Below are 56,940 nucleotides of genomic sequence, written 5' to 3' on the forward strand. Positions count from 1 at the left end.
CCGGTCAACGAACCAGCACCCCGGCAGTCACCGTGCCCGGGAGAGGAACTACTTGCACCTCTCAAGCAACGGCATTGCCCGTTGTCCACGAGATACCGGATTGCGTCGATCATCTGCCGGTGGCAGTAGCCCTCCGGCTGGCCGCCCTTGCCGTTCATCCATGCCGGCACCGGTAGCAGGCTGCGGACCACCGCCCACTCCGCGTCGGTCATGTCCGACGGGTAGCGTCGCACACGCTCGGCGCGATCGGTCGCGTTGCCGTACACGTGCGCGAGGCAATCACACGGCCGGGCGGGCGAGTTGGACGCAGCAGGCAACGACACGGAAGACTGCGGCACCAGGGCCTCCTGTTGCTCATGGACTTCGACACCCACGAGCTGTGCAGGAGGCCCTGCCTCCATGCCCGGCAAGCCGGAAATCACCCGCCCGAGTCGCCGCACTCGAACCCACGCTCACCATGATCGGTACGACAACGGCTTCTGAGACCGAGCTAAGAGACTGAAACGGACAGTGAGAGCACCTGAAGCCACCTCGTGGACTCGATATCCCTGTCACAGAGACAACGACGGGCTCGCCGGACACGACAGGCTCCGTACCGCATCGGGGTCCGCGGGGTGTGCTGGACGATCCTGCTGGCGAACGCCCAGTTAAGGAACTGGGTCAGGGAGGCTGGCACTGCCTTCCAGCTGCGGCTCTCGAACTTCACCAGTCCCTCCGCGACCGTGAGGTGCTTCTCGCCGTCCGGCCGCTCCAGGGGTACGGAGGGGACGGTGCCGAGCCAGGGCGGGCGGGGCCGGTCGCTGAACCAGATCGAGGTGACGCCGTCTGCGTGCATCCGCTCGGCGCGGACAGTGATGTCGGCGCCGGTGATCGGGGCGAGCTGGGCGGCCGGTCTTCCAGACCGCTTCCCAGATGCGTCCGCACCCGAGGTCGGGCAGGTATGCGAAGACGGGTCCCCACTCGGCGTGTACGGCCCTGAACGCCACACTGGCCCCCTGCTTGTTGGCGAGGAGGCCAGTGTGGCGCGGGGAGCTGACATTGCATCAGGCCGTGGCGGGCTCCGGCTCGGGGCCCGGTTCCTGAGGCACGGGTGGCGAGCTTCAGGCGGCGGCCACCGTGTTTCACCATGTCGAAGTCCACCGCGCACCGACGGTTCCTGGTCTGGTCCCGGGCCGGAGCGGGAGCAGAGCGCGCGCGGGCTGCGCAGGCACGGCCCCGGGAGCGCAACCGGATCACCCGCGAGATGCACGACGTCCTCGCCCATCGCATCTCACTGGTCGCCATCCAGGCCGGGGGCCCGACCACGGCGATGACCTCTCGGCAGACGAGAACCGCGTCCTGGTCCGCGGTATCACTGAGGGCTCCCACCAGGCATTGGAAGAGCTGCGGGAGGTCCTCGGCGTCCTCCCGCGCTGACCCCGGCCGCCCGGAACGGCCGCAGCCCTCCCTCGACCGGGTCCCCAACTTGGTGGCCGATGCCCACGCTTCGGGTCTCGACGTCCGGCTCACCGACGCCGTGACCGGAACCCCGCCCGACGGCGTCGGACGGACCTGCTACCGGATCGTCCAGGAGGCGCTGCCCAACGCCGCCAAACACGCCCCTGGGCGCGGTCGTTCGGGTCACCGCCAACGGCGCCGCGGGCGGCACCCTCGACATCGGCGTCCGCAACGGACCGGCTCCCCCGCACACCGTACGGCCGAGGGTGGTGTGGCGTGGCAGCGGGTGTGCGGGTACCGGCCTCCGTCGGCGCGCCGGAGCGGGCGGGGGGACGGGGCCGTCAGTCCCAGAGGCGCTGTTCCTCGTCCCGGGGGGCGTAGACGATCCGGGTGTCGTCGGCGTCGAAGGTCATCACGGGCCGGGCGTCGCTCCAGGGTTCCCAGCCGGGGTCCCCGTGCGTGGCGAAGGCCCTCCAGGCGGTGTGCATCGCCCGGGCGAGCTCGCGCGGCGCGGCGTCGCCGGCCAGTATCCGGCTGTCGGCGGTGTCGAGCGTGTCGAAGACGAACCCGAGTTCCAGGGCGTGGCAGGCTCCGAGCCGCCGCACCGGTGAGGGCCACGCGAACTCGTAGACATACGTCCTGCCCGGCCGGCCGGTCCGGGCGTCGGCGAGGCGGTGGAGTGGGGCCCGCAGCAGTCTGTCGGTGGCCATGGCACCGAGGATCTCGCCGGGTGAGGCGCCTGGACGGGAAGCCCGGTAGACGCGTGGGGCCCGCCAGGGGGCACGGTTCTTGAGGACGGCCGCCCGCAGGGTAACGGGGCCGATCCGGTCGACGAGGCCGCTGGGCACGAACCACAGCCGGTACTCGTCGGTGTTGCTGCCCAGCAGTACGTCGATGCCGTCCGTGGCGCCCGCCGCCATCGCGGCGGCGGGCGCCACGGGCAGGACGTCGCCGTCGATCACCGGGTGGAAGCCGTGGCTGCCGGTCAGGGGGGTGCCGCCGGAGGTGACGGTGCCCTGGGCGGCGAGCAGTCGCGCGGGGTCGACACGGGCGAAGGCCGCGGCGGTGGCGTCGACGCCGAGGTGCTTCGCCACGGCGGTGGTGGTGCGCGCGGCGCGGGTGAGCGGCAGGGCCTCGGGGGCTCCGCTCTGCAGGACGGCCCGGTGGAACAGCCCGGCGGCGAGGGGGCTCGTCATCAGGGCGGCGATGCTGATGGCGCCTGCCGACTCGCCGAAGGCGGTGACGTTGCCCGGGTCGCCGCCGAAGGCGTGGATGTTGTCGCGCACCCAGGCCAGAGCGGCGAGCTGGTCGCGCAGTCCGATATTGGCGGGAGCGTCGGGGAAGACTCCGAAGCCCTCGATGCCGAGACGGTAGTTGAGCGAGACCAGTACCACCCCCTCGCGGGCGAAGGCCCGCCCGTCGTAGACAGGAACGGCGGAGGAGCCGTTGCGCAGCGATCCGCCATGTATCCACACCATGACCGCCCTGCGCTGCCCGTCGGGGGCGGGAGTCCAGACGTTGAGGTTGAGGCAGGCGTCACCGGGGAGGTCGGGGTCGGGCAGGAGCACGTCCAGCGGGGCGGCGTACGGGTTCTTGGGAGCGGTGGGCCCGAAGGTGGTCGCATTCCGTGCGCCCTCCCAGGAGGGGGCGGGCGCCGGGGGCCCGGACCGTGCCGGACAGGGTGTCGAAGAGGGTCATGCGCACGTCTCCCGGAGTTCCCGCTTGAGGACTTTGCCACTGGGGCCGAGCGGCAGAGAGCCGACGACGCGCACGATCCGGGGGGACTTGTGCCGGCCGAGCCGTTCCCGGGCCCAGGCGACGAGGTCGTCCGGCCGGAGCTGTGCCCCGGGGTGCGGCACCACGGCGGCACAGATCTCCTCGCCCATGGCCTCGTCGGGCAAGCCGACCACGCTGACCTGCGCGATGCCGGGATGGCGGGCCAGCGTCTCCTCGACGTCGCGCGGGTAGACGTTGAAACCGCCGCGAATGATCAAGTCCTTCTTGCGGTCGACGATGGTCAGGAATCCGTCCGGGTCCTTGACACCGAGGTCGCCGGTACGGAACCAGCCGTCGACGAGGACGGCTGCGGTGGCCGCCGGGTCGTCGAGATAGCCGGCGAAGACGTTGTGGCCGCGCAGGACGACCTCGCCGATCTCGCCGTCAGCCAGGGCGACGACGCGGTCCTCGATCCGCGCGTCGGCGACGGCGGCCTCGACGCCCCGGATCGGGCGGCCCACCGTCCCTGGCTTCCGCCCGGCGGGCCGGTTGAACGTCGCCGCGGGGGAGGTCTCGGTGAGCCCGTAGCCCTCCAGGATCACGGCGTCGAAGGCGGCCTCGAAGCGTTCGAGGAGCGCGACCGGGAGGGCGGCGCCGCCGGAGACCGCCAGGCGCAGGCCGACCGGTCGAGGCCCGCCCGGCACGGACGCCTCGGCGAGTGCGTGGTACATCGTCGGCACCCCCATGAACACCGTCACGGCTTCGCGCGCCATCAGTGCGAGGGCGCCGGGTCCGGTGAAGCGGGCGGCCAGGACCAGGGTCGCGCCCGCGCGCAGGGCGGCGTTCATCGCGCAGGACTGGCCGAAACTGTGGAACAGCGGCAGACAGCCGAGGACGATGTCGTCAGGTGTGAGGGCGAACAGGTCCTGGGCGCACACGGTGGCGTTGAGCACCAGGTTCGCGTGGGTGAGCAGCGCTCCCTTGGGGCTGCCGGTGGTACCGCTGGTGTAGAGGATGACCGCGGTGTCGTCCGGGTCGCGCGGTTCTGCGGCGTCCAGAGCCTGGCCGTCGCAGTCGACGGACAGGACGCGCACCCCGGCGTGGTCGGCGGCGGCCTCCGCGACCGAGGTGAGCGGGTCGGCGGTGACCACGGCGCGGCAGCCGCTGTGCCGCAGCACGTACGCGACCTCTGCGGCGACCAGCAGAGCGTGTACGGGCACCACCGTGGCCCCGGCGGCGAGTACGGCGTAGTACGCGCGCGGGAAGTCGGCGGAGTTGGGCAGCAGGAGAGCGACCCGGTCCCCGGTCCTCACACCCTCGGCCCTCAGCCGGGCGGCGAGCCGCAGGGCGTCCTGCCACAGGTCGCGGTAGGTGATGCGGACGTCCCCGTCGACGACCGCGATCCGGTCGGGATGGCGGACGGCGGATTCCTGCAGGATGGTGGCGACGCTCAACTGCACAGTGGCTCCCTTGCGCGTACGAACGGTCTGCCCGATCGCCTCAGCTTCGGCCAGGGCGCCGGACGGCGACCATGTGCAGACGCCCAACACCGTGGTCGGCGCGGTGGGCAACGGCACGGGCCGCCGTGCGGGAGCCGTGCGGGAGCCTTGCGGGAGGTCAGCGGCCGTCCCGGCGGACGGCCGATCCCACGGCACGGGCCAGCGCACGGGCTGCTGCGGCTCCGCCCGCGAGCGGCCCCTCGGGTCAGCGGTCCAGTTCGAGGGCGCGCAGCGCGAGGGCCCATCCGAGTCGTGCCTCACCCGAGTCGGCGGGCCAGCCGCTCAGTTCGGCGACGCGGCCGATGCGGTTGAGGATCGTGTTGCGGTGACAGAACATGCGGGTCGCGGTGCCGGACGCCGAGCAGCCCGAGTCGAGCCAGACCCGCAGCGTCCCGAGCAGCACGTCGCGCTCGGCACTGCTCTCCAGGACGCCGTCGAGATAGCGCACCGTGAGACGGTCGGCGATCTCCGGCTCGGCACCGAGCGCCGCGTGCACCAGTCGGTCGTCCAGCGAGGCGACCGCCCCGCTACGGGGCGGCAGCGTCTCCAGCGCACGCTGCGCGAGGCGCAGTCCCTGGGCCGCCGCGGCGAGTTCCCCGAAGGGCGGTGAGATGCCGGCCCTGCCGACGCGCTGGCCGCGCAGTGCGTCTGCCAGTTCCGCCGGTTCGGCCGCCCTGAGCCGTACGAGTCCCGCGACGGTGTCCGCGCGCGGCCGCCAGTACGACCACATGCCCCAGGTCTCCAGAGCCGGCGCCGGGTCGGGGGGCGACGCCGCGTCGTGGGTGTCCTGGGCGATGACGACCACCGCGTAGCGGTCCTGCCGGGGCACACCCAGGGCCGTGGCGGCCGCACCGGCCACCGCGGCATCGCCCGCGCGGCCGTCCAGGAGCGCCTCGAAGAGGGCGCTGCGGCGGGAGGCCTCGCGGTGCTGGAGTTCCAGCGTGCGCAGGCGGTAGGCGTCCGCCATCGCGGACGAGAACCGGTCGATGGTCTCCCAGACGGCACCGGCCATGTCTCCGACGAGGCGCTGCTGGGCGGGCGACCGGTCACGCATCCAGTCGGCCATCGCCTGCCACAGCACCCGCCCCCCGCGGCGGTAGGCCTGCAGCACGGTGGCGAGCGGCATGTCCTGCTCCGCGCGGAGCCTCCCGTTCGCGGCGGCCACCGTCTCGAAGCGGCGCCTGCCGTCAGGTATCTGGCCGAACTCGCGCAGGGCGATCTCCATGTTGCCGCGCAGGGTCCGCTGGAGGTCCTCGTGGGAGACCGGGGTTCCGCTGGCGTAACGGGAGCTGTGCGCGCAGATGTCGGCAGCGAGGCGCTCTATGAGCCCGTCGACGTCGCCGAGCAGCGTCAAGGCCAGATCCCGGCGCAGGGCCGGCTCGTCGTTCATGAGCGCAGGATAGGCACGCGTGCGGCCCGCGGGGAACGTGGTTGTCGACCACGATTCCCGCGGGCCCGCGAGGTGCGGCTGGAGGCAGGTCACTTCCCGACCGGGACGACCGTCCTCGGACGCGTGCGGTCCTCTTGGCGCACCAGCCGCTTGAGGGCCATGGCGAGGGCGGCTCCCACGATTCCGGCCATCACGACGAAGACGAAGGGGGCCCGGTAGCCGTCGGTGCGGTCCTCGATCATGCCGAAGGCGAAGGGGCCGAAGAAGCCTCCCAGGAGTCCGATCGTGTTGATGAACGCCAGCCCGACGGCAGCCATCAGACCCGACATCCGCGACATGGCCACCGACCAGAACATGGGGAGCGTGCCCATGAGGAAGAAGTTGGCGACGAACAGCAGCGTGAACTGTGCCGCGACCGCGTCCGTGGTCAGGAATCCGGCCATCGCGGCGGTGCTGGCGACGGCGCACAGGACGATCAGCCCGGTGTCGTTGCCGATCCGTCCGTGCAGCCAGGGGAAGAAGAGCACGCCAGCGAGGACGGCCAGGCCGATACTGCCGGTGACCAGGCCGATGTTCGTCGCCCCCTCGACTCCGAGCCCTTCCACGATCGACGGCAGGTTGAATCCGACGGCGGACGCCACGAGCTGGTTCACGAAGTACACCGCCGCGAGCATCAGCACGACCGGGCGGCCGAAGGCCAGTTTCAGATTGCCCCGCAGGCGGTGCGGAGACGGTGCGCCGGCCGCACGCTCGGACAGCAGGGCGGCCTCGTCCGGGGACAGCCAACGGGCGTCCTGCGGGCGGCTGGGCAGCGCGAACCAGACGACGACACCGACCGCGACCGTCACCAGACCCTCGACGAGGAACATCCACTGCCAGCCGTGCAGCCCGGCGGCGCCGTCCAGGCTCATCAGCGCGCCGCCCGCCGGGGCGCCCAGAATGATGGCCAGGGCAGGCGCGGTGTAGATGAGGCCGACCACCTTCACACGGTGCCGCTGTGAGAACCAGAGCGTGACGGTGTACATCAGGGCCGGGTACAGCCCGGCCTCCGCTGCCCCGAGAGCGAAGCGAAGGAGGTAGAACGACAGCTCACCCTGGACGAACATCATCGCTGCGGAGACGAGTCCCCAGGTCACAGCGATACGCGCGATCCAGGCCCGGGCTCCGATGCGGTACAGCATGAGGTTGCTGGGAACCTCGAGAAGCGCGTAGCTGATGAAGAACACTCCGGCCCCGAGCCCGTACGCGGCCGCGGAGATGCCGATGTCGGCCTCCAGCTGGGTCTTCGCCAGCGCCACGTTCGTGCGGTCCACGTACGACATGAAATAGGCCAGGCCGAGTACCGGCAGCAGTCGTCGGATCGCTCTGCGGGTCACAGCCGCGTGGAGCGCTTCGGAGTCAAGGTGCATGACAGTCCTTCCCGCGGGCACGGGTGCGCGCAGTGAATGCGGAGTCGGGGGAGCTCACCGCGTCCCCTGCCGGCGACGGCGCCGGGTCGCTCGTGGTGGTCAGCTTCGCGGACACCGCCGCGATCCGGCCATGTGCAGTTGCCCAGCATGAGCGCCGGCCCGATGGGCACCGGCACCCGGCGCGGAGGTTCGCGAGCCCTGGGCGCAGGCGGGTTCCGCGGAAGGCGATGCCGACGCCCGTCGACTACCGTGCCGAAAGCCCCCGAGGGCCTCTCGCCGATGTGCTGTCCGGTCCGCGACGTCCGGCCCAGCCTGTCCGCCCTTGATCGGCGGGAGGCCCCCTGAGCTTGGCGTTTATCGTCTGTGGTCGAACATGGCCTCGAACTTGCTGACGTTTTCGGCTGAGTGCCTGACGTGAGAGCGGCCTTCGCCTGATCCTGTGCTCCGTCACAGAGGCACTTGACCAGTACGAAGGCCGTAGCAATGAGTCTGCTGCAGCGGGAAAGTTCGCGGGATGCGTTTGCCGAACTGTCATGCGTCCGGACGGAGTTCTATGCCTGCCTGACCCAGCGGCCCGACGCGTTGTTCGAGCTGAGTGACGCCTTGCTGTGTGCGGACGGTCCGGTGAAGACGTTGGTCGAGCTGTCCCTGGCGCCTGAGCACCGCCGCGGGCATGGCGCGTTGTACGGCGGACTGAACCGCGGGCATCTGGATCTGTCTCGGCTGCGCAGGGCGCTGGCAGGACTGCCGCTTCCCCGGACGGCAGAGGGGCGGCTGGTCCTGGCGGTCGTTGTCAGCAACTGGCTGCGGCCGGATGCGAATACCAGCCCGGACCGACTGTTCTGCCACATATACGGTCGGGGCAGGGGCTCGGCCCAGATGATCTCCGGGTGGCCCTGTTCCTTCGTCGCTGCCCTGGAGCCGGGGCGAACGTCGTGGACTGCCATGCTGGACGTGGTCCGGCTGTGTCCGTGGGACGACGCGATCACCGTCACCGCCGCCCAGGTCCGGGAAGTGTTCCAGCGGCTGTATGTGGCAGGCCAGTGGCAGATCGGCGACCCGCCCGTCCGGGTCGTCGTTGATGCCGGCTATGACGTGACCCGCCTGGCTTTCCTGCTCACGGACCTGCCCGTCGAGCTGCTGGGCCGGATGCGGTCGGACCGCGTCCTGTACTTCCCGCCCCCGCCCCGGCCGGCGGGCAAACGCGGGCGCAAGCCCAAGCGCGGGGCGGAGTTCAGGTTCGAGGATCCGGCCACCCAGCCTGTCCCGTCCGTCACCACGGTGACCGACACCACCCACTACGGGAAGGCCGTCGCCACTGCCTGGGACAGTCTGCACCCGCTGCTGGTCCGGCGCTCGGCGTGGGCCACTACCCCGAAGGACAGCTGCCGGTCATCGAAGGCACGGTCATCCGTCTTCAGGTCGACCACCTGCGTGGTGACCGCAGTCCCAGGCCAGTGTGGCTGTGGTGGTCAGTCACCGGCGCCACCGCCGTGGATGTGGACCGGCTCTGGCAGGCATTCCTGCGCAAATTCGATCTTGAACACGTGCGCCACGAGGCGCTACACAACCGAGTGGAGGTGAAAGACCGTGCGCCACGAGGCGCTGATGATCCGCGTGCGGGTGTGAGACCCGCACCGTCGTCCCGTCGCAGCGGGACGACAGAAGCAGGGGGTAGCTGGGCCCGGCGAGTCGGCCGAGTCTGCCATGGTCGGTGACCTCGGCTTCGGACTCCTGAGCCCGGCCGCCCGCGTCGACGTCCAGGTGCGCCCGGTGCCCGCCCCCGAACGAGCCTCGCGTACTCCTTCCAGGAATTGCGGACAGGTCTCCACGCGGTGGAGGCAGTCCCAGGTCACATCCATCGGAACACCGATGTCGATCTGTTCTTCGAGAGTGCTCATCGGCCACCTCACAGCTTGGTTCACGGCTTACGGGGCCCTGTCTCCAGTGTGCCCCCGGAGGATCGCTGGCGGCCGGCGTCAGTGCCCGCGGGCCGGCGGGCATTGATGACCAACGGTCATCACTGCGGATGCGTGGGGCGCCCAGCGCGGGACGGGAGGAGGGTGCGGAGCCTGCTGCGTCCGTCTCGTTGTCGGGCTGGGCCTGTACGTCGGCGAACGTGGCGTCGCTGTCTCGCACAGGACGTCTCATCTCGCGGAATGTACTACTCCAACTGGCCTGGTCCTACCGGGCAGTGAGGCACGCAGTCGGGGCAGGCGTACACCGCCCTGGCGGTATTGGGGCGGGGCTCGATGACGCGCACGAGGACCGGTGCCTCGGTGCTGCGCTCGCAGCGACAGCAGACGCGTGCCAGGTGACGCGGTCCGGAGGCGTCGGCCAGCGCCGCCCGGAGCGCGAAGTGCAGTGGCTCCGGGCCTGTCCGATACCGCTGGCGGGTCAGCGGGACGCGCCAATAGAGCCCCGGCCCATATGTACGGTGCTGGGCCGGAACCGCCACGTGACAACCAGGCCCGAGCACCTGGACCTGCGGCAACCGCCAGTGGTCGGCGGCAGTCGGCCGGATCAGCCAGTAGAGGACGCTGCCGTACCCGTCCTTGATCACAGCCCCCGTATCGTGTCCGAGGTGCTCGAGGGCGCGGACTCCGAGGCTGACCGGCACGCGTACGGCGTCCCACCATCGCCCGGCGGGCAGGGTCCGTACCTCCACGCCGTACGGCTGCACCCACTGCTGGGCTCTGCTGATTGTCATGGCGCTCTCACCGGCTCTCCCATCAGATGCAGTGACCGTAGGACGCGATGGGGGCCGCCACTTATGCGTACGCGTAGGGAAGTTCCCCCCGCACGCAGCGTGTGCGGTGTGGTCTCACTCCGAAGCCCTACGACGGCTTAGCGTGATGTGTCGTATTGGAGTTCGAGCATCATGGAGGCCTCTGATGGGGGACCAGTCCCGCTTAGTGATAGACCCCACCGGCAGCGACATCCACGGAGAAGCCGACCGCATACGCGAGAAGGGACCGGTGACGCGCGTCGAGCTCCCCGACGGCGTCGAAGCATGGGCGGTCAGCAGCACCGAGCTCCTCAAGAGGCTGCTCACCGACCCTCGCGTGTCCAAGGACCCGCGGCGTCACTGGCCCGTGTGGATCAACGGGGAGATCTCCCCGGAGTGGCCGCTGTTCACCTGGGTCGCGGTGCAGAACATGTTCACGGCGTACGGCGGTGAGCACAAACGGCTGCGTACTCTCGTTTCCAAGGCGTTCACCGCGCGTCGGAGCGCCGCGCTGCAGCCTCGTATCGAGGAGATCACCAAGGGGCTGCTCGACCGGATCGCCGAGGCCTTACCGAAGGGTGAACCCGTCGATCTGCGCGAGGAGTTCTGCTATCCGCTGCCGATCCAGGTGATCAGTGAGCTGTTCGGGCTGCCCGAGGAGAAGGGCTCCGAGCTGCGCGCCGCCGTGGACGGCGTCTTCCACACCTCCGCCACGCCGGAAGAGGTCACCGACAACTACGCCAGGCTCTACGCGGCCATGGGAGAACTCGTCATCCTCAAGCGGGAGTTGCCCGCTGACGACCTGACCTCCGGACTCATCGCGGCGCGCGACGACGAGGGCGACACCCGACTGAGCGCTCAGGAACTGCTCGACACGCTCGTGCTGATGATCAGCGCCGGCCACGAGACCACGGTCAACCTCATCGACAACGCCATCCACGCCCTGCTCACCCACCCGGAACAGCTCGCGCACGTCCGCGAGGGCCGTGCCAAGTGGGACGACGTTATCGAGGAGACCCTGCGGGTGCAGGCCCCGGTCGCCAGCCTGCCGCTGCGGTACGCCGTGGAGGACCTGGAGTTGAGTGAACTGGGCGGTCCCGACGGGGTGGTGATCGGCAAGGGTGAGGCGATCCTGGCCGCGTACGCCGCCGCCGGGCGCGATCCCGGGAAGTACGGGGAGGACGCCGGCCGTTTCGACGTCACCCGGCTCGACAAGGAGCACCTGGCCTTCGGCTACGGCGTGCACCACTGCCTCGGCGCTCCGCTGGGCCGCATGGAGGCCCGTATCGCGCTGCCGGCGCTCTTCGAGCGGTTCCCCGGCCTCGCCCTTGCCGTGCCGCAGGAGGAGTTGCGGCCTGTGGACTCCTTCATTTCCAACGGACATCGCGCCCTGCCCGTACGCCTCTCCTGAGTCAGTCGCCTCCGATCATTCCCGTTCGATCACTCCCCCCGCCACCAGGCCCGCAGCGAGGACCACACGCGCTGCGGGCCTTTGGGCGCCGGAGTCGCCGAAGTTGCGGGAGCTGCCGATGGAGTTGGAGTCCGCTCCGGGCTCCCGGCAGGCACGGCAGGCCCCTCGGGGCCGGAGCCGCCGGCGGGCGGAAAACGTACCGGGAGGGCGGCTAGCGCGCGGTGGAAGGGGCCGGGGCGCCAGGTCAGTTCCTCGACGGGCACGGCCAGCTCCACATCGGGGAGGCGGTCGAGGAGCTTCTCGACGGCCACCGCCGCGATCAGCCGGGCCGGGCCCTGCGCCGGGCAGGCGTGCGGACCGGCGCTCCAGGCCAGATGGGCCCGGTTGCCCGTACGTTGATCGGCCGTCAGGGCAGGGTCGGTGTTCGCGGCGGCAAGGCTGATGACGAGGGGCTCGCCCTTGCGCAGCAGCGTCCCTTGGTACGTGACGTCGTGGACGGGGAAGTGCACGGCGTAGTTGGCCATGGGCGGGTCGGTCCAGAGCACCTCGTCGAGGGCGTCCTCCACAGGCAGGCTGCCGCCCGACAGACTGCCCGCGAACCGGTCGTCGGAGAGCAGAAGCCGCAGGCTGTTCGCGATCAGATTCTGCCCGGGCTCGGTACCGCCGCCCAAGAGCAGGACGAGGGTGTGGACGAGTTCCTCGTTCGTGAGCTCCGCGTGGTGGGCCATGAGCCAGGACGTCACATCGTGCCCCGGCTTCTCGCGCTTCAGGGTTGCCAGGTCGATCAGGGTCCGGGTGAGGAGATCGTTCGCCTTCTCGGCGTCCACGCCGTCGAAGATCCCGGACATGCCCTCGACCAGTCGGTCGCCGTAGTCGGGCGGGCAGCCGAACAGCTGGTTGAGCACCAGCAGCGGCAGGACCTGGGCATATGCGCCGAGCAGATCCGCCTTCCCGTCCGATGCAAACCGGTCGATGAGCGTGTCGGCGCTCTGCTCGACGTAACCGCGCAGTGCGTTCGGCTCCACGCGGCCGAGGCTGTCCGTGACCGCCTCGCGCAGCCGGCGGTGCTCCTCCCCGTCGGTGAACAGGGCGTTCGGCCGGTACGCCATCATAGGCGCGACCGGGGTGTCCGGGGGGATGGTGCCGTCCGCCAGATCGCGCCAGCGGCGGGGATCCTTGGAGAACGTCTCCGTACTGCGCAGCACGTACAGGGCGGCGTCGTAGCCGGTGACGAGCGTGGCCCGGACGCCGGGAGCCAGTTCGACCGGCGCGGTCGGTCCGGCCGCGCGCAGCCGCCCGTAGACGGCGGCCGGGTCGGCGGCGAAGCCCGGGCCGTACAGCGGCTCGCGTGAGGGGCCGCAGTCGCCGGTGTGATCGGGGCGATCGCTGCTGTGAGCCGGGCAGCCCGGCGGTGGCACGGAGTCGTGTGTGGAGTGCTCGGGAGTGGGTTGGGAGAAGGTCACGCTTGCTCCAGGGGGCGTGGTGCGCTGTTGCGGGACTGGAGGTATTCGACGAGGGTGATCAGCGCCCGGGCGGACGAGGACCGGTCGCGGGCGTCGCACCGTACGAGGGGTGTTTCGGGGAGCAGATCGAGGGCTTCGCGGATCTCGGCGATGCCGTATGCGGGAGCGTCGTCGAACTGGTTGACGGCCACCGCGTACGGCAGGTCGAGCTCCTCCAGAACCCCCATGACGTCGAAGGACTGGCTGAGGCGGCGGGTGTCGGCGAGGACGAGCGCGCCGAGCGCTCCCTGCGTCATGTCCTGCCACAACCGGGTGAAGCGCTGCTGTCCGGGGGTGCCGAAGAGATACAGCACGAGGCGGTCGCTGAGGGTGAGTCGGCCGAAATCCATGGCGACCGTGGTGGTCGTCTTGTCCTTGGTCCCCGCCAGGTCGTCGACGAGGGCCCCGGCCTGCGTCATGACCTCTTCGGTGTGAAGCGGCCGGATCTCGGACAGCCTGCCGACAAAGGTGGTCTTGCCGACCGCGAAGTGCCCCACGATCAGGAGTTTGACTGCTGTCTGAACACTGCGCCGCAGATAGACGTCTTCAGAGGAGGGAGCGGAGGCCATCGAGCACCTCCTGGAGGATGCGGGCCTCGGAAGGCCGGGCTGACGGGATGGGCGCGCGGGTGACGATGTGGCCGCTGTCCATGAGGTCGGCGATCAGCACTTTGACGACACTGACCGGCAGTGACAGATGTCCGGCCACCTCGGCGACCGAAAGGGCTCCGGGCCGGCACAGCTCCATCAGCCGACCGTTCTCAGGACTCATACCGGTCAGCGGCAGGTCCTCGGTGCCGATCAGCAGAGTGACCAGATCCAGAGTGTTGCGGGTCGGGTAGGCGCGTCCGTCGGTGACCACGTACGGCCGCACCAGCCCTCCTTCGGGGCGGCGCCTGCGGGGAGTCATGCCGGGCTGCCGGTGTCCTGCCGGGCCGGGCTGGTCAGTTCCCTGCCGAGCCGGTCGACCAGTTTGTGCATGCGGTACGTGACCGCCTCCATGTCCACGTTCTCGGTGGTGGAGACCGCGAGATAGGCGCCCTTACCGGCGGCGACGAGGAAGACGTACCCGTGCGCGAACTCGATCAGAGTCTGCCGCCACGGAGTGTCCTGATCGCCGCAGAACTCCGCCGTGCTGCGGCTGATCGACTGGACACCTGAGAGCCCGGCGGCCAGCCGCTCGGCGTCGTCCCTGGCGATGTCCGCGGAGTGGGCCCGGAGCATGCCGTCGGCCGAGAGCAGGATCGCGTGCCGCGCCTCCGGCACTTTGAGGACCTCATCGAGCGTCCAGCTCAGCTCGTTGGTCATGGGCTCGATCATCCTTGTGTCTTCCCTTCATCGTTTTGGGCGGCGCGGCCGGAGCGGGTGCCGCGCGCGAACGCGCCCATACGGTGGGCGGTTTCCTCGGCCGACCGGTCGGCGCCGTCCGCGGACTGCACAGCCTCGGACCGCACGGCCTTGGGCCGCTCCGGCGTCGGCTGCTTCGGGGACCGGCGGCGCCGCCTCGGCAGCCCACCGGCCGTGGTTGCCTCCGCGGGCAGCGGTGCGGGCACAGGCGTAGGCGCGGACGTACGGTGCGGTGCGGGTGAGGGCTCCGGTACGGACGAGGGCTCAGGCGCGGCGGCGGCGTCAACGTGAGTGAGGAGCGAAGCCGGGAGGAACACCACGGCACGTACACCTCCGTAGGGCGAGTGCGTGTCGACGGACACGCTGAACCCGTACCGGGCGGCGAGCACTCCGATGACGGCGAAACCGAACTGCGGAGGGTCGTCGAGCCGGGTGACATCCACGGCTTGCCGGCTGGAAAGCAGCACGGAGGCACGCTCCTCCACCTGTCCGTCCATGCCGACGCCCGCATCATCGACCACGATGCACGCGCCGTTGTGCACAGACTTGATGCTGACCTCGACCGTCGTGTTGGGCTGCGAGTGGCGCGCGGCATTGTCCAGCAGCTCGGCGACCGTGAGGACCACCGGCTCAACCACCCGGCTCTCGATGCCGATGTCGACCTGTCCGTGCAGGTGCACTCTCCGGTAGTCGCGGATGCGTGACTTCGCGCCACGTACCACCTCGGTCAGCGCGGAGGCGGCCCGCTGCCGTCCGGGCCAGGACCCGCACAGCACGGCGATGGCCTGTGCGCGGCGGCCGAACTGGGCGTTCGCGTGGTCGATCTCCAGCAGGTCCCGCAGCACGTCGGGGTGGTCGTGCCGCGCCTGCATCTGGGAAATCGACACCTGCTGCTCGTTCGCCAGGGCCTGGATCGAGCGCATCGACGTCTTCAGGGCGGCCTTCGCCGAACGGTCGGCCCGGGTCTGCGCGTGCTCGACCGCGCTGGAGAACCGTTCTACGACGTCTTCGAGACTCTTCGCGAAGTCGGTGCCGGTCAGCCTCGCGTCGAGCAGCAGCCCGGTCTCCGGGGTCGACGGCTGCGGGGTCGACGGGTGCGGTGAATCCTCCAGCGCGGGCAGCCGGACACAGACCAGCTGCCGTACCTCCTCGTCACGGGCCCGTAGGCCGTCCGCCAACTCGACGTTCCGCTCGCGCACGATCGTGGTGATCCCTCGCTGGCGCACCAGCAGCACGGTGACGGCGAGCAGGCCGACGGCCAGGCACCAGAAGACCGCCTCCGGTATGTGTTGTGTCATGGAGTCCTCGAGGCAGGCGTGAGATGGCGGGGCGGCCGACGGTAGACCAGCGCGCACACCCACACTTGCTCACGCACGCAAGGAAGTTGTCAGCAGACGAAGCGCCCGCGTGGCCCGGAATGTGTGTGGGTTTCACGGAATCCACCGGAGACCGGGAGGCTGTAATATACTGCGCGCCCGTAACTGCCGTTATTGCAAGGCTAGTTGAGTATTCACACAGTACTGAGGGGGTTTCGGTGCCCGCGGGAATGTACAGCGTGGAGTCGTTGTCGACCGGGGACGTGGCACCGTGTGAGCGCGCCGAACTCTGGCGCGAGCACATCGCGTCGTATCAGTCCCGGATGGGCTGCAGATATTCGCGCGCAGACAACTTCCGCGGGGAGACGATCCGCCAGCACACTGACGCCTATCAACTCGTCAGGTTCTGGTCGGACGAGATCGAGTACACCCGGACCACACGTCAGGTGCGGCAGGACCCGGACGAGAACTACCGCCTCCTGCTTCCGCTCAGCGGAGACATCGTGCTGCGGCAGGACGACCAGGAGGCACGGCTGACGCCGGGGACCGGCGCCCTCGTCAGCTTCGGCGCACCCTTCGAGTGCCTCCAGAGCGCGTCCACGGACGCGTTCATCTTCACGATCCCGGCGCACGAGGTGGACGGCCCAATGAACCGGAAATCGCCGCTGGCGGCCGGGCTGGATCTGAGGAGGGGCCTGGGCCGCGTGGTGGGCTCCATGCTGAACGGCCTGTACGAGGAGCGCGACGACCTCACCGACCCCCAGTTCAACGCGGTGTCCGACCGTATCGTCGAGCTGCTGTGCATGCTCGCGGTCGGTGACGACCGCCCGGACGCGCCGGGGCATCTGGCCCAGGTGGAAGCGATGGTGCGTCGCTACGTACGCGGGCACGCGGCCGATCCGGAGCTGACCGGCGCGGAGATGGCGCAGGCGCTGGGGTGGTCGCTGCGGCAGGTGCAGCTCGCGCTGCAGCGCGTGGGGACCACCCCCCGGGAACTGATCCGGGAGGAGCGGCTACGGCTGGTGCGGGACCGGCTGCGGTGCGCGGAGTTCGAGCACATGACGATCAACGATCTGGCGTACGCGTCGGGCTTCTCCTCCGCGAGCGCGCTCAGCACCGCGTTCCGGCAGCGCTTCGGGCTGAGTCCCCGCGAGATGCGGTACGGAAGCCGCTGACCCGGCCGGGCCGCGCGGCAATGCCGCAGCTGCCCGTGCTTGGAGAGCGGTCTTTGCCAGGTGCCGGACGAACCCTGAATGTCCCCCTCCTGCCCGGCATTACCGGGTCCGCTCCGACGAGGCATCGGCCACGCCACCTCCTGCGAGCGGCGGTCACCTTGACGACGCACCCGCGGGAACGACCGCGGGGTCAGCTGCCGCAGGTACAGCCAGCGGCGGCCTTCGCGTCGGCCGGTGTCTGGGTCGGATCGACGGCCTCCTCCTCGGGGGTGCAGCAGGCGGCCGTGCCGCATCACTCCTCGGGGGCGCTGTCGGTGCTCTTGCCGAGGGTGTCGGCGTCGGCCTTGACGACGTAGACCTCCCAAGGCTCCTCGCCGGGGCCGGTGACCCACACCTTGTCCTGCAGGGCGTAGCAGCAGGAGGTGTCGTTCTCCTCGAACGTGGCCAGACCTGCCTCCTTCAGTCGCTCGGTGGCGGCAGTGACTTCCTCGGTGCCGGCGACCTCGACGCCGAGGTGGTCGAGGCGGGTCTTCTCGTCGGTCTCGCCCTCGATGAGGACGAGCTTGAGCGGGGGCTCGGCGATGGCGAAGTTGGCGTAGCCCTCCCGCCGCTTGGCGGGCTCGGCCCCGAACAGCTTGGAGTAGAAGGCGACAGAGCCCTCAAGGTCGGCGACACGCAGGGCGAGCTGGACTCGGGACATGGCGGTCTCCCATTCAAGCAAGAGCTTGCTTCGACGTCTGTCGATGCGATCGAGGTTCACGCCCTGGCCCTCCTTGCGGGAATCGCCGCCGCTGAGGTCGACAGGGATTGGAATCGTGCCCGAGTCGCCCATCGCGAACGGGCTCCGCCCGGCGAGCCTCGCTCGTCACACCCTTTTCGCTAGTGCCGCATCAGGCAACGTTCGCCCTGTCGGGTGGTCTGCGACGATGGGCTGCATGAACGAGGAAGTCATTCCCATTCTTCGCGTCGAGGACGCTGTGGCGGCGGTCGCGTGGTACGAGAGACTGGGCTTTGCCAAGCAGTGGGAACACCGCTTCGAACCGGGATTTCCCGTATTCGTCGAGGTCGCCCGGGGCGGGGTGCGGTTGTTCTTGTCGGAGCACAAGGGCGACGCCCGCCCCGACACGTTGGTCTACCTCCGAATTCGTGATGTCGAGGCCATCGCTTCCGAGTTCGGTGTGCAGGCGCACGACGCTCCGTGGGCGCGTGAGATTGAGCTGCGCGACCCTGACGGCAACCGGCTCCGGATCGGCACGCCGACGGAATGACACTCGCTGGCAGCGCGCGGCAGGGAAGCTGTGCTGGTGGCTGAGCGAGTACGCGTCCGGGGGATCGATGACGACGAGGGGCGGCGCCTGCTGCGGATCATCCGTAGAGGCAGCGGGTCGGTGGTGACCTGGCGGCGGGCCCAGATGGTGCTGTTGTCCGCGCAGGGCATGCCTGCGGCGAAGATCGCCGAGGTGACGTTCACCAGCGTGGACCGGGTCCGAGACGTCATCCACAACTTCAACGCTGACGGCTTCGACTCCCTCTACCCCAAGTACAAGGGCGGGAGGCCGAGATCGTTCACGCTGCCCGAGCGGCGCGAGATCAAGAAGATCGCCAAGTCCAAGCCGGCCGAGCACGGTCTGCCGTTCTCGACCTGGAGCCTGGCCAAGCTGGCTGACTTCCTGGTCGCCGAGGGGGTGGTCGACGACATCAGCCACGAGGGCCTTCGGGTCCTGCTCCGCCAGGAGGGCATCTCCGCGCCTACCTGCGAAGACGCCAGATCCGAGCGGTGATTCCGGAGAAGGTGGACCAGGCCGCCAACCGCGAGAAGCGGGGCTCGAAGGGAGGCCGTCCGGTCTCATACGACGCCGAGCTCTACAAGGAACGGAACACCGTCGAGCGCGGGATAAACAAAGGAGTGGCGAGGGCTGGCAACCCGCTACGACAAGACCCCGGCCAGCTACCTCGCCGGACTCCACCTGCGGGGAGCGGTCATCTGGCTCCGCAGCCTCCGCCCCACCACATGATCCGAACTTGGAACAGTCCCTAGTGGGCGAAGAGGACCTCCCCGGCCTCGGCCTTCGCCTGGCCCGGATCGCCGGCCAGGTCTCCTCCCGCCAGACGCGGACCGCTTCCGCGTCCTGCTCGACGGCCCGCTTGTCCGGGCGCCGGAAGGACAGCCCCCAGCGGCGCAGATACTTGCCCACACCCTGGTCGGTCAGCCGCACCCGGTACAGCTTCGCGATCAGATCCCCCACCCCGGCCCGCGTCCACAGCTGCCCCGCCAGCCCCAGGTCACAGGGACGGTGATCCAGAACGCCTGCCGGATCGCCTGCTGCTCGACCGCATCGAGAACCTGATGCTCGCCGACCCTGCGCCCACGCGGCCGGGCTACGAGCGCCTCGCGCCCGCCGGCCAGCCACTTCGCCCACCAGTTGTCCACCGCCTTGAGCGAGACCTGGAACACCGCCGCGACATCCTCACGAGTCCGGCCCGCCACCAACGCGGCCACCGCCCGCAGTCGAAGGGCCTCCTGCGCCGACGGCGACAACTGCCGTGCATCCCCCACCAGTTCACTCACGCAGGGATCAACGACCCAGAACACCTACCGTTTCGGATCAATAACCCCAAAATGTCCCCACCCGGCCCCGGGGCTGCAGGACCTGCCCTGATGTCACCTCTGTACGAGGTCTCCTGGCGATCGCACGAGCCTTGACCCTTGCCCGCCGCGCATGTAGAACGTTAAACCTCGGAGGATCAGGGCGTTCCCGTATCCGATGGAGCCACGCTCATCTGAGCCGGGCCTGTCGTCGCGAAAGGCTGATCCCCGGCCCCGGCGCCGGAGTCCCGGCGGAAGGAGTTTGATGATGAGATACGACAGAAGGCTGCGTTACGGCCTTTCCATCGCCATGGTGGTGGGGTTGGCCGCCTGTGGCACCAGCGAACCGGAAGGTGGGGGGGCGGACGGACGGGCGGCACTGGAGGGCCGTGGGCCGATCACTTTCGCCACCGCCAAGGACACCTCGGGCCAGCTTCCGGGCCTGGTGAGCAAGTGGAACGACGCGCATCCCGACCAGAAGGTCAGGATTGTCGAACTCCCTGAGTCCGCAGACGGTGCACGGGAGCGGCTGATACAGAACGCTCGGACCAAGTCGGACGCGTTCACCGTGCTCTACCTTGACGTGGTCCAGACGGCGGAGTTCGCCGCGAATCGGTGGGTGGCCGAGCTGCCGCGCGAGGAGTTCGGCCTGTCCGGCTTCCTGTCGCCGACGGTTGCGGCGTCCGAGTACCAGGGCCGGCTCTACGGTGTCCCGTGGACCAGCGGGGCGGGCCTGCTCTACTACCGCGAGGACCTCCTGGACCGGGCCGGCGTCGACGGACCGCCCCGGACGTGGGCCGAGATGAAGGACGCCTGCGGCAAGGTGCTCGACCTGCCCGAGGCGAAAGAGATGAGCTGCTACGCAGGACAGTTCGAGAAGTACGAGGGCCTGACCGTGAACTTCGCCGATGCGGTCCACTCCGCCGGTGGTCACATCATCGGGCCCGATGGACTGCCCGACGTCGATACGCCCGAGGCCCGGGCCGGCCTCGACTTCCTCGTCGAAGGGTTCAAAGACGGCACTATCCCCAAAAAGGCAGTGACTTTCACCGAGGAGGAGAGCCGGCGGGCCTTCCAGGCCGGTGAGCTGGTCTTCCAGCGTCAGTGGTCCTACCAGTACGCCCTGGCCAACAAGAAGGACGGTTCCTCAAAGGTTGCCGGCCGGTTCGCGGTGGCACCACTGCCCGGCCAGGAGGGCCCCGGCGCCGCGAGCCTCGGCGGATCTGCACTGGCCATCTCCGCCTTCGCTAAGAACAAGGCGACTGCTGCCGATTTCATCTCCTTCGTCACGAACGAGGAGAATGCGTTGGACTACGCACGCGCGACGTCGCAGGACCCGACGCGCGCGTCGGTCTACGACGATCCCGAGCTGGTGGAAAGCCGCCCGTACTACCCGGCGCTGCGCGAGGCCATTCTCCAAGCCGTGCCGCGGCCACAGGTCGCCAACTACAACGACATCACGCAGGCCATCCAGCAGCAGGTCTACGCCGCGATCACCGGCAAGAAGAGCTCCTCCAGAGCGCTTGAAGACCTGCAGGCAAAGCTGGCTGTACTCATCACATGATGACCGAGCCGTCCCGGGTGCGCCGTGCCGGACCGGCAACCGCACCCGGGGCGGTCCCGTGACGGCACCAGGAGGCCGCCTTGTCTGATCCATCCCTCCGCAGTCCTGCCGTTTCCCGCAGGCGCGGTGAAAAACGGTCCTTTCACGGGAGCGGACGGCTCGCCGCGGCGCTGCTCTCGCCCACCTTCCTCGTCCTGGGCCTGGTCGTCGCTTTCCCTCTGATCTCGGCCCTGCGGCAGTCCTTGTACGCCAGCGCCGAGGGCCTCGACGAGGACGGCTTCGTCGTAGAGGGTGAACGCTTCGTCGGAGTGCAGAACTATCTCGACATCTTCGGTGGTGAGGCTGGCGAACGGTTCTGGAACGCCTTCTACAACACCACGTTCTTCACCATCTCCACCGTGCTGCTGGAGACCGTCATCGGCGTAGCCATGGCGCTGATCATGCACCGGGCGTTCCGCGGCAGGGCGCTGGTGCGGGCCAGCATCCTCGTGCCGTGGGCGATCCCGACCGCGGTATCCGCCCTTCTGTGGCGGTGGATCTTCCAGTCCGACGGGGTCGCGAACGCGTTGCTGGACAGCCAGGTCCTGTGGTCTGCCGAAGGGTGGCAGGCCCAACTGTCCGTAATCATCGCCGATACCTGGAAGGCCGCACCATTCATCGGCCTGCTCGTGCTCGCCGGCCTCCAGGTCATCCCGCAGGAGGTCTACGACGCGGCGAAGGTCGACGGCGCTGGGGCCTGGCAGCGATTGGTGAGGATCACGCTGCCGCTGGTGAAGCCGGCACTGCTGGTGGCTGTGCTCTTCCGGCTGCTGGATGCCCTGCGCATGTTCGACTTGCCCTTCATCCTGGTCGGACAGCAGAAGCAGTCGGTGGAGACGCTGTCGATGCTGGCCTTCGATGAGGCGGCGGCCGTGCGCTACGGCCCCGCGGCAGCGTACGCCACGATCCTCTTTTTTTACGTTGTTCTCGTCTCTTACGCCTTCGTCAAGCTACTCGGCGCGGACCTCTTCGGTGAGATGGGCCCGGGTAGGCGGGCCGACGGCGGGCGGGGGAGGACCCGTGGCACACCTCCTAAGGGTGGCCCGACGAACGGGGCCGCACGTACGCACGAGAAAGTGACAGTTCTATGAGCACGCCCATACCCACAGCCACGCCCTATTCCCGGACACGTCGGTGGCTTCCCGTGGCGGGCATCGCCGTGATCGTGCTGTACTGCCTGGCCCCCTTCTACTGGATGCTGGTGTCCAGTCTGCGCCGCACCTCGGACATCTTCGACAAGAGTCCCCTCCCCACGCCGCTGTCGCTCGACGGCTATCAGGCGGTCTTTGACCCGACTAACGCGTTCGGCCGCGCGCTGCTCAACAGCCTCGTGGTCGCGGGTACGACGACCGTTCTCACCCTGTTCGTTGGCGCCTGTGCCGCCTACGCGCTGGCGCGCCTGGACTTCCGGCTGAAGAACCTGGCTCTCAGCGTGATCATCGCGACATCGATGTTTCCCGGCATCTCGCTGGTGGTTCCGCTTCTGAAGCTGTTCACCGACATCGGATGGGTCAACACCTACCAGGCAATGATCGGGCCGAGTATGTCGTTCGCGCTGCCCTTGGCGGTGTGGAACCTGACGGTGTTTTTCCGGCAGATGCCGCTGGAACTGGAGGAGGCGGCCCGCGTGGACGGGTGTACCCGGCTGCAGGCATTCCGCAGGGTCATCCTCCCGCTGGCGGCGCCGGGCATGTTCACCACCGGGATCATCGTCTTCATCGCGGCCTGGAACGAGTTCATCATCGCGCTGAGTATGGTGAATGAACAGGAACGTCAGACCGCGACGGTCGCCATCTCCCGTTTCGTTGGCTCCAGTGGCTTCGACTCGCCTTTCGGCACCCAGATGGCGGCGGGAGTTGTCATCACCGTTCCGCTGGTGATCATGGTGCTACTTTTCCAGCGCCGTATCATCGCCGGTCTCACCTCGGGCGGCGTCAAGTAGGGGTGCCGTTATCGAGCGGCGAACCAGGTGACAAGTAACCTGCCAGTAGCTTTCGGATCGAAGGCGCTCCGTATGCGCGCATGTCAGAGGACCCCGGCCGTGGCCAGGGTCCTCTGAGGTTCTGGGGTCGGGCTACGCGGCGGCCGGCTCGGGGTCTGGCTCCTGCGAGACGGGATGGGCGAGCTGAAGACGGCGGCCCATATTCAGCCGTACCTCACCGTAAGGCTGGATGTGCATCCAGAACCGCGGGGTCAGGGCGCGTTTGTCCTCGTTGGTCAGGAGGTCTGACCACTCCGGATCGGCGAGCATGTCTTGGATCATCAAGGTGTTTACCTGTTGACTGAACTACCGGGAGAATTTGCCCAGTTCAGCGGACAGCCCGCGAAGCGCGTGACTATGGTCCCGCCCCGTGATCGAGAGAGATGGGCAGGACCGAGATCTGCGCTCGTTGGTCGTACCGCGGGTCGGGTCGCTCCTGGAGACGCGCGACGTCTGGGAGCCGTACCGGCTGCTTGATCCCGCTGGGACGGTCGTCGAGCCGGTCACGGTGTACCTGAAGGACTTGCAGGGCATCGGACGCTGCTCCCCGCACCCGCGGGGATGGTCCCTGTTCGAGGTGCGGCGCCGGTGCGGGGCAGACCTGCTCCCCGAAGTATCCGTACCAGCTGAACAATTCGCAGAGCGACTGGCACGAGCTTGACACCGTCGTCGAGTTCATCAGGGACCGCCACGACGTTCAGAAGGTCACGCTCGCCGGCTGGTCGGCGGCCTCGTTCCAGATCAGATCGGGCCGTATGCCCTGCAGCACCCCGAGAAGGTAGATAGCCTGCTCTTTCTCGCCGCGATGTTCCCGCCCAAGGGCAGGGCAGCAAGCCAGGTACGCGCTTCGATGCGCCGGTTCCGCTGCCGGTGTCCACCCCGGGCGCCGTATTCGGCTTCCCGGTGAACCTCACCGGTAGGGCCGGCTTCGAGAGAGCATGGCGCGGCCGTCCTGAAGGCCGGCGACCAGATCCCTGTCCTTGGCGGCGCCGCTGTCCTCACCGTGCTGGAGGCTGTCCACGAGACCGTCAGTGGGTCCACGCTCCTGCGTCTGGCCCCGGCGGGCGGAACGGACACGATCCAGCTCCCCTCGATCGCCTGGTCAACGTCAGCCGGTTACAGCCCGAGGCGGATCAGGACGCCGACCAGGACGACGAGGACGTCACGGTGTCGGTCGCGCCATGGCCAGCCATGAGAACGCTCGCGCCCGATACGCCTTCGCGCTGACCGCTTCTGCCGATCGGGGAAGGCACCTGGGATGAGCGGATGTTCCAGCAGACCAACGAGCGCATCCTGAAGGAGCATGCTCCTATCGATGGGGCGACGCAGGCGGATTGTGATGGATGCGTGGGCAAGCCGTGGCCGTGCGAGACCGTGCGCTCGGCGATCGGCCAACCAGAGCCGAACCACGGGGAGTGGCGGCCCCCGCGACGCGTGGTGAATCACTTCGCCATCTCACCTGGCCCAAGGGGTACTCGAACACCTTGGGCTTGGGTGTGACATCCCTCTTATGACCGTGGGACAACGGAGTCCTGTGCATCGGGGCGTCCGTCGAGGGCCTGCACGAGAAGGGGCGCCCTGATGTCCGACTACTGGGGGCGAGCCCCTCGACGAGCTGCTCAGCGCTTCGCCCAGTCGTCCGGCAAGGCGCGGGACTTCGCGGGTGAACTCAGCAGCAACCTGCGCAAGGCCCACTCCGCGGTCGGACATATCGCGTACAACGATGCGCCCGACCGACAGAAGGAGCAGGAGGCGGCAGCGCAGAACTGAGCCGGTTTGTTCGTCGCCCGGCCCGCTCGTCGGCATCGTGGGAGAGCTGTGCTCCATGTCCGTCAACCCACACCGAAGAACCTCGCAAATGAGTGAGTTACACGGAAAGTGTGGTGACTTTAGCGAGATAATGAGTGGATTCCGATACCATGATGGGGAGTTGAGTGTTCTGGGAGGGTGAGTGAGTCAGTCGCCACGGGCAGAGGCCGCGATGAACGCGACCCAAGCTCGGAACGCCTTGTACGCCTTGGTGAGGAGCGCTGAGGAGGGCGGGGTTACGACGCGGATCCACAAGCGGCAGGATTACGCTCTGCTGGCACCTTTGGACCGCCTCCCTGCGGCCCGGAAGCCGGAAGGTCTGCCGTCCCACTCGCTCAGCGCCGCGCAGAGGGATTTCGGCGAACTTGTCACGCTGGCGGCGCAGGGGCACCCGCAGGTTCTTTTGCGGAACACCACACCGGTTGCGGTGCTGCTGCCCGTCGACGCCGTCTCCGGTGCTCTCTCATCCGATCCGGCCGCGCACACCGGCGCGGCGCCCGCAGGAGGTGCGGTGAACAGCCAAGGCAATCCGGAACGCGACGGTGCGCCGCGCAGGCTCGCGACGCTGGGCGACGTCATCGGCGCGGTGCTCACCTCCGGCCCGGCGGCCGGTGGTCCCACGTTCGGGCTGCCCGGCCTGGACGCTGCGACGGGCGGTCTGCAGCCGGGCCGGCTGATGCTCGTGGCGGCTGCACCGAACGTCGGCGGAAGCCTGCTGGGGCTGGCCGCCGCACGTCAGAGTGCGCTCGTCAACAACCACCGGGTCCTGTACGCGGCGTCGGGACCGAACCGGGCCGACATCACCCGCCGGATCATCTCCGCGGAGACCGGGGGAGACTACCCGCGCCTGAAGCAGGGCCGCCTCACCGAGCACGAGCAGCAGGTCGCCCAGCAGCTGGTCCATGCGCCGCTGATGATCGATGACGGCAGCGACCTGACCGCTGAGGCCATCGCCGATACAGCCCCGCACGTCCCAGACCTGGCGCTCGTGGTCGTGGACCGGCTCCAGGCCGCCCACAACGCCCGCCTGCCGCTGTCAGGGAACCGCCTCCCGGACGCCTCCCAGGTCCTGGCCGGCCTCGCCCGCACCCTGCACGTCCCGGTGCTCGCCGTCGTGGACAGCGACGATCCCACGCTCCTGGGCCTCCTGGACGCCGACGTCCTGGTGACGCTCGCCCCCGCCGCTGACCCTGCCAAGGTCCAGGTGACGGTCGCGGAACGCGACTTCGGCGCGATCGGCTCGGCGTACCTGCGGCCCGACCTACTGCACGCCCGCTTCCTCGACGCCGAAGCCGCCCCCGTCGGTCGTACGGGCGGCGAAGGATCCGCGCGGAGCCTGGGCAGTGCGGTGGAGCAGGAGCTGGCTGAAGCGGCGCTTCCCTACACGTCCGGTGCCCAGCAGGGGCTGACCGCCTCCGTCACCCATGTGCTGGCTGCCCTGCGCACCGCACTGACCAACGGCGACCCCGAAGCCCTTGCGGAACTCGGGCCGTCCCTGGCCCAGGCAGCTTCGGCGCCGCCCAAGTTGCCGGACACCGCCGAGGGACGCCGCCTCGCTGCCGCGTTGCAGGCGTACAGCACCGCCGTGTCCGCCGGCACCACGCGGCAGTCTGCTGCTGACAGTGGGCAAGTCCCCGACGAGGTCGACGAAGAAGACAACGGGGACGGTCTGGAGCCGGGGGATGAGGAGGATGAGCCCGAGGGAGCGGTCTTCCCCGCCCTGAGGATCCTCAAGGACGCGGTCGACCGCTCGAAGATGCACCCGATCAAGGTCATCCGCACCGAGGAACGGGACAGCGGTCCGTGGCCGCTGATCAGCGAGGACATGGACGGCGAGCCCCGCTGGGTCCACCCCGACGTCACCAGCACACGCGTCGCCCACACCAAGGCGAATGGAAAGCGCGTCAGGCGAGACCAACTCCTCGTGCCCGACTCCTTCGGTGAGGGCGTGATGTGCCTGATCGACCGCAACGGCAGCTACCCGTCCGCCTGTTCGGCCGTCCCCCTCGCCCCGAACAAGCTCCTGCACACAGGCGCCCTCGAAGCGTTCGACAAGACCCAGGCCGGCATCTACCTCATCGACATCCCGCAGTGGAACCAACCGAACATGCCGCACCCTCTGGGACGGCTCACCGAGCGGCCCGACGACCAAGGCCGCGTGTGGGTCACCACCCCCCACATCAAGCAGCTCGAGAAACTCGTCCGCGAAGGCCACCTCGGCGCCGCGCCGGCCATCCACGACTCCTGGACCGGGAAGGCCAACGAGTCCCTCTTCAAACCCTTCTACGCTGCCGCCCGGCAAGCACGTACCGAGCTCGTCCAGGCCGGCGGCGACCCCTATAAGGCATACAAGACCCGGCTGTCCATCGCCCTGCGCCTGCTGTGGCCCAAGCGCAAGGAACAGCGCTCCCCGTTCTGGCGGCCCGACTGGCGCATGAGCATGGTCGCCGAGGCCTCCGTCCGCCACTGGACCATGGCCTTCAAGGCAGTCCAGGAAGGTCACACGCTCATCGCCCTGCGCAACGTCGACGCCGCCATCTTCTTCACGCCCCCCGGCACGCCGCCCGCCACGTACCGGATCGGGACCGGCTTCGGCGAAGTGAAGGCCAAGTACATTCAGCGCGGCGAGATCATCCCCGAGGGTGACGACTGATGGCCGGGCCCGCAGGCCGCGGCGGCTCCCTGGGCGGCTCCCTGGGCGACCTCCTGCGCTCCCAGGTCACCCCGCGGCACCGGCTGTCCTCGTACAAGGCCCGGCACTGGCACGCCCAGCTCAGCCAGCTCACCGCAACCCACCGAGGACACCAGGCCCTCGAGGACGCCGGTCTCCATGTGACCACCAAGACCCTGATCAACTGGCTGTCCGACCCCGAGTACAACATCCGCCGCAGCTACCGCGACCTCATCCACACCGCCTACGAGAACGCCGCCGTTATCCCCGCCGACCCGATCCCCGACCACGTCAAGGACGGCCAGTTCGAGATCAGCGGCATCGTCAAGACAGGCGATGACGAACGCGAGCGCGGCACACCACGGGCAGCGCCCCTGCGCATCGACGCAAGCAGGGGCAACTGGGACGAGATCGAGGAACTCTGGGCTGCCGGCGAGCTCACCGACGACGAGTTCGAGGATCACTTCATCGACGACGTCATCGTGGCGGACATCGGCGAAGGCACCGACGGATGGGAGTTCCCCGGAAGCTCGTACTCCGTCGAGCTCAGGTGACACCGCCACACACTGAGCGATTGGCCCGCCTCGGAGCGGAGGCACGGCCGACTCCGCGGGCTTCTACGGCTGGCATCTGCAAGATCCGCACGCACTCCTCGATCCGCCGAGGCTCCGCCCATGCGCGGGGTCCGGGTGACATGAGAAACGCCCGGCTCCCCGCTGCGCACTGGGGAAGCCGGGCCGCTGTGTTGGATGGTCAGCCAGCGAGGTGACCGTCCTGCGCGGTGGTAATGAGGGTGGTGAACTCGCCGGCCGCGACATCACCCACATCCACCTCGGCGGCGGCTCCCGCAACGACCTGCTCTGCCAGCTCAACGCCGACGCCACCAGACTGTCCGTCATCGCCCGGCCCACCGAGGCCACCGCCCTCGGCAACATCCTCGTCCAGGCAAGAGCCGCCGGACTGGTGGCCGACCTGACCGCGCTGCTCTCTTCGCCACCTGCGTCAACGACGCCCTCTACCCGTCCACGGCGATCGCCACCGTCAAGGTGCTGGAGCGCCTCGGAGTCGAGGTGGACCTGCCGCCCAGACCTGCTGCGGCCAGCCGCAGTTCAACACCGATTACCGGCGCGCGACCGAACCGCTGGTGCGCCGCACGGCCCGCGCCTTCCAGGGTTACGACCACTTCGTCGCCCCTCCGGCTCCTGCGTCGCCATGGTCCGCGACAACTCCCCCCGGATCGGAGCCAGTTCCTGGCCGAAGGCCGCGGCCAGGGACTGGCCGGCGCCGCCGTGTCCCTCGTGCCGCGCGTCCACGAGCTGACCGAGTCCTCGTCGACGTGCTGGGGGTGACGGACCTGGGCGCGTACGTCCCCTACACGGTCACCTACCACCCGTCGTGCCACGGGCTGCGCATGCTCGGTCTGGGCGACCGGCCGCGTCGGCTGGTGCAAGCGGTCAAGGGGCTGGAACTGATCGAGCTGCCGGGTGCCGAGGAGTGCTGCGGCTTCGGCGGAACCTTCGCCGTGAAGAACGCCGACGTGTCCGTGGCGATGGGCGTGGACAAGATCTGAGGGTGATCCTTTGGAGTGGACCCCCTGACAATGGATCTTGATGGTCCAGGGAGGGATGTCCAGGTGGGGCACAAGTCTCCGTATCCGGAGGAGTTCAGGAAGGATGCCGTCGCGCTCTATCGTGCCGCGGGAGGCAAGCGCACGTATGCAGCGGTGGCCGCGGATCTCGATAGTCGCTGCGGACGTGGGTCCGCAAGGAAGAGTCCCAGACAGCGCCTGAACACCGCGAGGCCGACGGGAGTACGGCCGAGGAGCTGGCCCAGCTTCGGGCAGCGAACGCCCGGCTGCGACACGGGAGTGGCAGCTGGAGCGCGAGATCCGGGTCTGCCCCATGACTGGGGCAACCAGCTCCGCGGCTTGCGATCAGGGCACCGGGCGCCCTTCCGCGCTCCCGGCCGGCGCACCCGGTGAGGTAGCGGATGAGCATGGTGATGAGTTCGTTCTCGAATCTTGGGACGTCAATGGGGTCAGGCGATGAGCGGGCATGGGCGAGTCCGGCAGCGTCCGGCCCGACCAGCTGCGCGCCCCGGCCGGCCGCCTTGGCCTCCACCACGTCGTCCAGCTGGTCGCCCTCGGCGGCCGCGCCTACGTCGATGCAGTTGCCGCCGTCCGGCCGGTCGTCCCGCATCACCGCGGCCGTTCACCCGCCCGCCCAACTGCGGCCGGTAAGCTGCTGGCAGGGCGAGCCGACCGCCCATCCGCCCCGACCGGCGCCCACGCCGGGGCGGTTCACCGCCGGTCGCTGGGAGAACGCAGCGGCACTATGAGCGGAGGCGACCGCTAACGTCTCGCGCTCATTAGGCACGCTTCCTTTCACCCCCTGGGGCCCCGCCTTTACGTCCAGCGCATGCCGATGGCGGAGAGCTGCTCGATCCGTCGGGCGTCAGTGTCGCGGCCCTGCTCCGCTGGTTGCCGATCCACGCTCCGAGCTTCAGCGGTACGTCCCGCTGCTCCTGGTCCTCGCCGTCGCGGCCGCCGGCCCCACCGCCGGCGACGATCCGCTCGACGTGCTTGCGCGGCACTCGAAGGTGCCCCTCGCGCTCGAAGAACTGGGCCGCGGCGGCGAGGTGCATCGCCCACTTCTCTGCCTGGCTCGTGCGCGGCTTCGGCTTCTCTTCCTCGGTCGCGGGTTCGATCCCGAGGACGTGTTCGCACATCCACTGCTGCACGGACGTGAGCTGGTCCCACCCGATCCTCACGGAATTCACCCATCGCCCCAGATCCTCGCCCGGGCGCACGACCTCGCCTGCCGTGGTGGGGAGCGTCCCGCCCTCGTCCAGGTGCAGCCGTACCAGGTGGGAGCACCGCTGCCAGGTGACCGGCCAGCTTGGGCACCAGGAGGGGTCGATGTCCTCCAGCTGCTCGCGCCGCTCCTGCGACAGCGCCCCGGCCGACGATTCCACCGGCAGGCCCTCGGCACGCCGCTGTTCGATCTCGGCAGCCTTCCGGGCGGCGGCCCGCGCATTCTTCAGCCAGATGCCTACCGCCGCTCCCTGGAAGGTGGCGTCCAGTGGGGCCAGGAGGTGGCCGTGTTCGGCGGCCCAGTCGCGTGCTGCGGTCAGCCCTTCCTCCCAGGCAACGTCGAAGTGGCTCCAGATCATGCCGAGCTTCTCCAGCTGGGCGACGCGGTCCTCGTCCATGTCCCCGCGGGCGTAGAAGCGCCGGGCGTCGGCGGTCCACTGTCCCAGTGGGAACCCGGCGAGCGAGGCCGGCCACACTTCCGCCTCTGCTTCCTTCCCGGCCGGGACGCGGAACGTGAACGGGACGCGGAGGTCGCCGTGTTCGCGGGCGTAGATGACGGCGGCCTCCACGCCGCGCCGCCAGTGCCCGGGTTGAGAACCCGCAGGTTGATGAACGCGGCGAGGGCGGCCGGGTCGCGCGGCGTGGAGAACTTCAGCAGGGCCTTGGCGGGGGTGCTGACGCTCCCGGAGCCCTCGCCGCTCCCGCCCGTGCTCTTCCCGACTTTCGGATGGGCACGCAGCCACGCCTGAAGGCGTGTCGGCCGTGCGGTCGGGCAGCACGTCGATCCGCTCATGGGTCTCGGCGTCGATCACCACGGTGGCATAGCGGTGACGCCGACGCAGGGCGAAGTCCCAGCAAACGTGCGCCCGCCCGGCCTGCTAACTCCTTGACCACGGCCTTGACTTGCCTGGTCAGACGGGCGGTTCGTCGCGGGTAACGGACTCCTGGCACCTGTTCGCGGAAGGTGTGGCGGCAGCCGAGCGTGGGACACACCAGGCGCCGCACCCGCACACGGACCACCACCCGGCGCCCGTCGACCGGCACGTCGGCCACCGTCCGTAGGTGATAGCCGTGCATGCGTCCTGACGACGCCCCGCACACCGGGCAGACCGCGATGTCCTGCGGAGTCCGTGCCCGCACCACGATCCGCTCACCCTCGTCGATCACGTCCTCGATGACCAGCGGGGACAGCCCCGAAAACACCGTCTGCACAAGCTCGTTGACATCCCTCACGCGAATGTCAACGACCCTCACGACTCTCCGTCACCACCGAATGTGAGACAGGGCCGTTTGTTTGACAGTCCCCTGCCTGCCCGGGCCTCATCTTCGTCCGACCTCCGCTCGGCTGAGCAGGTCGCGTGCCTGGGACACCGCCTGCTGGGGATCGCGCAGGCCGGTGTAGACGCAGACGATGTATTGCACGTCCTCCAGTTGCCGCCGGGCGTCCGGTTCCCTGCTGAGCAGCGGTGTGAGCGTGTCGAACTCGTCGAGCAGGTCACGAAGTACGGAATAGTTGATCAGCGGCATCTCGACTTCCTTTCCCGCACCGCACCGGTGCGTGATCCGGTCTTCCTGTCGTTCGGCCTGCGTTGCTCCGGCTGTCGAGGCTCAGGTGGCTGCACCCCCGAGGAGTGGGGGCTCAGCTCTCCGCGAGCAGGTGCAACAGCTCCGTTTCCTGGTCGTAGTGACGGTGCTCGGTGCCGGGCGGCGCCGCTGCGTGGGTCCGCTTCAGGAACGACTCCACGGCGTGTGCCGGGGCCTCGAGCAGGGCCTGTCCTTCGGGGGTGCTGAGGGCGATACACAGCACTCCCCGTCCGCGGTCCCGTGCCGGCCAGACGCGGATGTCGCCGGTACCGGCGGGCGGTGTAGGCCCTCGGCCAGCAGGTCGCGGGCGAAAACCCACTCGAGGTCGTGCTCAGCGGTGTCCGGGTCCCGCGAATGAACGCGATCAGGGAGAGGTGGGTGCGGACCTGTCGGCGCGAGCTGCTGGACCGCACCTTGATCTGGAACCGGCGCCACCTGCTGCACGCCCTGTGGGAGTTCGAACGGTTCTCCACGCGCATCGGCCTCACCAGGGCCTCGCGCACACCCGCCTGCTGCGCCTCTTGCCCGAGCCTATCGCCGATCCAAGGCAGATCGCCCGCCTCGACATACGAAGACGCGAGCGCCTGGGCGGCATCCTCAACGAGTACCAACACGCAGCCTGACCTCGACGGATGACATTTCCGGCAAGCGCCGGGCCGGGAAGAATGGTGAGTAGGACGATCCGGTGGCCGGGAGCGAGGTAGTACGAGATGCGTACCGAGTCGCGGTCGTGGCTGAGACGGAATCGCAGCTCTCTGACGCCGTCGTCGAGGTGAGTTGACGCGGATTCGGTGGAGCCAGGTGGGCGTCGCTCGTGCACACCCCGTACTGGAAGTAGTTGCAGCGGCCCTCGCTCTGGTGGGATGGGCTATTCCGCCGGGCGCCGGTAGGTGGTCGGCCGTCCTCTGCCTCCGAGTTGCTCTACCAGGCCTCGGCTGCGCAGGTCGCGGAGGATCTTGCGGACATTGGGGGCGGACAGATCCAGTGACTTCTGCAGCTCGGCTGCGCTCTGGGGCCCTGCCGCGAGTGCGTCGTAGACGCGCAGTGCGGTTTCGTTCAGCTCGGGTTGCGTCGCGGCTGCCGCTGCGCGCTGCAGTACCACCGTGAAGCGGATGCCCGCGTCCACGTAGTGGGCAGGAGGGATCCCGGCTTCGGCGAGCGAGGCTGTGACGATCGGGATTCCCGTGGCCAGGGCTTCGATGACCCGTGCTCCCGTTTCGGGGGAGCGGACATGCTGGCAGATCGCGACGAGCCTGGCGTTGCGTGCCGAGGTCACGGCGTCCCGGCCGAGACGTTCCACGGTGATCCCGTACAGTCCGCCGGGGTTGGAGACGACCAGTCGGTCGCGGCGGAGCCTGACCTCGATCGCCAGGCCGGCGGACCAGTGGTCGAGGTCGCGGTGTACCAGGGCGTTAGCGATCAGCTCCCGGAAGGCGATGTAGGGGTAGGTGGGCCGGTCGTGGACGGTTCCGTCGGGTTCGGACACGATCGTGGTGTCGAAGGTGCGCCGGGCCCAGGCCAGGGCCTCGTCGAGCATCCGAGGAATTGGCCCTGTGATCGTCGTCTGGTTGCGCGCGCGGGAGCCCACGGGATCCTCCGGCAGCGGCTCCGCTGATGCCTGGATCACGAATCGGGGGAACCACTGCTGAGGGTGGCTGCCGAGGGCCAGCAAGCCGGCGACGGTGGGAGTGTCCTCGACGGTGGTGACACCGGCGCGGCGCAGCAGCTCGGCGTCATCGGTGAAGCGCCCCAGACCGCGGGGGTCGCGCTCCCGGACCGACCGAAGGAACTCGGTGAGGAGCTCCTCGTCGAGATCCGCCCGGGTGGCGTCGGCGACTGGTGCCCGGTCGAAGAGCGGCGGGTGGCGTGCGGCGAGGAAGGCCTGCTCCTCGAGGGCCGACAGTTCGAAGTCGCCGTCGTATCCACGCAGATAGGAAGTGCCCGAGGCGGTGACCCTGCACGGCTTCGCCGAACGGTCGCACTCGTGGACCGCGGCCACCACGACGGGGCAGCCGTCGACGAGCCCGTCGCTGATGGTGAGGCGGACCGGAGGCGTGAACGAGCGGGCCTTGAGCGCGAGGCCCTGCTTCAGCCCCTGCGGGTCGGCCAGGGGAACCGGCCGGAATCCGGTCCGCTCGTCGAGTCCCAGGATGATGGTGCCGCCACCCGGCAGGTTCGCCAGCGCGCTGAGCGTCGAGGTCAGCGACTGGGGCAGCCCCCCAGCGGCCGACTTCACCTCGATGTCGGCACTGTCGCCTCCCGCCGAGCGCAGCTCCGCGATCATTTCACTCAGGTCCGTAGCCATGGGGTAAATGTAACCAGAGGACGGTTACATTTTCCGGGATTCTGGTTACATTTCCTGTGCTCCAGCGGTCGGTGTCGGCGTTGCGGGTGCCGAAATAACGCCGTTACCAACGCTTGCCGCGCTGCGGCTGTTGCCGATGGGCGACCGGGACAAGGACGCGGAGATCCTGGCTCTGCGCCATGAACTCTCGGTGCTGGAGCGCCAACTGGGCAGGAAGAAGGCGTGGTTCAGCCCGAGTGGCCGCGTCTTCCTCGCCGCGCTGCTGTACACCGGCATCCGCCGCAGCCGCTACCGAGGCCAAGCCAAGACCGGCCTGGCCCACGTCTTCAGCGCCACCGCGATCAACCTCCACCGCATGGACGCCCACTGGAGGGGACGTCCCTCGGCGCGACCCGGCACACCCACTTGGCCGACCTCGACCTCGAACCTGCCCTTGCCGAAAACTCATCCGCGCTGGTGGAAGCCGGTGTGCACGGTGCAGGGGATGTCCACGGCGGTCGCTTGAGCCAGTGCCCTCGCGTGGCTGTCGATCACCACGGCATGATGATCGACCATGCTGCTGCGACTGGCTTACCTGGGCAGGGCGAACGCGTTCGCCCTGCTGCGCCTGCTCCCGATGAGCGACCGGGACAAGGACGCGCGGCCGTTCGCCTGGTCGGGCTTCGACGAATCGTCGAGCTTCGGCAGGCGCGTTGGCGAACCGACAAGTAACCCCGTGGGCGTCAGCTGGCCGCATGGGTGAGGTCGCGTGCGAGCAGCGCTAAGTGAAGCGACAGCCGGATGTCCGGGTCATCGAGGTCCACACCGAGGACCTGCTGGGCCCGCTCCAGTCGTGAGTAAAAGGCTGCCCGGGACAGATGCAGGCCGGCGGCGGCGTCGGTCTTGCTGGACGGGTTCCACAGGAGGGCCCGCACCGCGTCGGTGAGGTTCAGCGTCGAGCCGCTGTCGTGCCGCTGCAGCAGTTCGAGTTCGCGCTCGACGAAGAGCCGTAGTCGCTCGTCACCGGCAAGGAGTGTGAGCAGGCCGCGCACGTGCACGTCCTCGAGGCGGTGGACGGTGGAGAGCTCGGCCGATGCTGTCGGACCGCCGAGACGAACGGAACGGCGAGAGGTGGCAACGCCCTCGGACTCGCGGCATGATCACGGTCCCTCAACCCGAACCGCCCAAAAGCGATCGTTGCTCTCTGGTGACGAGCAGTTCCGCCGTGTAGCGTCACTGGCAGATGTCGTGGTTCGCAGTACCTGCCCACGCTGAGGCGTGGGCGCTTTGCTGTGCAGTGCAGGACCAGGACGATCACTTCCGGGTCCGCGTGGTGCGGATCCGACATCGACTGAGAGGCACGAGCATGGCCAGCGGAACCGTCAAGTGGTTCAACTCCGAAAAGGGCTTCGGCTTCATCGAGCAGGACGGTGGAGGCCCGGACGTTTTCGCCCACTACTCCAACATCGCCAGCTCGGGATTCCGTGAGCTCCAGGAGGGCCAGAAGGTGACGTTCGACGTCACCCAGGGACAGAAAGGCCCCCAGGCCGAGAACATCACCCCGGCCTGAACGAGGTCTCTGGTGCCCGTCCCCGTTCGACCGGGGGCGGGCATCTCTGCTCGGCCGCAGTCCGCATGGACCGGTGTTGACCTGGCCAAGGGGCTCGGCTGGACCCTCACGAGAGGTCGAGGTGACGAAGGGCGGGCACCCGGCTCTCGTGCGGCGCCGTGGCCAGTGCCACCGTCACGGGGAGCTGAGAAACGGCTCTCGCGCACCCCTGGCTGCCTGGCCCGCATCTCACGTGCGGCTGATCGGTGGGCAGTGGCCGCAAAAGGGCTCCTCGTTGGATGGCCCGCCCTGCGCACCATGCCATCGGCCGTGAGTGCCGCCCAATGACGACACCCGGTTCGGCGCCACATCGTGGCGCAGGACACCCCAACGTCCGCACCAACCCGCTGCAAAGCCGTCAGGCTTCCACCGGCTCCGGCTCCGGCTCCGGCAATGCCTTGGACCCGTCCTCCTTCTTGACCGCCGTGTAGAACACCGAGTTCTGCTTCTCCTCGCGCTCCACGGCACCCTTCGCGATCAGCGAGTTCAGCCCGTTGCGCACCACCTGGTCGCTCGGATTGCGCCCGGGGTGAGTCTGCTTCACTTCAGCCGCCACTTCCCGCGCCATACGCGGCTCGTAGTGCTGGGTGAGCACCTCCAAGATGAGCTCACGCAGAGTGGGCTCATCCTTCTTCGCACCCGCCTGCGCCTTCTCGACAGGCTTGGTGGTCCTAGCGGTCTTGGCAGTCTTCGCCGCGCCCCGGGGCTTGGTCTGCGCCGTATTCCTCCGGCTACCCCCCGACTCGCTGGTGGCCTTCCCCGCTTGCCGCTGCTGCGGAACGGCCTTGGGCGCGGCGGCCTCTGCTTCACCGGCTGCGCTGTTGCGAGACTCGGCCAGCTGCTCCAGTGCGGTAGATCCCTCGGCCAGCTTGCCCAGCATGCCGGCCAGCCAAGCACGTTCCTCCTCAAGCCGGTCAAGGCGGGACTGCCAGCTCGCCATCTGCGAGCGGATGCTCTCCTGCTCCTTCGCGTTGCTCTCCAGGTCGGCTGCAATGTTCTCCGCATACCGATCCTGGATGTTGGCGATTCCCGGCTCCTTGGACACGACAGCTCACTCTCCTCGTACCTGGTGTTGATGCGGGATGCTACTCACCCAGACGCGACGGTAGTTGCTGTTGCGCAGCTGTCCCCCTCCCGGGGCACCAACAACGCTCGAGCAACACGGGCGCATCGCCGGCCGCCCAGCTCACACGACACAGACGCCAACCGTCATCTGCGCAGTATCTGCGAGCGGAAACTCACGTACAGGCGGGGCGAGCGAACAGCGCCGGGACTTCACCGTCCCCCTCCCGATGCATCGGCGAGCGGATGGAGGCTGAGCCCGCTGGCCACACCTGCTGCGCCACGACAGGCCGTCTCTGCAGGGTGCCGACCGATCTCTGCACGAGGGTTTCTTTCCGGCCAGGGTGGCGCGTACTGTCCAGGCCTCGGCACCCACCTGCCGGGCCTTGCGGTGCGCCTCCCTCTTGCGCACCGCGCGAGACCCCGCCGCCCCCGCACGGCGGGGCCTCGCCACGTTCACCAATCGTTCCGCCGCTCCCGGCCGCATCGAAGATCCGCGACGGGCGGCGCTCGGAGCGTCGCAACCTCTGGCGCATCGTGGGAGTGTGAGAGTTGCTCAGTTGTGAGGCTCAGATGGGGGAGTGGGACGTGGCTGCGGGGAATGGTGCGATACCCCAGCTGACTCGAGCGCATCGGGTCCTGATCGGCCTCATCGTGACCGGCGTTGTGATCATCGCCGCTATCGGCTTCGCGGGGTCGTACGCGGCCGTCCGTAAGCTCGCCCTCCAGAAGGGCTTCGGGAACTTCTCGTACGTCTTCCCGATCGGCATCGATGCGGGCATCTGCGTCCTGCTGGCTCTGGATCTGCTGCTGACCTGGATCCGAATCCCCTTCCCGCTTCTGCGTCAAACAGCTTGGCTGCTGACAGCCGCGACGATCGCCTTCAACGGCGCGGCGGCCTGGCCGGACCCGCTCGGTGTAGGCATGCACGCTGTCATCCCGGTCCTGTTCGTGGTCGCCATCGAGGCGGCCCGCCACGCGATCGGCCGGATCGCCGACATCACCGCCGACCGGCACATGGAGGGCGTCCGCCTCACCCGATGGGTCCTCTCGCCGTTCCCCACCTTCCTCCTCTGGCGCCGGATGAAGCTGTGGGAGCTCCGCTCCTACGAGCAGGTCATCAAGCTCGAACAGGAGCGTCTGGTCTACCAGGCCCGCCTCCGCTCCCGCTTCGGCCGCGCATGGCGGCGCAAAGCGCCCGTTGAGGCGCTGATGCCCCTGCGGCTGGCCCGGTACGGCGTTCCGCTCGCCGAGACCGCGCCCGCCGGTCTTGCCGCCGCCGGCATTGATGAGCCGCCGATCCTCTTCACTGCGGAGCGGGTCTGCGCCCCCGCCCAGCCCGAAGCCTCCGCGCTTGAGGCCACGACAGATCAGGAGCCGGAGACGGCGGAGTCGGAGAGCGCGGAGCCGCGACCGGTGCCAGGCGCGGCGCCCGAGCGGCCCCGTGAGCCGGAAGGATCTGTCGAGGAAGACGCCAGACGGTTCGCTGAGGTCTACCAGGCGTTCATCGCGCAGTACAAGGTCGAACCGACCGGCACGCAGTGGGCCCTCTGGCTCCGCGACGCGTACGGCATTACTACAGGAGCCGGCGACCCGCTCTCCGAGGACCAGGTGCAGCCCCTCCTCCAGGTTCTCCAGGAGCGCTACGCGGTGCGCGCTGAGGAGCCCGTCGCGTCCGACGAACCGCCGTCGACCGACCAATCGGCCGACCAGTGGTACGACTACTTCTACAGCGCCTGGCGCACCTACGAGCAGGAGCGCGGCGCCTATCCCGATGCCGCTGCCCTCGCGGCGTACGTTTACGAGCGGGACACGATCACAGGAGACGGCGGCCGGCCCATCACGGGCGACGACCTGGCGGACTTCGTCACAAGCTTCCACGAGCGCGAGTTCGGCACCACCGAACCGCCCGCCGGGGAAGCCGCCGCCGATCCCGGCGAGCGGGCCGCTGACGAGCCCCTCACTCAGGAGGACGATCCCGCGGCGGCGCTCGCCGGCGCGGGCGCACAGGCCGCCAAGGAAAGGCGCAGCCCTCGGGTGAACGCTGCCATCGACGACTCGCCGCCAGGACCGGAAGGCTCAACGGGGGAGCGCGTTGCCCTCACCACCGTTGACCGCTACCACCTGGCGTGGATGGAGTACCAGAGGGAGCACGGTGACGAACCGACGGCCGAGCAACTCTCCGCCTATCTCGCAGCGAAGGGCATGCACGGCCGCGGCGGGAAACCGGTCAGCCCGGCCAACTTGCGCCGTTACTTTCTGCCGTTCCGCGTCTATAACGTCTGGGCCGAGTATCGGATGCGCAGCGAGGAACCTGCGGCGAACGCCGTTGCGCACGTATGCACAGCCCGCGGAATCACCGCCCAGTACAACAAGCCAGTCACCACCGAGTACATCACCGAGAACGCCGACGACTTCGAGCGACGCTGGCAGGCCCTCACCCGCCACCACGCCGACGCGCAGCAGTAAGCCGGCGAAAGGTCACCCCTTGCGCGTCGGTGCTGACGGCGGGGATTATCCCGGCTTCGGCCCGGGGGTACCCGAGGGTGGTCAGCAGCGAGGTCAGCCCGCCGGCGACGCTGTACACGGTGACGTGGGCGACCGTCCACATGGCCAGCAGGATGAGCGCGCGGCGCAGGTAGGTGCGGTGGCGGAACGGGTGGGTGTTGGCCCCCAGTGCCCGCCGTCTCGCTCGGGGACGGACGGCGGCGGGGTCGCTGCCGGCAGCGTTCAGGGCGGCGGCCGGCCGCCTGATGGCCGGCCCCCGCCCAGGAGGGCAGCTGGCCCGCCCAGATTGCTGTAATAATTCATGTCGTACACTGGGGGGGTGAAGACTTCCAGGCCCGGCAGTACGGAGAACATCTCCGTGTCGATGCCCTCCGACCTCGTCGGTGCGCTGCGCTCCCGGACCGGTAAGCGCGGGGTATCCGCCTACATCACCGAGGCCGTCCGTCATCAGCTGGCCATGGACGGGCTCGCCGAGATCGTCGCCGCCCACGAGGCTGAACACGGCTCCCTCACCGAACAGGAGGTTCAGTCTGCGCACCGTGAGCTGTTCGGTGACGGACAGGAGCCGGGCGCGGCCGGGCAGAGTACCGCGTGAAGGAACCGCCCGCCCGTTCCATCGTCTTGGACTCGCAGGCTCTGTCGCTGCTGCTGGATAACGACCGGCGGATGGTCGTCAAGATCGAGGCCGCACGCCGGGAGGGCGTTCCTGTGCTGGTCTCTGTCCTGACCATCGTGGAAGCCGTCCACGGCAAGACGGACACCGCGCGACTGAACTGGGTGCTCTCCCGACTCAAGGTCGAGGACGTCAGCCAAGCCGACTCCATGACGGCGGTGCGGCTGCTGCAGGACACCGGCGGCCTCCATGGCCACAAGTACGCCATCGACGCCCTCGTCGCCGCGATGGCCCTGCGTTCACCAGCTCCCGTGCTCGTCCTGACCTCCGACCGCGACGACTGGTCAAAGCTGTGCGGCGACCGCGTGGCGATCAGAGACGTCTGACGGGCGGTTGGGCCGGAGCCGGGGTTCCCGCGGCTCGTACCTGAGCCGTTCACATGGAGGTTGGACGGCGGCATCATCGTTCGTCGTGCTGCTGCGCCTGGCTTACCTCGCCGTGACCAATACCTTCACGCTCTTCCGTTTGCTGCCGATGAGCAACCGAGAGAGAAGGACGTTGAGATCCTGGCGCTGCGGCACCAGCTGCTCATCTTGCAGCTCAGGTTGGCACGCCCGCATTCACCGGCACCGACCTCGTTGTTCTCGCCGCCCTCCTCCACCACCTCCCGAGGGAGAAGCTGGGGCACCTTCTGCTGCTGGTACGTCCGGACACGATCTTGCGCTGGCATCGCGACCTGATCGGGAGGCGCTATGCCGCGACCTGCACACCGAAGAGGCGCGGACGCCCGCCCATCGTCCACTCGGTCCGTGCCCTGGTCCTGCGCCTGGCCCGGGAGAATGCCTCTTGGGGAGTATCGCCGGATCCATGGTGAACTCGCTGCCTTGGGCATTAAGGTCGCCGCCTCCACCGTCTGGGAGATCCTTCGTGAGCACGGCATCCCGCCCACGCCGGAACGCGCGAGCACGACCTGGGCCGATTTTCTGCGCAGCCAGGCGGACGCGCTGCTCGCGTGCGACTTCTTCGAGACCCGCGCCCTGACTGGGGCGCGCCTGTACGTCTTCGCCCTCATTGAGCACGCAACCAGGCGCATCCGGATCCTTGGGGGCCGCCGCACATCCCACCGCGGACTGGGCGGTGCAGCTCGCGCGCAACCTCGTCATGGACTTGGAGGACGTGGGCAGCAAGGCCAGGTTCCTCATACGGGACCGCGACTCCAAGTTCACCGATGCCTTCGACGCCGTGCTGGCCGATGCGGGGCTGCAGGTCGTCACCAGCGGTATCAGATGCCGCGGATGAACTCGATCACGGAGCGCTGGATACAGACCTGTCGTCGGGAATTGCTGGACCGCATGCTGGTGTGGAACCACAGCCATCTCCTGCATGCGCTCCGCGAGTTCGAGTCGTTCTACAACGGGCATCGGCCACACCAGGCCCTTCAGCAAGCAGCTCCACTCCGTCCACTGCCCGAACAGATCACCCAGCCAGGGCGGAGCCTGAGCCTGGAGATCCGCCGACGAGATCGAGCCGGCGGAACCCTCCACGAGTACCAACATGCCGCTTGACCAGGGCGGATGATTTGTCGGCACCCGCAGTGCCACACTCGACCGGCGCGGCCACCCTCGCCTGCGGGAATGGCGCCTCGTCGCTGGCCGCGTGAGGAGCCCGGACGGCCGAAGAAGGCGTCATTGGCGTCGGTGATTGGGCAGGTCGAAGGTGATGCCGTCGACCGCGACCAGCCGTCGGCGCCGGTACCAGGCCCCGACGGTCGCCTCGGTGGCCATCGGCCGGCACGCCCGCGCGAACAGCGCCTTGAGAGGTTCCGGTCCCAGCCGCAGACAGGCCCGGCCGATCGCCGCGGTCGACGGCACCGGCCAGGTCCCCTCCCACCGCCGCTCGTCGACGCGTGACCTGCGCGGGCAGGGTCATCGGCAGAGACAGCACGGCGACTGCATTTCGCATTCAATGATGCTAGAATGCAGTCATGACTGCACTCACCATCCGGGATGTCTCCGAAGACGCCGTGCGCACCATGAAAATCCGTGCCGCTCAGGCCGGCCAGTCTCTGCAGGCATACCTCCGCGGTTTGATTGAGAGGGAGGCCGCGAAGCCCACCGTGGCCCAGGCCGTAGAGCGAGCCCGCAGGGGGGCAACCGCCGACATCAGCACCGCCGACATCCTCGCTGCTATCGACGAAGCAAGGGCCGGACGTTGACCGTCATCGACTGCTCGGCCATGGTCGAACTCCTGGTTGCGAAGACACAGACAGGAGAATCCATCGCCCGGCGGGTGGCCGCAGCGCACACCCTGTATGCGCCGTACGTACTCGACGGGGAAATCCTGTCGGCGCTTCTCGGGCTGCTGCGCGGGCAGAAGATCACCGAACGGGAAGCAGACACCGCCCTGGTCAACTACCGGGCGTTCCCCATCGAGCGACACGACGTACTGCCGCTGTGGCCACGCCTGAAAAGCCTCCGCGCCAACCTGTCCGCCTACGACGCCCAGTATGTCGCCCTGGCTGAAGCCCTCGGCGTCCCCCTGGTCACCGCCGACGCACGCATCAAGCGCAGCGGGGCAGCCCGCTGCGAGATCGAAGTCTTCGGCACGCACACCTGACGGAACGGACCCACCCGCCACCTCCATCTACCTTCGCATCGACGCCTGGAACATCATGACCTCCGGCACCGCGGCATCCACTTCCCCGAGGGGAGCGAACGGTGCCCTGCCGCCGCCCAGTTGCCGTTCCAGGACGGTGATCTGGTGGCGCAGTTTGTCCCGACCTGACACCGGCAGCAGCCGCAGGGCCGCGAAGGCGTTCGTAACAGCGAGGCAGACGAGGCGGAGCAGCACGAGTGATCATCATGTCGCAGACCGGAGGGCCTTTGGTGGCCGGGGCAGGTGGCGCAGCTGAAGCATCCGAGCACGACCGCGACCTGACCTCCTCATCAGATTGTCAAGCGGTAGTGGCGGCGGGGAGTCCGTTCTGGTAGCACCGTCCTTCGCGGATCAGGGCCCACAGGACGTTCACTCTGCGCTTGCCGAATACCTCATCCATGCTGCTCAGGCCGCATGTCGGTACTCGTGGAGGGTGCCGCCAAGTCGCGCTCGTCGTCGTATCTGCCAGACGGGCGATCCGGTCCGGGTCCTCGATCGGACCGGGCAGCGAGTGGAGCAGACGGGCGTTCGCAAGGCCCTGGTGCGGCCTATGCTCGTTGTAGAACCGTTCGAACTCGTGCAGGGCGTGCAGGAGATGGCGCTGGTCCCAGATCAAGGTGCGGTCCAGCAGCTCTCGCCTGCAGGTCTGCACCCACCGTTCCATGATCTCGTTCATGCTCGGCATGCGGACACCGCTGAGGACGACCTCGATTTCCGCATCCGTGAGGACGGCATCGAACAGGGCGGGGAACTTCCCGTCCCGGTCGCGGATCAGGAACCTGGCCCGGCAGCCGGCGTCCTCCAGGTCCATGACGAGGTTCTTCGCGGCTTGGGCCACCCAGGACGCGGTCGGGTGCGCGGTGGCGCCCAGGATCCGGATCCGTCTCGTGGCGTGCTCGATCGCCGCGAAGACGTACACCCGCGCCCCGGACAGCGTGACCGTCTCGAAGAAGTCGCCGATGCCGCCTGCTCCGCCGATCCCCCTGCGGCAGGCTGCCCCGCCCGCCCGCCCGTTGGCGAGGCCTGCGGCGCTGGTTCGGCCGATCGAGCTGAATGAAGGCTGTATCGGGCAGTCTGCGCTGACGCAGCCGCGAGCGGCCCGGCGTCAGGCGAGGGCCTGGATGCGGTTTGCGAAGGCGCGTACTCCTGGCAGTGTTCGATCGTGCTGCATGAGGTCAGCGGCAATCGTTCGTAGGGATGCGTGGCGGACTTCTTGGGGTGCGGCGTGCTCTGCGGTCAGGAGTGCCCGGTAGCACCGGTCCGGCTTGCCCCATCGGTCGAAGGCTCGGGCGATGTCGATCCAGTAGCGGGCTTGGCGTTCGGTGGTGGGCAGGGCGGCGGGCTGAATGTGGCGGTTCGTGCTCGATTGCCGTGCCGGCGTCGCCGAGAAGGTGGTTGACGGAGATCTGGTGGAGGCGGACCTGTGTGGGGCCTCGTACTCCCAACCGCGACGCTCGACCAGCACACCCGCCCAGGCCAGCGCCTCCGCGACCTTCGGATCGGCCAGCCGGTCTGCCGGCTTGACGCCACCCGCGCCGTCCCCGACCAGCGTCTGCAGGGTGAGTGCGACGAGGCATCGGTCCGCATCAAAAGCCTGTCCGAACAGGCCAACGAGGTCCAGGACGATCTGGCCAGCGCCCGGCACAGCCTGCGCCGCATGATCCGCGCGGAGAACACTCCCTGAACCGGGAGGCGGGAGCGGCGCTCAAGAGGTGCAATGGCACCCCTGCGACGGCCGGTTCGGAGCGAACGACCTGAAGCCGCGATCGGGTAGCAGGCGAACCCTAACTCATTAACTAGTTGTGAAGTTTGAGGCCCGCTGGTAACTTCGCGACAAGTTCGAAGGTCTCTCAACGGGGGATGAGTGCTTCAGATCAAGATCGGCCGCGAACGTGCCGCAGATCCGGATGACCACCTGGGGCGAACGGCCCTCGGGTGGCGTCCTGGCATGAGCGAGGACGCGGCTTGGGCGGCTGGCCGCGGCGTCTGGAAGTTCAACGCCGATCGCGCCCTGTCCCAGGACGAGGTGCAGATCATTAACCCCGCGGGCACGGTCCTCGCGGTCGCCAGGATCACGGGGATCTCCAAGTGCGGTGATCGCTACGCCCTGGAGGGCGAACTCCTGCGCAGTGACCCGCGTGTCGGCGGCCCCACCCGCAGCCCGCACCTCTCCCGCAATCCCGTCACCTACATCTGAAGAGGCCTACCGATGAGCGCCCACAGGTACAGGCCCGCCATCGTGGCGGTCGACCCGGAGCTGCCGGAGGATGTGCGGCAGGACCTGAAGTACCTCGCCGGCCGTCCTCGGTGGGGCGGGGAGCGCCCGCCGGAACCACCCAAGGGGCTTCTCGGCCGGTTCTTCCGCAGCGAGCGCCTCAGGCACATGGTCTACTGCAGGTACGTAAGCGGCGATGACCTCAACGACAACGCCTGGCTACTGGCGCAACGCGCGGAAGCCGCCAGATTCAGCATCATCAACAACCCCGTGATGTACTCCGGACTTCTGCCGCACGCAGAGCGGATGCGCAGCGAACTAGCCTCTGACTTCTGGACATTCGCGAGCCGCGCCGCCGAGTGGTCGCGGATGGAAGGCATCCGCCGGCAACTGGGCAAGCAGGATCGTCAGGGCCTGCTGCCAACCGCTGCTTTCGAAGATTCCGACCAGGCCCTTGAGCGGGAGCGTGCAGCGCTCGAGCGCCTCGTGGCCGGTTTCGAAGACCAGGCCACCCAGCTGCGTGCTGTCAACGACCGCTACCAAGCATGGCAGGCCCTGCAGGAGCTGGCTGGCCATCAGGACGACTTCCGGAACCTGCTGGCTGCCGACGCCGTAGACGAACACCTTGCCAAGGCATGGGGCGCGCACTACGCCTCGGCACTCGAACTCGCCCAACTCCTTGACGGGGAACTCCAGCGAACCATCGACGAATAAAAGAGCTTTTTGTCCCGGTAGGGGTGTTTGGTTTCTGTCGAGATCTCAGAGCGCGGTTCGTGAGTCTTTGAGGTTTCTGTCGTCGCCTGATGGTGTGGGTGAGGGCGGAATCCGCTGGTCCGCAGCCGGTGGTCTGTTGGGGTGGCGGGGTGAGCGAACGTAAGCCGTACCCAAGCGACTTATCGGATGGACAGTGGTCGTTGATCGAGCCGGTGATCACGGCTTGGAAGGACCGACACCGCTCGGTCAGCGGCCACCAGGGCGCCTATGCGATGCGGGAGATCGTGAACGCGATCCTCTACCAGGGCCGGACCGGCTGCCAGGGGGCCTACCTCCCGCACGACCTGCTGCCGAAGAGCGCGACGTACTACTACTTCGCCGCCTGGCGCGACGACGGGACTGACCAGGTCATTCATGAACTCCTGCGCTGCCAGGTCCGTGAGAAGGCCCGTCGATTAGAGGACCCGACCCTGATGGTGCTGGACACCTAGAGTGTCCACGCGGCAGCCGGGGTCCCCTCCTCCACGACCGGGCGGGACGCGGCGAAACGGGTGCCGGTCCGCAAGCGGGGACTGGCCGTGGACGTGCTGGGCCTGGTCATCGCCGTCACCGTCCTCGCCGCGAGCACGCACGACAACGCCGCGGGCATCACCCTGCTCGACCAGGTCGCCGAGAACGCCGGAGGCGCCGTCCGCAAGGCCCTGGTCGACCAGGGTTTCAAGAACCAGGTCGCCGCTCAAAGCACCCTCCTGGGCATCGACGTGGAGATCGTCGAACGCAACCCGCAGGACAAGGGGTTGGTCCCGCAGCCGAAGCGGTGGAGGGTCGAGATCTGTCAAGCACAGTGCACTCATGGAGTCTGTTGCCGTGCTGTTTCGGCGGTATCGGTCCAGGTGCGGCGGCTGTACCAGCCGGGCGGACGTGTCCGGAGTTCGCGGAGTTCGGCGAGTTCTCGCTGATCGGCGTGGGCGATGAGCCGGTGGGGCCAGCAGCTTTCCCGGCGGGTGGTGATCCAGCCGCGGTTGATCCAGGCGTAGAGGGTGGAGGTGGTCATGTCCAGCTCGGCGGCCAGGTGCTTGAGCCACCACTCGTCCGGGCGGGCTCCTCGCCGGGTGGTGCGGGGCGGTGCCGGTGGACACGGCCTGCGGGGCAGGCGAGGCGGCGCATGAGGTCGCGGACGGTGGCTGCGGAGATCCGTTTGCCGCCCTTCGCGGGCCGGAAGTCCTCGGCTTCCAGGCGGTCGGCGATCCCGCTGGCGCCGATGCCCTGGCCTGCGAGTTCGCGGATCCGATCGGTCAGTTGCGGGCAGTAGTAGCTGAGCTGTTCCAGTCGCTGGACCGGGCGGACCACGTCTCCCGACGTAGTGGTCCCGCCGGCCCAGACGATCGTGACCTTCACCCGCTCGCTGGTGCCGAGCACGGTGACGACGACCTTGTCGATGACGGCGCGGATGATCTCCTTGCGGTCCGCTGTCGTGGTGCTGTGCGCGCCACAAGCCCTCGATGTCGCCGGCCAGGGCCGTGATGGTCTGCCGCTCGGCCGGGGTGAGGATGTGCGGACTGCTGCGGGTGAAGCGGTCGTAGTCCTCGCGGAGCCGCTGCTGGGCGGCGAGTGCGTCCTCCCACTCCTTCTCCAGCTGGCGTACGACCAGGCGGTTCTCCGGTTCGGCGAGGTGGTGGCTGCGGCGGGCCCGGTCGGCTTCCTGCGCGGCGCGTTCCAAGCGTTGCGACCACAGCCGTTCCAGCTCGGCCCGCTCGGCCTGGACCTGGTCGGCCGCGCGCAGGGACACCTCGACGGCGGCGGGCGTCAGTGCCGCGAGGATCTGCTGCTCGACGAAGGCGTCCACGCAGGCGGAGTTGAGCAGCTGGCAGCTCTTGTCCGCGCCGTAGTTGGTCACGTCCCGGGCGCACACGTACTCGGGCAGGGCCTTGCTGTGCTGGGTGTGGTAGCGCACGCTCATGCGCCGGTTGCAGCGTCCGCAGTGCACCAGCCCGGCCGCGAGCGCGGGGCCGCCTCGCACCGCGCCCATGGCTTCGGCGCGGGCGCGGTTGGCCGCCAGTCTCGCCTCGTTCGCCTCGAACTGGGCGACGGTAATGTAGGCGGGCAGGACATTCGGGATCATCACATGCCATCCGTCCCGGGAGCGGACGACCCGGCCGGTGCTCGGCCGGGCCGGGTCCTGGCGGCGCGGGTCGACCCGGCGCCGCCCGTAGGCATAGATGCCGGCATAGGCGGGATTGTGCAGCAGGGTCTGCAGCGTCATCCGGTTCGGCCTTCGCCATTCCAGGGTGCCCTTGTCCGGCCCCTCCCGCAGCCGGATACCCAACTGGATGTCGTTCTCGACGAGATAGCGCAGCACTCCGTGCAGCGTGCCGAGCCGCTCGAACTGCGCGAAGATCAGGCGGATCACGGTCTGCACCTGCTCGTCCGGGTCCAGGACGACTTCCCCGGACGGGCGGCGGACATAGCCGCTGGGCAGGGGGAAGGCCAGCTCGCCGCGGCGGGCCTTGTTCAGGCGTCCGCTCCACATCCGCTGCTTGATCAGGTGAAGTTCGGCCTCGCTCATCGTGCCCTTGAGCCCCAGCAGCAGCCGGTCGTTGTACTCGGCCGGGTCGTAGACCCCGTCGGTGTCCGCCAGCACCGCACCCGACAGAGCGCACAGCTCGATCAGCTGGTACCAGTCCCGGCCGGAACGGGCCAGACGGGACATCTCGATCCCCAGGACGAGACCGACGTGGTCCAGCCCGATCTCGGTGACCAGACGCTGGAAGCCGGTGCGGGCGACCGCACTCGACCCCGACTTGCCCAGGTCCTCGTCGATCACCAGAACCCGGTCCGCCTGCCAGCCGAGCGCGACCGCCCGGTCTACCAGGGCGTACTGCAACCGGGTCGACTCCTGGTGGTCGACGAGCTGCTGGCGAGTGGACTGGCGGACATAGATCACCGCGAGCCGCTGCAGGTGACGGTCGTCGATCTTGCTGGCGGGCCGCTCCCACGGCATCACCGAGGTCATCGCCGGTCCCGCTCACTCGCCGTCGCGGCAACGGACAACGCGCGGCTCGCCAGCCGCACCAGCTGCCCCACTACCGCCTGCCGGCTCACCACCGGCAGCGCCGCCCACACTTGCCCGTCCGGCACCACCGGAACCGTTCTCTGGGGCCGACGTCACTGTCGTCACGCATGACGACCTGTTCCCCTCGTCGCTCAGCCGGCCCCGCAACCGTCGGGCCACAACGACCAACCGCTGCAGGCCCTCACGGCCGATTATCGGTGTCCGCTCACTGCTTTGACTATCCATAAGCGCAGTGTGCTTGGACGATTGAAACGGTCGATCGGCTGGATCATGAACGCCCGCCGCAACTGCCGAGACTACGAGCGTCTGCCTCACGCCGAAGCCCACCTGAACTGGGCATTCATCACCCTCATGACCCGACGGCTGTCCCGGAAAGGCCCCCGCACCGACAGCTGGACGAAGAAGAACCGGCCCGCCGGCAGCTGACCGCCGCAGACCCTACGCTCTCGGTCTTCGCCCCTCCACTCCACCAGTGGCCCGGCCGTGATGGCCTACAGCCCAGGGAACAGACTGCCGATCACGGAATTTGTGCCTGAACCGCATTCGGGCTCAGTCAAGATTTCCGTGAAGCCGATCGTGCCCCTGTGCGCCGGTGACGCTCCGTCACAGGCGGCGTGATACTCGCCGAGTGTGAGGAGCTACTGAAGACCGTGTTTCCGCACCTCGAAGGGGTGCTGGTGGAAGAAGTGAGCCCCGAGGGTGGGGTGTTGCGCATTGTGGCGAGAACAGTGGAGTCGGTTCCGGTGCCGTGCCCGGACTGCGCAACGCCGTCGGTGCGACGGCATAGCGGATACCAGCGTCGTCTCGCCGACGGCGCGGTCGGCGGCCGGCAGGTGTCCATCGAGCTGACCATCCGCCGCCTGTTCTGCGATGACCAGGGATGTGTACGGGTGACTTTTGCAGAGCAGGTCGACGGGCTGACCGTGCGCTACGGGCGTCGGACGCCGCAGGTTCGGTCCTTGTTGAGCGCGATCGCGGTGGCCCTGGCCGGGCGGGCCGGAGAGCGCCTCGCGGCCCGACTGCCGGTGCCTGTCAGCCGCACCACCCTGCTGGCCCTGGCCATGGCCCTGCCCGATCCGTACGCCGAGACGCCCCGGGTGCTCGGGGTCGATGAGTTCGCCACCCGCAAAGGCCACAAGTACGGCACCGTGCTGGTCGACTGCGAGACTCACGCCCCTATCGACCTGCTGCCCGACCGGGAGTCGGCGACGTTCGCGGCGTGGCTGGCCGGCCACCCCGGAGTGGAGATCATCTGCCGTGACCGGAGCGGCGCCTTCGCGGACGGTGCCCGCGCCGGGGCCCCGGACGCCGTCCAGGTCGCAGATCTCTGGCACCTCTGGCACAACCTCGCTGAGGCCGTGAAGTCCCTGGTCAGCAAGCACAGTTCCTGCCTTCGCGAACCGGCCCCGGCCCCGGAGTCACCCCCTGAAGTCCTGAACCCGCCGGTCTCCCACGCAGGCCGGCTGGCCGAGCGGGCCCGGCAGCACCACACCGCCGTGCACGATCTACTCGGCCAGGGCCTGAACATCCGGGCCGTCGCCCGCCGCCTGGAGCTGTCCCGGAACACCGTCCGCCGCTATGCCCGCGCCGTCACCTGGGAGGAACTGGCCACCGGTCGCTGGCAGAACCTCCCCAGCACCCTGGACCCCTACAAGCCCTACCTGCACCAGCGGTGGCACGAGGGCCACACCAGCGGCGCCAAACTCCACGCCGAACTCCGTGAGCGCGGCTTCACTGGCTCCTACTCCGTCGTCCGCGACTACCTCCGGCGCTTCCGCCGCACGCCGGCCGACCGTCCGCCCCCAGCCCGGCCGCCCGGGGTCCGTAAGGTGACCGGCTGGATCACCCGGAACCCCGACCGCATGAACGACGACGACCAGCAGAAACTCAAGGCCATCCTGGCCCGCTGCCCCGAACTCGAAGCAGCCACCGGACACGTCCGGTCCTTCGCCGCGATGATGGCCATCCGCAGCGCGAGCCGACTGCCCGAGTGGATCGCCGCCGCCCGCGCCGACGTGAACCACGGCCTACGCGGCTTCGCCGACGGCCTGCTGGCCGACCTCGACGCCGTCATCCTCGGGCTGAGCACGGAATGGAGCTCGGGCTGCGTCGAGGGCAGAATCACGGACATCAAGTTGCTCAAGCGGCAGATGGCAGGCCGAGCCGGACTCCCCTTGCTCCGCAAGCGCGTCCTACTCGTCGCCGCCGACCGCCGACAACACAGAGTCACGAACCAGACGGCTCACTGATCGGCTTCACGGAAATCTTGACTGAGCCAGCATTCGGCCGTCGTCGAGACAGTGGCCGCGGCGCAGACCTCGGGCAACCTCACCGGGACCATCCCTGCGGGTGCGGGGAGCAGCACCTTCAACACACGGAAAGGCGGTGCCTGATGGGACCATCCCCGCGGGTGCGGGGAGCAGCGCGAGTTCCCCAAGTTCACCGAGCCGGAGCTGGGACCATCCCCGCGGGTGCGGGGAGCAGGTGAGTCCATGCCCACGACCGTAGGACGGGGCGGGACCATCCCCGCGGGTGCGGGGAGCAGACGACGTCCAGGCCTGGCGTGAGGCGTCCGGGGGGACCATCCCCGCGGGTGCGGGGAGCAGGGACGACGCGCCGGCGTCGGTCGACGATGACCGGGACCATCCCCGCGGGTGCGGGGAGCAGACTGCGTGACCTGGGGATTTATCGCCGAGCAGCCGAGGTTTCACACACTTTCAAAGAAGCCGACATTTGGGGCATTTCTCGCTTCCGTCGCATCGTGCTGCCCAGGCGGTTATCGCCCCAAGCGATCAAGCGTATGGGCTGAGTCGAGTAGTTGTACGGCCTATGGTCTGACTGAGAACTCAAGTCTCCTTTTTTTCTTCATACAGTCTTCATGGCGCACATTCTCCCTGTATCCATCGGGCATGACAGTTGAAGGGGGTGCCGGCACGGGTCTGCGGGCTAGGCTCGACGGGCCGGTGCTGACCGTATGGGCCAAGCATGACCGGGACTCTGACGGCTGGTTGCCGCTGTGGCGGCACATGGAGGACAGTGCCGCCGTGGCCGGGCGGCTGTGGGACGAGTGGCTACCTCTGTCCGTGCGGAAGCTGGTGGCCGATGCCTTGCCCGGTGGTGAGGCCGACGCCCGCCGCCTGGCGGTGTGGTTGGCAGGGGTCCATGACATCGGGAAGGCGACACCGGCGTTCGCCTGTCAGGTTGAGCCGTTGGCACAGACTATGCGGGCCCAAGGGCTGGAGATGCGCTCACAGCAGGCGATGGGCCCGGACCGCAGGCTCGCGCCCCACGGGCTGGCCGGCCAGGTGCTGCTGGGGGAGTGGCTGGAAGAGCGGCACGGCTGGACGGCCAAGCAGACAGGGCAGTTCACCGTGGCTGTGGGCGGGCACCATGGCGTGCCGCCCGAGCACGGCCAGATCAACGCATTGGACAATCACCCCCAGTTGCTACGGACGCCGGGCACGAGCCGGAAGCCGTGGCAGCAGATACAGGAGGAGCTGCTCGAGGCGTGCGCGGACGAGTACTGCGTACGGGAGCGGCTCGGTGACTGGCGGACGGTGAAACTGCCGCAGCCCGTGCAAGTGCTGCTTACCGCGCTGGTCATCGTGGCTGACTGGATAGCTAGCAACCCCGACCTGTTCCCCTACTTCCCGCAGGAGGTGCCTCGCACCAGCCAGGAGCGGGTGGCGGCCGCCTGGCGCGGCCTGGACCTGCCCGCGGCGTGGAACCCGCAGGAGCCGGCCGAGGACGCGCAGGAACTGTTTGCGTCCCGCTTCGCGCTGCCACCTGGGGCCAAGATCCGCCCGGTGCAGGAGGCGGCCGTCGAGCTTGCCCGGACGATGGACGAGGCGGGGCTGATGGTGATCGAGGCACCGATGGGGGAGGGGAAGACGGAGGCCGCGCTGGCCGCCACCGAGATCCTCGCCGCGCGGTCCGGGGCCGGTGGCGTGTTCTTCGCGCTGCCGACGATGGCCACCGGCAACGCGATGTTCCCCCGCCTGCTGGACTGGCTCGACCGGTTGCCCGCGCCGGAGGGCACGCGGTACTCGGTACTCCTCGCCCATTCCAAGGCCGCGCTCAATGAGGAGTTCGCCGATCTGATGGGCCGTGGCCGGCGGATTGCCGCGGTCGACCTGGACGGGACACAGGAGCAGCAGGAGTGTCGGCCCTCGAGCAGTACGCGGTCCGCTGCCGCCGAGCTTGTTGCGCACGCCTGGCTGCGCGGGCGGAAGAAGGCCATGCTGTCGTCGTTCGTCGCAGGCACGATCGACCAGCTTCTGTTCGCCGGGCTCAAGAGCCGTCACCTGGCGCTGCGCCACCTTGCAGTCGCTGGGAAGGTCGTCGTCGTCGACGAGGCCCACGCCTACGACATGTACATGAGCGTCTACCTCGACCGGGTGCTGTCCTGGCTGGGCGCCTACCGCGTGCCGGTGGTGGTGCTGTCCGCGACGCTGCCTGCGGGACGGCGGCGAGAGCTGGTCGAGGCCTATGCGGGTCGTACGACCGATGCCGCCACCGCCGCATTCGACGCTGTCGCCCAGGCCGGCGACTATCCGCTCCTGACGGCCGTCACGCCCGGCGGGACGCCGGTCATGCGGCGGCCGGAGGCATCCGCACGCGGCACCGATGTCGAGCTGGAGCGCCTCGAGGACGACCTGGATGTCCTCGCCGATCGTCTGGAGGCCGAATTGGCGGGCGGCGGCTGCGTCCTCGTAGTACGCAACACGGTACGCCGCGTCCTGGAAGCAGCGGGAGCGCTGCGGGAGAGGTTCGGCGACGCGAACGTGACTGTCGCCCATTCCTGTTTCATCGATGTCGACCGTGCTGCCAAGGACGCCGATCTGCTGAAGCGCTTCGGCCCGCCCGGCAAGGCGGACGGCCGGCCAGGCGGAGCACACATCGTCGTCGCCAGTCAGGTGGCCGAGCAGTCCCTCGACGTCGACTTCGACCTGCTGGTCACCGACCTGTGCCCGGTCGACCTGCTGCTGCAGCGCATGGGGCGCCTGCACCGCCATCTGCGCGGGCGAGAGGAACAGGCCGAGCGGCCCGAGCGGCTGCGCACGGCGCGCTGCCTGGTCACCGGCGTCGACTGGACGGGGAGCGTGCCGCAGCCCGTGCGCGGCTCGGTCGCGGTGTACGGGGCGTACGCGCTGCTGCGCTCCGCGGCCGCCCTGCTGCCGCATCTCGACGACGGGGCGCAGCTGCCGGTGCGGTTGCCGGCCGACATCAGCCCGCTCGTGCAGCGCGCGTACACCGACGGATCCGACGGCCCTGAGAGCTGGGCGGAGGCGATGGAGACCGCCCGCGTGCGGCACGAGGAGCACCGTGCTGATCAGGCCGAGAGGGCCGCGACGTTCCGCCTCGATGCTGCCGCCCGCCCCGGTCGGCCGTTGTTCGGCTGGCTGGCGGCGGGCGTCGGCGACGCGGACGACACCCGCGCGGGCCGAGCTCAGGTGCGTGACAGCCGCGAGAGCCTGGAGGTCGTCGTCGTACAGCGGCGGCTTGACGGCACCTTGGCCACGGTGCCATGGCTCGAACCGGACCGCCGGGGCCGCACGCTCGCGGGACTTGAGCTGCCCACGGACCAGGTACCGACCACCCTGGCTGCCCGCACCGCCGCGAGCTGCGGGCTGAGGCTGCCGATCCAGTTCAGCTACGCCGACGTCATGGACCAGGCGATCGCGGAGCTGGAGGGACTGTACGTGTCCGCCTGGCAGGTGAAGGACAGTCACTGGCTCGCCGGCCAGCTGGTTCTCGCGCTCGACGAGGACTGTCAGACCCACCTGGCAGGCTTCGCCCTCCGGTACAGCAAGAGCGACGGCCTTGAGGTGGCCCGTGCAGCAGGATAGAAAGCAGAGCGATGTGGCACGCGATGTATGGGATCCCCGCAGAGGCGAGGAGCAGTTTGATACGCCCCTCAGACTGGGGCCATCCCCGCGGGTGCGGGGAGCACTGACGCATGTTACTCGACGCTCTTTCCCGGAGACGGGATCCAAGTTTCGCCAGCTGTCGCTGCACGACCTTGCTGCAGAGCGGCGCAGATCGGATCACAACTCCTTGGGTGGTCGACGGCCACCTTCTGCCCATCGGATCAGCGGCAGTCCGGCTACGGCAAAGACCGCACTTGCCAGGGCTGTAGCTGCGCCCCATTGGGCGCCTTCGTCTGCAGGGCCGCCCAGTGGCAGCCAGTAGCCCACGCGTAGTCCTAACCAGAAGACGATGACTACCGCTCCTATGACCAGGATCCAGCGAACCCAACCGTTCAAGCCCTAACTCCCCTTAGACTGTTGCTTGGTTGATGAGAGGCACTCTAGAGGATCCGAGGCTTGGTATGGCAATTCCTGGCGGAGTTCAGAGAGTCAGTGCAGGTGACGCGACATTCCGCTTATGGGGCGCCGACGGCCTTGTGCTGTTGGAGACTCCGGCGCAGCAGCTAGGTCCGACGGGTGTTCCCAGAGGACGGGCCCTGCCTGGGACAACTGGTTGCTCTGACCGACTCGATGAGGACTGTCAGACCCACCTGGCAGGCTTCGCCCTCCGGTACAGCAAGAGCGCGGCCTTGAGGTGACCCGTGTCTGAAACCAGTAACAGTGACGGCGAGGTGCTGTCGTTCGACCTGACCGCCCGGCCGTGGATCCCGGTGCTCAGGCGCGACGCCAGCCAGGACGAGCTCTCGCTGCAGGAGGTGTTCGACCAGGCGGCGGACCTGCGGCGGATCGTCGGGGACCTGCCCACACAGGAGTTCGCGCTGATGCGTGTACTTCTTGCCGTCGCCCACGACGCGCTTGACGGTCCGCAGGACATCGAGGCCTGGTCGGACCTGTGGGCCGACGAACAGTGCTTCGCGCCGGTGAGGGCGTACCTCGACGCGCACCGCAGCCGGTTCGACCTGCTCGACGCCGAGGCGCCGTTCTTCCAGACCGCGGGTCTGCGGACGGCGAAGGACGAGGTGTTCTCCCTCAACCGGATCGTGGCCGACGTCCCCAACGGGGAACCGTTCTTCACGACCAGGATGCCCACTGTTGACCGGCTCACGTTCGCCGAGGCGGCCAGGTGGGTGGTCCACGCGCACGCCTACGACACCTCCGGCATCAAGACAGGTGTGGAGGGCGACAAGCGGGCCAAGGGTGGCAAGGTGTACCCGCTCGGCGTCGGCTGGGCCGGCAACCTCGGCGGCGTCTTCGTCGAGGGCCGCACGCTGCGCGAGACGCTGCTGCTCAACCTGGTGGCCGCCGACACCAGCGGTCTGGAGATCGACGAGAAAGACGCCCCGGCCTGGCGGTGCGAGCCGCGCGGCCCTGGAGGCGCCGAACGCGCCCCCACCGGCGTGCGCGACCTGTACACCTGGCAGACACGGCGCCTGCGGCTGCACTTCGACGAGGCCGGTATACATGGCGTCGTTCTCGGCTACGGGGACCCGCTCGGTCCACGGAACCGGCAGCACCGCGAGCCGATGACCGGCTGGCGGCGCAGCACGGCGCAGGAGAAGAAGCTCCGCGAAAGCCCCGTCTACCTGCCCCGCGAGCACGACCCCGAGCGCGCCGCGTGGCGCGGCATCGCCTCGCTGATCGCCGACCGGACCGAGGCCCCACAGGGGTCGGAACCCTCCGCCTATCTGCGGCCGGGAGTTCTGGAATGGGTGGCCCGTCTGGCGACCGAAGGGGAGTTGGAGCGTGGCTTCCTTCTGCGCGCTCGGGTCATCGGTTGCCGATACGGCACGCAGCAGTCCGTGATCGACGAGATCGTCGACGACCACGTCACCATGGCCATCGTCCTGCTCCACCAGCAGGAGCGGCACTACGCCCGGCAGGCCATCGCGGCCGTCAGCGATGCCGACCTCGCAGTCATGGCCATTGGCGACCTCGTCACGAACCTGGCCCGGGCGGCTGGCACCGAGACCGAGGGGCCCCGCTCCACCGCCCGGGACCTTGCCTACGGACTGCTCGAGGCTCCCTACCGCAGCTGGCTCGAGCGCCTGGCCGAAGCCGACGACCCGTACGTGCAGCGAGCCGTATGGCAGCAGCAGGTGCGCGAGATCGTCGGCAGGCTCGGTGACCGGCTCATGGCCGCGGCGGGGGACGCGGCCTGGCAGGGCAGGACCGTCGAATACAAGAAGGGCACCGAGTGGCTCAACTCCGCGCTCGCAGGCAAGTGGTTCCGCAGCGCCCTGAACAAGAGGCTGGGGAGCACTGATTCAGCCGAAACGCCGCCGGACGCGGATGCAGTGCCGG

45 protein-coding genes, 14 pseudogenes and 1 CRISPR repeat array (1 of these 60 only partly in view) are annotated in these 56,940 nt (G+C 68.8%); of the genes and pseudogenes, 32 read left to right on the plus strand and 27 right to left on the minus strand.

The features are described from left to right. The coding region (locus tag ACWV17_RS28170) for a transposase (protein WP_455361922.1) at positions 1-266 on the minus strand (266 nt) is incomplete at its 3' end. Between the two features lie 920 nt (positions 267-1,186). Between ACWV17_RS28170 and ACWV17_RS28175 the strand changes: the two are divergent. Continuing rightward, positions 1,187-1,775 (plus strand): annotated as a pseudogene (locus ACWV17_RS28175) (sensor histidine kinase); the annotation flags it as partial. A gap of 3 nt (positions 1,776-1,778) precedes the next feature. Here ACWV17_RS28175 and ACWV17_RS28180 read toward each other — a convergent pair. The 4 genes and pseudogenes from ACWV17_RS28180 to ACWV17_RS28195 all read right to left on the minus strand — a co-directional run. After that, positions 1,779-3,095: pseudogene (locus ACWV17_RS28180) on the minus strand (carboxylesterase/lipase family protein); the annotation flags it as partial. A 36-nt stretch (positions 3,096-3,131) separates the two neighbouring features. Then, positions 3,132-4,613: a long-chain-fatty-acid--CoA ligase gene (locus ACWV17_RS28185; RefSeq protein WP_455361893.1), complete on the minus strand. Its 1,482-nt coding sequence runs from the start codon at positions 4,611-4,613 to the stop codon at positions 3,132-3,134. 244 nt (positions 4,614-4,857) lie between these two features. Beyond that, entirely contained in the window at positions 4,858-6,042 is a 1,185-nt protein-coding gene (locus tag ACWV17_RS28190) for a PucR family transcriptional regulator (protein WP_455361894.1), read from the minus strand. Between the two features lie 89 nt (positions 6,043-6,131). Next, positions 6,132-7,451 (minus strand): MFS transporter, encoded by a 1,320-nt coding sequence (locus tag ACWV17_RS28195; RefSeq protein WP_455361895.1) that lies wholly within the window; start codon positions 7,449-7,451, stop codon positions 6,132-6,134. A 483-nt stretch (positions 7,452-7,934) separates the two neighbouring features. Between ACWV17_RS28195 and ACWV17_RS28200 the strand changes: the two are divergent. Beyond that, positions 7,935-8,998: pseudogene (locus ACWV17_RS28200) on the plus strand (transposase); the annotation flags it as partial. 617 nt (positions 8,999-9,615) lie between these two features. Here the strand turns inward: ACWV17_RS28200 and ACWV17_RS28205 are convergent. Beyond that, positions 9,616-10,161: a hypothetical protein gene (locus ACWV17_RS28205; RefSeq protein ID WP_455356678.1), complete on the minus strand. Its 546-nt coding sequence runs from the start codon at positions 10,159-10,161 to the stop codon at positions 9,616-9,618. A 184-nt stretch (positions 10,162-10,345) separates the two neighbouring features. Between ACWV17_RS28205 and ACWV17_RS28210 the strand changes: the two genes are divergently transcribed. Then, positions 10,346-11,590 carry a cytochrome P450 family protein gene (locus ACWV17_RS28210; protein WP_455356679.1) on the plus strand — a complete coding sequence of 415 codons (1,245 nt, stop codon included), beginning with the start codon at positions 10,346-10,348 and terminating at the stop codon, positions 11,588-11,590. 29 nt (positions 11,591-11,619) lie between these two features. Here the strand turns inward: ACWV17_RS28210 and ACWV17_RS28215 are convergent, their stop codons facing one another. From ACWV17_RS28215 to ACWV17_RS28235, 5 genes are read right to left on the minus strand one after another with little or no spacing between them, the layout of a single operon-like run. Next, a complete protein-coding gene (locus tag ACWV17_RS28215) occupies positions 11,620-13,053 on the minus strand; it encodes a cytochrome P450 (protein ID WP_455361896.1) in 1,434 nt (477 codons plus the stop codon). After that, positions 13,050-13,661, minus strand: a complete 612-nt coding sequence (locus tag ACWV17_RS28220; RefSeq protein ID WP_455356681.1) for a GTP-binding protein — start codon at positions 13,659-13,661, stop codon at positions 13,050-13,052. The genes ACWV17_RS28215 and ACWV17_RS28220 overlap by 4 nt, the downstream gene beginning before the upstream one ends. Continuing rightward, positions 13,639-14,001: a DUF742 domain-containing protein gene (locus tag ACWV17_RS28225; RefSeq protein ID WP_455361897.1), complete on the minus strand. Its 363-nt coding sequence runs from the start codon at positions 13,999-14,001 to the stop codon at positions 13,639-13,641. The genes ACWV17_RS28220 and ACWV17_RS28225 overlap by 23 nt, the downstream gene beginning before the upstream one ends. Further along, positions 13,998-14,411 carry a roadblock/LC7 domain-containing protein gene (locus ACWV17_RS28230; RefSeq protein WP_455356683.1) on the minus strand — a complete coding sequence of 138 codons (414 nt, stop codon included), beginning with the start codon at positions 14,409-14,411 and terminating at the stop codon, positions 13,998-14,000. Before ACWV17_RS28230 ends, ACWV17_RS28225 begins: the two co-directional genes overlap by 4 nt. Then, positions 14,408-15,736 (minus strand): ATP-binding protein, encoded by a 1,329-nt coding sequence (locus ACWV17_RS28235; RefSeq protein ID WP_455361898.1) that lies wholly within the window; start codon positions 15,734-15,736, stop codon positions 14,408-14,410. The genes ACWV17_RS28230 and ACWV17_RS28235 overlap by 4 nt, the downstream gene beginning before the upstream one ends. 248 nt (positions 15,737-15,984) lie before the next feature. Here ACWV17_RS28235 and ACWV17_RS28240 point away from each other — a divergent pair, with 248 nt between their 5' ends. Continuing rightward, entirely contained in the window at positions 15,985-16,929 is a 945-nt protein-coding gene (locus ACWV17_RS28240) for an AraC-like ligand-binding domain-containing protein (protein WP_455361923.1), read from the plus strand. Positions 16,930-17,221: 292 nt separating this feature from the next. Here the strand turns inward: ACWV17_RS28240 and ACWV17_RS28245 are convergent, their stop codons facing one another. Beyond that, on the minus strand, positions 17,222-17,629 hold the full coding sequence (locus tag ACWV17_RS28245) for an ArsI/CadI family heavy metal resistance metalloenzyme (protein ID WP_455356686.1): 408 nt from the start codon (positions 17,627-17,629) through the stop codon (positions 17,222-17,224). A gap of 235 nt (positions 17,630-17,864) precedes the next feature. Between ACWV17_RS28245 and ACWV17_RS28250 the strand changes: the two genes are divergently transcribed. From ACWV17_RS28250 to ACWV17_RS28260, 3 genes and pseudogenes are all read left to right on the plus strand, one after another. Next, a complete protein-coding gene (locus tag ACWV17_RS28250; protein ID WP_455356687.1) occupies positions 17,865-18,197 on the plus strand; it encodes a glyoxalase superfamily protein in 333 nt (110 codons plus the stop codon). Positions 18,198-18,233: 36 nt separating this feature from the next. Further along, a pseudogene (locus ACWV17_RS28255) lies at positions 18,234-18,674 on the plus strand (helix-turn-helix domain-containing protein); the annotation flags it as partial. Further along, positions 18,674-18,944: pseudogene (locus tag ACWV17_RS28260) on the plus strand (IS5/IS1182 family transposase); the annotation flags it as partial. The pseudogenes ACWV17_RS28255 and ACWV17_RS28260, both read left to right, overlap by 1 nt. A 138-nt stretch (positions 18,945-19,082) precedes the next feature. Here the strand turns inward: ACWV17_RS28260 and ACWV17_RS28265 are convergent. Beyond that, positions 19,083-19,175 (minus strand): annotated as a pseudogene (locus ACWV17_RS28265) (winged helix-turn-helix domain-containing protein); the annotation flags it as partial. Continuing rightward, the gene (locus ACWV17_RS28270; RefSeq protein WP_455356688.1) at positions 19,163-19,498 is read right to left on the minus strand and encodes a helix-turn-helix domain-containing protein; all 336 of its coding nucleotides are present in this window, start codon (positions 19,496-19,498) and stop codon (positions 19,163-19,165) included. The pseudogene ACWV17_RS28265 and the gene ACWV17_RS28270, both read right to left, overlap by 13 nt. A gap of 286 nt (positions 19,499-19,784) precedes the next feature. On the opposite strand from ACWV17_RS28270, the gene ACWV17_RS28275 reads away from it, so the two are divergent. The 3 genes from ACWV17_RS28275 (at position 19,785) to ACWV17_RS28285 (ending at position 23,061) form a co-directional block, all read left to right on the plus strand. Beyond that, positions 19,785-21,080: an ABC transporter substrate-binding protein gene (locus ACWV17_RS28275; protein WP_455356689.1), complete on the plus strand. Its 1,296-nt coding sequence runs from the start codon at positions 19,785-19,787 to the stop codon at positions 21,078-21,080. An 80-nt stretch (positions 21,081-21,160) separates the two neighbouring features. After that, a complete protein-coding gene (locus tag ACWV17_RS28280) occupies positions 21,161-22,210 on the plus strand; it encodes a carbohydrate ABC transporter permease (protein WP_455361899.1) in 1,050 nt (349 codons plus the stop codon). A 53-nt stretch (positions 22,211-22,263) separates the two neighbouring features. Beyond that, positions 22,264-23,061: a carbohydrate ABC transporter permease gene (locus ACWV17_RS28285; protein ID WP_455356691.1), complete on the plus strand. Its 798-nt coding sequence runs from the start codon at positions 22,264-22,266 to the stop codon at positions 23,059-23,061. Positions 23,062-23,193: 132 nt separating this feature from the next. Here the strand turns inward: ACWV17_RS28285 and ACWV17_RS28290 are convergent, their stop codons facing one another. Beyond that, a complete protein-coding gene (locus ACWV17_RS28290) occupies positions 23,194-23,382 on the minus strand; it encodes a hypothetical protein (RefSeq protein WP_455356692.1) in 189 nt (62 codons plus the stop codon). Between the two features lie 1,299 nt (positions 23,383-24,681). On the opposite strand from ACWV17_RS28290, the gene ACWV17_RS28295 reads away from it, so the two are divergent. The 6 genes and pseudogenes from ACWV17_RS28295 to ACWV17_RS28320 all read left to right on the plus strand — a co-directional run. Further along, positions 24,682-24,870, plus strand: a complete 189-nt coding sequence (locus tag ACWV17_RS28295) for a hypothetical protein (RefSeq protein WP_455356693.1) — start codon at positions 24,682-24,684, stop codon at positions 24,868-24,870. A 211-nt stretch (positions 24,871-25,081) separates the two neighbouring features. Then, positions 25,082-27,562, plus strand: coding sequence for a DnaB-like helicase C-terminal domain-containing protein (locus ACWV17_RS28300; protein ID WP_455356694.1), 2,481 nt, complete (start codon positions 25,082-25,084; stop codon positions 27,560-27,562). After that, the gene (locus ACWV17_RS28305; protein WP_455356695.1) at positions 27,562-28,134 is read left to right on the plus strand and encodes a hypothetical protein; all 573 of its coding nucleotides are present in this window, start codon (positions 27,562-27,564) and stop codon (positions 28,132-28,134) included. Before ACWV17_RS28300 ends, ACWV17_RS28305 begins: the two co-directional genes overlap by 1 nt. Before the next feature lie 211 nt (positions 28,135-28,345). After that, a pseudogene (locus ACWV17_RS28310) lies at positions 28,346-28,477 on the plus strand (hypothetical protein); the annotation flags it as partial. A 134-nt stretch (positions 28,478-28,611) separates the two neighbouring features. Continuing rightward, positions 28,612-29,144: pseudogene (locus ACWV17_RS28315) on the plus strand ((Fe-S)-binding protein); the annotation flags it as partial. A gap of 69 nt (positions 29,145-29,213) precedes the next feature. Continuing rightward, positions 29,214-29,482: pseudogene (locus ACWV17_RS28320) on the plus strand (transposase); the annotation flags it as partial. Positions 29,483-29,947: 465 nt separating this feature from the next. Here the strand turns inward: ACWV17_RS28320 and ACWV17_RS28325 are convergent. The 5 genes and pseudogenes from ACWV17_RS28325 to ACWV17_RS28345 form a co-directional block, all read right to left on the minus strand. Continuing rightward, positions 29,948-30,961 carry a helicase associated domain-containing protein gene (locus ACWV17_RS28325; protein ID WP_455361900.1) on the minus strand — a complete coding sequence of 338 codons (1,014 nt, stop codon included), beginning with the start codon at positions 30,959-30,961 and terminating at the stop codon, positions 29,948-29,950. A 149-nt stretch (positions 30,962-31,110) separates the two neighbouring features. Beyond that, a pseudogene (locus tag ACWV17_RS28330) lies at positions 31,111-31,631 on the minus strand (transposase family protein); the annotation flags it as partial. Positions 31,632-31,712: 81 nt separating this feature from the next. Beyond that, on the minus strand, positions 31,713-31,919 hold the full coding sequence (locus ACWV17_RS28335; protein WP_455356698.1) for a DUF5133 domain-containing protein: 207 nt from the start codon (positions 31,917-31,919) through the stop codon (positions 31,713-31,715). Positions 31,920-32,031: 112 nt separating this feature from the next. After that, positions 32,032-32,312 (minus strand): annotated as a pseudogene (locus tag ACWV17_RS28340) (SsgA family sporulation/cell division regulator); the annotation flags it as partial. 532 nt (positions 32,313-32,844) lie between these two features. Beyond that, positions 32,845-34,281, minus strand: a complete 1,437-nt coding sequence (locus ACWV17_RS28345; RefSeq protein WP_455356699.1) for an ATP-binding protein — start codon at positions 34,279-34,281, stop codon at positions 32,845-32,847. 136 nt (positions 34,282-34,417) lie between these two features. On the opposite strand from ACWV17_RS28345, the gene ACWV17_RS28350 reads away from it, so the two are divergent. Together ACWV17_RS28350 and ACWV17_RS28355 are read left to right on the plus strand one after the other, a co-directional pair. Further along, complete coding sequence (locus ACWV17_RS28350) at positions 34,418-34,786, plus strand: hypothetical protein (protein ID WP_455356700.1); 369 nt, start codon at positions 34,418-34,420, stop codon at positions 34,784-34,786. Positions 34,787-34,834: 48 nt separating this feature from the next. Then, positions 34,835-35,023, plus strand: coding sequence for a hypothetical protein (locus tag ACWV17_RS28355; protein WP_455361901.1), 189 nt, complete (start codon positions 34,835-34,837; stop codon positions 35,021-35,023). Here the strand turns inward: ACWV17_RS28355 and ACWV17_RS28360 are convergent. After that, positions 35,004-35,312 carry a helix-turn-helix domain-containing protein gene (locus ACWV17_RS28360; protein WP_455356701.1) on the minus strand — a complete coding sequence of 103 codons (309 nt, stop codon included), beginning with the start codon at positions 35,310-35,312 and terminating at the stop codon, positions 35,004-35,006. The genes ACWV17_RS28355 and ACWV17_RS28360 overlap by 20 nt on opposite strands. Positions 35,313-35,626: 314 nt before the next feature. On the opposite strand from ACWV17_RS28360, the gene ACWV17_RS28365 reads away from it, so the two are divergent. Next, a complete protein-coding gene (locus ACWV17_RS28365) occupies positions 35,627-35,830 on the plus strand; it encodes a cold-shock protein (RefSeq protein ID WP_242331983.1) in 204 nt (67 codons plus the stop codon). Positions 35,831-36,227: 397 nt separating this feature from the next. On the opposite strand, the gene ACWV17_RS28370 is transcribed toward ACWV17_RS28365, so the two are convergent. Next, positions 36,228-36,914, minus strand: coding sequence for a hypothetical protein (locus ACWV17_RS28370; protein WP_455356702.1), 687 nt, complete (start codon positions 36,912-36,914; stop codon positions 36,228-36,230). A gap of 590 nt (positions 36,915-37,504) precedes the next feature. Here ACWV17_RS28370 and ACWV17_RS28375 point away from each other — a divergent pair. The 4 genes and pseudogenes from ACWV17_RS28375 to ACWV17_RS28390 all read left to right on the plus strand — a co-directional run bounded on the left by ACWV17_RS28375 (position 37,505) and on the right by ACWV17_RS28390 (position 41,617). Beyond that, positions 37,505-39,400, plus strand: coding sequence for a DUF2637 domain-containing protein (locus tag ACWV17_RS28375; RefSeq protein WP_455361902.1), 1,896 nt, complete (start codon positions 37,505-37,507; stop codon positions 39,398-39,400). A 358-nt stretch (positions 39,401-39,758) separates the two neighbouring features. Then, positions 39,759-40,034, plus strand: coding sequence for a hypothetical protein (locus ACWV17_RS28380; protein WP_455361903.1), 276 nt, complete (start codon positions 39,759-39,761; stop codon positions 40,032-40,034). Beyond that, complete coding sequence (locus ACWV17_RS28385) at positions 40,031-40,438, plus strand: type II toxin-antitoxin system VapC family toxin (protein ID WP_455361904.1); 408 nt, start codon at positions 40,031-40,033, stop codon at positions 40,436-40,438. The genes ACWV17_RS28380 and ACWV17_RS28385 overlap by 4 nt, the downstream gene beginning before the upstream one ends. An 85-nt stretch (positions 40,439-40,523) precedes the next feature. Continuing rightward, positions 40,524-41,617, plus strand: a pseudogene (locus ACWV17_RS28390) (integrase core domain-containing protein). Positions 41,618-41,737: 120 nt separating this feature from the next. Here ACWV17_RS28390 and ACWV17_RS28395 read toward each other — a convergent pair. Next, the gene (locus ACWV17_RS28395) at positions 41,738-41,923 is read right to left on the minus strand and encodes a hypothetical protein (RefSeq protein ID WP_455361905.1); all 186 of its coding nucleotides are present in this window, start codon (positions 41,921-41,923) and stop codon (positions 41,738-41,740) included. A gap of 113 nt (positions 41,924-42,036) precedes the next feature. Between ACWV17_RS28395 and ACWV17_RS28400 the strand changes: the two genes are divergently transcribed. Together ACWV17_RS28400 and ACWV17_RS28405 are read left to right on the plus strand one after the other, a co-directional pair. After that, the gene (locus ACWV17_RS28400; RefSeq protein ID WP_455357563.1) at positions 42,037-42,267 is read left to right on the plus strand and encodes a FitA-like ribbon-helix-helix domain-containing protein; all 231 of its coding nucleotides are present in this window, start codon (positions 42,037-42,039) and stop codon (positions 42,265-42,267) included. Further along, positions 42,264-42,668 carry a type II toxin-antitoxin system VapC family toxin gene (locus ACWV17_RS28405; RefSeq protein WP_455361906.1) on the plus strand — a complete coding sequence of 135 codons (405 nt, stop codon included), beginning with the start codon at positions 42,264-42,266 and terminating at the stop codon, positions 42,666-42,668. Before ACWV17_RS28400 ends, ACWV17_RS28405 begins: the two co-directional genes overlap by 4 nt. Before the next feature lie 27 nt (positions 42,669-42,695). Here the strand turns inward: ACWV17_RS28405 and ACWV17_RS28410 are convergent, their stop codons facing one another. The 3 genes from ACWV17_RS28410 to ACWV17_RS28420 all read right to left on the minus strand — a co-directional run bounded on the left by ACWV17_RS28410 (position 42,696) and on the right by ACWV17_RS28420 (position 44,352). Next, positions 42,696-42,902 (minus strand): hypothetical protein, encoded by a 207-nt coding sequence (locus tag ACWV17_RS28410; protein WP_455361907.1) that lies wholly within the window; start codon positions 42,900-42,902, stop codon positions 42,696-42,698. A 103-nt stretch (positions 42,903-43,005) separates the two neighbouring features. Further along, on the minus strand, positions 43,006-43,626 hold the full coding sequence (locus ACWV17_RS28415) for an integrase core domain-containing protein (protein ID WP_455361908.1): 621 nt from the start codon (positions 43,624-43,626) through the stop codon (positions 43,006-43,008). A gap of 186 nt (positions 43,627-43,812) precedes the next feature. Then, positions 43,813-44,352, minus strand: a complete 540-nt coding sequence (locus ACWV17_RS28420; protein ID WP_455361909.1) for a hypothetical protein — start codon at positions 44,350-44,352, stop codon at positions 43,813-43,815. Positions 44,353-44,655: 303 nt separating this feature from the next. Between ACWV17_RS28420 and ACWV17_RS28425 the strand changes: the two genes are divergently transcribed. The 3 genes and pseudogenes from ACWV17_RS28425 to ACWV17_RS28435 form a co-directional block, all read left to right on the plus strand. Next, positions 44,656-44,904 carry a hypothetical protein gene (locus ACWV17_RS28425; RefSeq protein WP_455361910.1) on the plus strand — a complete coding sequence of 83 codons (249 nt, stop codon included), beginning with the start codon at positions 44,656-44,658 and terminating at the stop codon, positions 44,902-44,904. Between the two features lie 42 nt (positions 44,905-44,946). Then, on the plus strand, positions 44,947-45,636 hold the full coding sequence (locus ACWV17_RS28430) for a hypothetical protein (protein WP_455361911.1): 690 nt from the start codon (positions 44,947-44,949) through the stop codon (positions 45,634-45,636). A gap of 149 nt (positions 45,637-45,785) precedes the next feature. After that, positions 45,786-46,466 (plus strand): annotated as a pseudogene (locus tag ACWV17_RS28435) (transposase); the annotation flags it as partial. Between the two features lie 20 nt (positions 46,467-46,486). Here the strand turns inward: ACWV17_RS28435 and ACWV17_RS28440 are convergent. Then, positions 46,487-48,649, minus strand: coding sequence for a recombinase family protein (locus ACWV17_RS28440; RefSeq protein WP_455361912.1), 2,163 nt, complete (start codon positions 48,647-48,649; stop codon positions 46,487-46,489). 306 nt (positions 48,650-48,955) lie between these two features. On the opposite strand from ACWV17_RS28440, the pseudogene ACWV17_RS28445 reads away from it, so the two are divergent. The 4 genes and pseudogenes from ACWV17_RS28445 to casA all read left to right on the plus strand — a co-directional run. After that, positions 48,956-49,114, plus strand: a pseudogene (locus ACWV17_RS28445) (IS5-like element IS4811 family transposase); the annotation flags it as partial. A 209-nt stretch (positions 49,115-49,323) separates the two neighbouring features. Continuing rightward, positions 49,324-50,958 carry an ISL3 family transposase gene (locus ACWV17_RS28450; RefSeq protein WP_455361913.1) on the plus strand — a complete coding sequence of 545 codons (1,635 nt, stop codon included), beginning with the start codon at positions 49,324-49,326 and terminating at the stop codon, positions 50,956-50,958. An 84-nt stretch (positions 50,959-51,042) separates the two neighbouring features. Continuing rightward, a CRISPR array of direct repeats spans positions 51,043-51,376; the repeat unit is 29 nt; unit sequence GGGACCATCCCCGCGGGTGCGGGGAGCAG. 242 nt (positions 51,377-51,618) lie between these two features. After that, positions 51,619-54,558: a CRISPR-associated helicase Cas3' gene (gene cas3 / locus ACWV17_RS28455; protein ID WP_455361914.1), complete on the plus strand. Its 2,940-nt coding sequence runs from the start codon at positions 51,619-51,621 to the stop codon at positions 54,556-54,558. Positions 54,559-55,280: 722 nt separating this feature from the next. Then, a protein-coding gene (gene casA / locus ACWV17_RS28460; RefSeq protein ID WP_455361915.1) for a type I-E CRISPR-associated protein Cse1/CasA crosses the window boundary here: on the plus strand, positions 55,281-56,940 show its 5' portion. Its footprint extends 32 nt past the window's final position; 1,660 of the gene's 1,692 nt are visible here — the first part of the coding sequence; the start codon lies at positions 55,281-55,283; its stop codon lies beyond the right edge, outside the window.

It is taken from the genome of Streptomyces mabaensis, assembly GCF_053763515.1.

Excerpts from the sequence above, each read along its gene's own strand:
- ACWV17_RS28190 (WP_455361894.1), bottom strand. The coding sequence starts at position 6,042 with ATGAACGACGAGCCGGCCCTGCGCCGGGATCTGGCCTTGACGCTGCTC.
- ACWV17_RS28195 (WP_455361895.1), bottom strand. The coding sequence starts at position 7,451 with ATGCACCTTGACTCCGAAGCGCTCCACGCGGCTGTGACCCGCAGAGCG.
- ACWV17_RS28205 (WP_455356678.1), bottom strand. The coding sequence starts at position 10,161 with ATGACAATCAGCAGAGCCCAGCAGTGGGTGCAGCCGTACGGCGTGGAG.
- ACWV17_RS28210 (WP_455356679.1), top strand. The coding sequence starts at position 10,346 with ATGGGGGACCAGTCCCGCTTAGTGATAGACCCCACCGGCAGCGACATC.
- ACWV17_RS28220 (WP_455356681.1), bottom strand. The coding sequence starts at position 13,661 with ATGGCCTCCGCTCCCTCCTCTGAAGACGTCTATCTGCGGCGCAGTGTT.
- ACWV17_RS28225 (WP_455361897.1), bottom strand. The coding sequence starts at position 14,001 with ATGACTCCCCGCAGGCGCCGCCCCGAAGGAGGGCTGGTGCGGCCGTAC.
- ACWV17_RS28230 (WP_455356683.1), bottom strand. The coding sequence starts at position 14,411 with ATGATCGAGCCCATGACCAACGAGCTGAGCTGGACGCTCGATGAGGTC.
- ACWV17_RS28235 (WP_455361898.1), bottom strand. The coding sequence starts at position 15,736 with ATGACACAACACATACCGGAGGCGGTCTTCTGGTGCCTGGCCGTCGGC.
- ACWV17_RS28240 (WP_455361923.1), top strand. The coding sequence starts at position 15,985 with ATGTACAGCGTGGAGTCGTTGTCGACCGGGGACGTGGCACCGTGTGAG.
- ACWV17_RS28245 (WP_455356686.1), bottom strand. The coding sequence starts at position 17,629 with ATGTCCCGAGTCCAGCTCGCCCTGCGTGTCGCCGACCTTGAGGGCTCT.
- ACWV17_RS28250 (WP_455356687.1), top strand. The coding sequence starts at position 17,865 with ATGAACGAGGAAGTCATTCCCATTCTTCGCGTCGAGGACGCTGTGGCG.
- ACWV17_RS28275 (WP_455356689.1), top strand. The coding sequence starts at position 19,785 with ATGAGATACGACAGAAGGCTGCGTTACGGCCTTTCCATCGCCATGGTG.
- ACWV17_RS28290 (WP_455356692.1), bottom strand. The coding sequence starts at position 23,382 with ATGATCCAAGACATGCTCGCCGATCCGGAGTGGTCAGACCTCCTGACC.
- ACWV17_RS28295 (WP_455356693.1), top strand. The coding sequence starts at position 24,682 with ATGTCCGACTACTGGGGGCGAGCCCCTCGACGAGCTGCTCAGCGCTTC.
- ACWV17_RS28300 (WP_455356694.1), top strand. The coding sequence starts at position 25,082 with ATGAACGCGACCCAAGCTCGGAACGCCTTGTACGCCTTGGTGAGGAGC.
- ACWV17_RS28305 (WP_455356695.1), top strand. The coding sequence starts at position 27,562 with ATGGCCGGGCCCGCAGGCCGCGGCGGCTCCCTGGGCGGCTCCCTGGGC.
- ACWV17_RS28335 (WP_455356698.1), bottom strand. The coding sequence starts at position 31,919 with ATGCCGCTGATCAACTATTCCGTACTTCGTGACCTGCTCGACGAGTTC.
- ACWV17_RS28345 (WP_455356699.1), bottom strand. The coding sequence starts at position 34,281 with ATGGCTACGGACCTGAGTGAAATGATCGCGGAGCTGCGCTCGGCGGGA.
- ACWV17_RS28350 (WP_455356700.1), top strand. The coding sequence starts at position 34,418 with ATGGGCGACCGGGACAAGGACGCGGAGATCCTGGCTCTGCGCCATGAA.
- ACWV17_RS28355 (WP_455361901.1), top strand. The coding sequence starts at position 34,835 with ATGCTGCTGCGACTGGCTTACCTGGGCAGGGCGAACGCGTTCGCCCTG.
- ACWV17_RS28365 (WP_242331983.1), top strand. The coding sequence starts at position 35,627 with ATGGCCAGCGGAACCGTCAAGTGGTTCAACTCCGAAAAGGGCTTCGGC.
- ACWV17_RS28375 (WP_455361902.1), top strand. The coding sequence starts at position 37,505 with ATGGGGGAGTGGGACGTGGCTGCGGGGAATGGTGCGATACCCCAGCTG.
- ACWV17_RS28400 (WP_455357563.1), top strand. The coding sequence starts at position 42,037 with ATGACTGCACTCACCATCCGGGATGTCTCCGAAGACGCCGTGCGCACC.
- ACWV17_RS28425 (WP_455361910.1), top strand. The coding sequence starts at position 44,656 with ATGAGCGAGGACGCGGCTTGGGCGGCTGGCCGCGGCGTCTGGAAGTTC.
- ACWV17_RS28440 (WP_455361912.1), bottom strand. The coding sequence starts at position 48,649 with ATGACCTCGGTGATGCCGTGGGAGCGGCCCGCCAGCAAGATCGACGAC.
- cas3 (WP_455361914.1), top strand. The coding sequence starts at position 51,619 with ATGACAGTTGAAGGGGGTGCCGGCACGGGTCTGCGGGCTAGGCTCGAC.